Annotated in this window: 51 protein-coding genes and 3 pseudogenes; 37 read left to right on the top strand and 17 right to left on the bottom strand. The window is 43.7% G+C overall.

The genetic code is table 11. From position 1 onward, the window contains the following. The 5 genes and pseudogenes from ABL924_RS05615 to ABL924_RS05595 all read left to right on the top strand — a co-directional run. Positions 1-184 (top strand): annotated as a pseudogene (locus ABL924_RS05615) (amino acid ABC transporter substrate-binding protein); the annotation flags it as partial. Positions 185-385: 201 nt separating this feature from the next. Further along, positions 386-973, top strand: coding sequence for an SCO family protein (locus tag ABL924_RS05610; RefSeq protein WP_349026089.1), 588 nt, complete (start codon positions 386-388; stop codon positions 971-973). Between the two features lie 208 nt (positions 974-1,181). Then, positions 1,182-1,760, top strand: coding sequence for a peptide-methionine (R)-S-oxide reductase MsrB (gene msrB / locus ABL924_RS05605; protein ID WP_349026088.1), 579 nt, complete (start codon positions 1,182-1,184; stop codon positions 1,758-1,760). A gap of 114 nt (positions 1,761-1,874) precedes the next feature. After that, positions 1,875-3,026, top strand: coding sequence for a HEAT repeat domain-containing protein (locus tag ABL924_RS05600; protein ID WP_349026087.1), 1,152 nt, complete (start codon positions 1,875-1,877; stop codon positions 3,024-3,026). A gap of 218 nt (positions 3,027-3,244) precedes the next feature. Beyond that, positions 3,245-3,805 (top strand): hypothetical protein, encoded by a 561-nt coding sequence (locus tag ABL924_RS05595; protein WP_349026086.1) that lies wholly within the window; start codon positions 3,245-3,247, stop codon positions 3,803-3,805. Here ABL924_RS05595 and ABL924_RS05590 read toward each other — a convergent pair. From ABL924_RS05590 to uvrA, 3 genes are all read right to left on the bottom strand, one after another. Next, positions 3,800-4,759 (bottom strand): GNAT family N-acetyltransferase, encoded by a 960-nt coding sequence (locus ABL924_RS05590; RefSeq protein ID WP_349026085.1) that lies wholly within the window; start codon positions 4,757-4,759, stop codon positions 3,800-3,802. The two genes, ABL924_RS05595 and ABL924_RS05590, sit on opposite strands and share 6 nt — an antisense overlap. Before the next feature lie 33 nt (positions 4,760-4,792). Continuing rightward, the gene (locus ABL924_RS05585) at positions 4,793-5,107 is read right to left on the bottom strand and encodes a pyrimidine/purine nucleoside phosphorylase (RefSeq protein ID WP_349026084.1); all 315 of its coding nucleotides are present in this window, start codon (positions 5,105-5,107) and stop codon (positions 4,793-4,795) included. Positions 5,108-5,215: 108 nt separating this feature from the next. Further along, entirely contained in the window at positions 5,216-8,029 is a 2,814-nt protein-coding gene (gene uvrA / locus ABL924_RS05580; RefSeq protein WP_349026083.1) for an excinuclease ABC subunit UvrA, read from the bottom strand. Between the two features lie 254 nt (positions 8,030-8,283). On the opposite strand from uvrA, the gene ABL924_RS05575 reads away from it, so the two are divergent. The 18 genes from ABL924_RS05575 (at position 8,284) to ABL924_RS05490 (ending at position 25,704) form a co-directional block, all read left to right on the top strand. Beyond that, positions 8,284-8,466: a hypothetical protein gene (locus ABL924_RS05575; protein ID WP_349026082.1), complete on the top strand. Its 183-nt coding sequence runs from the start codon at positions 8,284-8,286 to the stop codon at positions 8,464-8,466. A 101-nt stretch (positions 8,467-8,567) separates the two neighbouring features. Beyond that, positions 8,568-9,314 (top strand): 23S rRNA (guanosine(2251)-2'-O)-methyltransferase RlmB, encoded by a 747-nt coding sequence (gene rlmB, locus ABL924_RS05570; RefSeq protein ID WP_349026081.1) that lies wholly within the window; start codon positions 8,568-8,570, stop codon positions 9,312-9,314. Between the two features lie 337 nt (positions 9,315-9,651). Further along, positions 9,652-10,275, top strand: a complete 624-nt coding sequence (gene ccmA, locus ABL924_RS05565) for a cytochrome c biogenesis heme-transporting ATPase CcmA (RefSeq protein ID WP_349026080.1) — start codon at positions 9,652-9,654, stop codon at positions 10,273-10,275. Continuing rightward, a complete protein-coding gene (ccmB, locus tag ABL924_RS05560; protein ID WP_349026079.1) occupies positions 10,275-10,952 on the top strand; it encodes a heme exporter protein CcmB in 678 nt (225 codons plus the stop codon). The genes ccmA and ccmB overlap by 1 nt, the downstream gene beginning before the upstream one ends. A gap of 48 nt (positions 10,953-11,000) precedes the next feature. Further along, positions 11,001-11,894 carry a ferritin-like domain-containing protein gene (locus ABL924_RS05555; protein WP_349026078.1) on the top strand — a complete coding sequence of 298 codons (894 nt, stop codon included), beginning with the start codon at positions 11,001-11,003 and terminating at the stop codon, positions 11,892-11,894. A 77-nt stretch (positions 11,895-11,971) separates the two neighbouring features. Continuing rightward, positions 11,972-12,742, top strand: coding sequence for a heme ABC transporter permease (locus tag ABL924_RS05550; RefSeq protein ID WP_349026077.1), 771 nt, complete (start codon positions 11,972-11,974; stop codon positions 12,740-12,742). Then, positions 12,739-12,903, top strand: a complete 165-nt coding sequence (gene ccmD / locus ABL924_RS05545) for a heme exporter protein CcmD (protein ID WP_349026076.1) — start codon at positions 12,739-12,741, stop codon at positions 12,901-12,903. The genes ABL924_RS05550 and ccmD overlap by 4 nt, the downstream gene beginning before the upstream one ends. Beyond that, positions 12,900-13,349, top strand: coding sequence for a cytochrome c maturation protein CcmE (gene ccmE, locus ABL924_RS05540; protein WP_349026075.1), 450 nt, complete (start codon positions 12,900-12,902; stop codon positions 13,347-13,349). Before ccmD ends, ccmE begins: the two co-directional genes overlap by 4 nt. Next, on the top strand, positions 13,346-15,295 hold the full coding sequence (locus tag ABL924_RS05535; protein WP_349026074.1) for a heme lyase CcmF/NrfE family subunit: 1,950 nt from the start codon (positions 13,346-13,348) through the stop codon (positions 15,293-15,295). Before ccmE ends, ABL924_RS05535 begins: the two co-directional genes overlap by 4 nt. Beyond that, positions 15,292-16,092: an NYN domain-containing protein gene (locus ABL924_RS05530; protein ID WP_349026073.1), complete on the top strand. Its 801-nt coding sequence runs from the start codon at positions 15,292-15,294 to the stop codon at positions 16,090-16,092. Before ABL924_RS05535 ends, ABL924_RS05530 begins: the two co-directional genes overlap by 4 nt. After that, positions 16,085-16,612, top strand: a complete 528-nt coding sequence (locus tag ABL924_RS05525) for a DsbE family thiol:disulfide interchange protein (protein ID WP_349026072.1) — start codon at positions 16,085-16,087, stop codon at positions 16,610-16,612. The genes ABL924_RS05530 and ABL924_RS05525 overlap by 8 nt, the downstream gene beginning before the upstream one ends. Beyond that, positions 16,609-17,091 (top strand): cytochrome c-type biogenesis protein, encoded by a 483-nt coding sequence (locus ABL924_RS05520; RefSeq protein ID WP_349026071.1) that lies wholly within the window; start codon positions 16,609-16,611, stop codon positions 17,089-17,091. Before ABL924_RS05525 ends, ABL924_RS05520 begins: the two co-directional genes overlap by 4 nt. Continuing rightward, positions 17,088-18,320: a c-type cytochrome biogenesis protein CcmI gene (ccmI, locus tag ABL924_RS05515; RefSeq protein WP_349026070.1), complete on the top strand. Its 1,233-nt coding sequence runs from the start codon at positions 17,088-17,090 to the stop codon at positions 18,318-18,320. The genes ABL924_RS05520 and ccmI overlap by 4 nt, the downstream gene beginning before the upstream one ends. 45 nt (positions 18,321-18,365) lie before the next feature. Beyond that, positions 18,366-18,569, top strand: coding sequence for a SlyX family protein (locus ABL924_RS05510; protein WP_349026069.1), 204 nt, complete (start codon positions 18,366-18,368; stop codon positions 18,567-18,569). 119 nt (positions 18,570-18,688) lie between these two features. After that, positions 18,689-20,938: an adenylate/guanylate cyclase domain-containing protein gene (locus ABL924_RS05505; RefSeq protein WP_349026068.1), complete on the top strand. Its 2,250-nt coding sequence runs from the start codon at positions 18,689-18,691 to the stop codon at positions 20,936-20,938. A gap of 198 nt (positions 20,939-21,136) precedes the next feature. After that, the gene (locus ABL924_RS05500; protein ID WP_349026067.1) at positions 21,137-24,628 is read left to right on the top strand and encodes a tetratricopeptide repeat protein; all 3,492 of its coding nucleotides are present in this window, start codon (positions 21,137-21,139) and stop codon (positions 24,626-24,628) included. A gap of 26 nt (positions 24,629-24,654) precedes the next feature. Beyond that, on the top strand, positions 24,655-24,876 hold the full coding sequence (locus ABL924_RS05495; RefSeq protein WP_349026066.1) for a hypothetical protein: 222 nt from the start codon (positions 24,655-24,657) through the stop codon (positions 24,874-24,876). Between the two features lie 423 nt (positions 24,877-25,299). Further along, entirely contained in the window at positions 25,300-25,704 is a 405-nt protein-coding gene (locus ABL924_RS05490; RefSeq protein WP_349026065.1) for a hypothetical protein, read from the top strand. On the opposite strand, the gene ABL924_RS05485 is transcribed toward ABL924_RS05490, so the two are convergent. From ABL924_RS05485 to ABL924_RS05475, 3 genes are all read right to left on the bottom strand, one after another. After that, positions 25,641-26,453 carry a CPBP family intramembrane glutamic endopeptidase gene (locus ABL924_RS05485; RefSeq protein ID WP_349026064.1) on the bottom strand — a complete coding sequence of 271 codons (813 nt, stop codon included), beginning with the start codon at positions 26,451-26,453 and terminating at the stop codon, positions 25,641-25,643. The genes ABL924_RS05490 and ABL924_RS05485 overlap by 64 nt on opposite strands. Continuing rightward, positions 26,434-27,165, bottom strand: a complete 732-nt coding sequence (mtgA, locus tag ABL924_RS05480) for a monofunctional biosynthetic peptidoglycan transglycosylase (protein ID WP_349026063.1) — start codon at positions 27,163-27,165, stop codon at positions 26,434-26,436. The genes ABL924_RS05485 and mtgA overlap by 20 nt, the downstream gene beginning before the upstream one ends. 561 nt (positions 27,166-27,726) lie before the next feature. Further along, entirely contained in the window at positions 27,727-28,185 is a 459-nt protein-coding gene (locus tag ABL924_RS05475) for a hypothetical protein (RefSeq protein WP_349026062.1), read from the bottom strand. A gap of 348 nt (positions 28,186-28,533) precedes the next feature. Here ABL924_RS05475 and ABL924_RS05470 point away from each other — a divergent pair, with 348 nt between their 5' ends. The 5 genes from ABL924_RS05470 to ABL924_RS05450 all read left to right on the top strand — a co-directional run bounded on the left by ABL924_RS05470 (position 28,534) and on the right by ABL924_RS05450 (position 32,685). Continuing rightward, a complete protein-coding gene (locus ABL924_RS05470; RefSeq protein WP_349026061.1) occupies positions 28,534-28,830 on the top strand; it encodes a GIY-YIG nuclease family protein in 297 nt (98 codons plus the stop codon). Between the two features lie 148 nt (positions 28,831-28,978). Beyond that, on the top strand, positions 28,979-29,212 hold the full coding sequence (xseB, locus tag ABL924_RS05465; RefSeq protein ID WP_349026060.1) for an exodeoxyribonuclease VII small subunit: 234 nt from the start codon (positions 28,979-28,981) through the stop codon (positions 29,210-29,212). Next, a complete protein-coding gene (locus ABL924_RS05460; RefSeq protein WP_349026059.1) occupies positions 29,205-30,101 on the top strand; it encodes a farnesyl diphosphate synthase in 897 nt (298 codons plus the stop codon). The genes xseB and ABL924_RS05460 overlap by 8 nt, the downstream gene beginning before the upstream one ends. Positions 30,102-30,271: 170 nt before the next feature. Beyond that, positions 30,272-32,140, top strand: a complete 1,869-nt coding sequence (gene dxs, locus ABL924_RS05455) for a 1-deoxy-D-xylulose-5-phosphate synthase (RefSeq protein WP_349026091.1) — start codon at positions 30,272-30,274, stop codon at positions 32,138-32,140. Between the two features lie 29 nt (positions 32,141-32,169). Next, a complete protein-coding gene (locus ABL924_RS05450) occupies positions 32,170-32,685 on the top strand; it encodes an adenine phosphoribosyltransferase (RefSeq protein WP_349026058.1) in 516 nt (171 codons plus the stop codon). A 3-nt stretch (positions 32,686-32,688) separates the two neighbouring features. On the opposite strand, the gene ABL924_RS05445 is transcribed toward ABL924_RS05450, so the two are convergent. The 3 genes from ABL924_RS05445 to hpnH form a co-directional block, all read right to left on the bottom strand. Further along, positions 32,689-33,696, bottom strand: coding sequence for a VacJ family lipoprotein (locus ABL924_RS05445; RefSeq protein WP_349026057.1), 1,008 nt, complete (start codon positions 33,694-33,696; stop codon positions 32,689-32,691). A 27-nt stretch (positions 33,697-33,723) separates the two neighbouring features. Beyond that, positions 33,724-34,296, bottom strand: a complete 573-nt coding sequence (locus ABL924_RS05440; protein WP_349026090.1) for an ABC transporter substrate-binding protein — start codon at positions 34,294-34,296, stop codon at positions 33,724-33,726. Between the two features lie 96 nt (positions 34,297-34,392). Beyond that, positions 34,393-35,493, bottom strand: coding sequence for an adenosyl-hopene transferase HpnH (hpnH, locus tag ABL924_RS05435; RefSeq protein ID WP_349026056.1), 1,101 nt, complete (start codon positions 35,491-35,493; stop codon positions 34,393-34,395). A gap of 454 nt (positions 35,494-35,947) precedes the next feature. Between hpnH and ABL924_RS05430 the strand changes: the two genes are divergently transcribed. The 8 genes from ABL924_RS05430 (at position 35,948) to gloB (ending at position 46,825) form a co-directional block, all read left to right on the top strand. Next, a complete protein-coding gene (locus ABL924_RS05430; RefSeq protein WP_349026055.1) occupies positions 35,948-37,045 on the top strand; it encodes a phytoene/squalene synthase family protein in 1,098 nt (365 codons plus the stop codon). A gap of 10 nt (positions 37,046-37,055) precedes the next feature. Then, positions 37,056-39,008, top strand: a complete 1,953-nt coding sequence (gene shc / locus ABL924_RS05425; RefSeq protein ID WP_349026054.1) for a squalene--hopene cyclase — start codon at positions 37,056-37,058, stop codon at positions 39,006-39,008. Beyond that, the gene (locus ABL924_RS05420; RefSeq protein WP_349026053.1) at positions 39,005-39,754 is read left to right on the top strand and encodes a phosphorylase; all 750 of its coding nucleotides are present in this window, start codon (positions 39,005-39,007) and stop codon (positions 39,752-39,754) included. The genes shc and ABL924_RS05420 overlap by 4 nt, the downstream gene beginning before the upstream one ends. A gap of 2 nt (positions 39,755-39,756) precedes the next feature. Then, the gene (locus ABL924_RS05415; RefSeq protein WP_349026052.1) at positions 39,757-42,375 is read left to right on the top strand and encodes an MMPL family transporter; all 2,619 of its coding nucleotides are present in this window, start codon (positions 39,757-39,759) and stop codon (positions 42,373-42,375) included. A 35-nt stretch (positions 42,376-42,410) separates the two neighbouring features. Beyond that, positions 42,411-43,799, top strand: a complete 1,389-nt coding sequence (locus tag ABL924_RS05410; RefSeq protein ID WP_349026051.1) for an aspartate aminotransferase family protein — start codon at positions 42,411-42,413, stop codon at positions 43,797-43,799. Between the two features lie 8 nt (positions 43,800-43,807). Then, positions 43,808-44,167 (top strand): copper resistance CopC family protein, encoded by a 360-nt coding sequence (locus tag ABL924_RS05405; protein ID WP_349026050.1) that lies wholly within the window; start codon positions 43,808-43,810, stop codon positions 44,165-44,167. Between the two features lie 14 nt (positions 44,168-44,181). Next, the gene (locus ABL924_RS05400) at positions 44,182-45,843 is read left to right on the top strand and encodes a CopD family protein (RefSeq protein ID WP_349026049.1); all 1,662 of its coding nucleotides are present in this window, start codon (positions 44,182-44,184) and stop codon (positions 45,841-45,843) included. 214 nt (positions 45,844-46,057) lie between these two features. Next, the gene (gene gloB, locus ABL924_RS05395) at positions 46,058-46,825 is read left to right on the top strand and encodes a hydroxyacylglutathione hydrolase (protein ID WP_349026048.1); all 768 of its coding nucleotides are present in this window, start codon (positions 46,058-46,060) and stop codon (positions 46,823-46,825) included. 55 nt (positions 46,826-46,880) lie between these two features. On the opposite strand, the gene ABL924_RS05390 is transcribed toward gloB, so the two are convergent. The 7 genes and pseudogenes from ABL924_RS05390 to ABL924_RS05360 form a co-directional block, all read right to left on the bottom strand. Then, positions 46,881-47,324, bottom strand: a complete 444-nt coding sequence (locus ABL924_RS05390) for a HaeIII family restriction endonuclease (protein WP_349026047.1) — start codon at positions 47,322-47,324, stop codon at positions 46,881-46,883. A gap of 29 nt (positions 47,325-47,353) precedes the next feature. Further along, entirely contained in the window at positions 47,354-47,860 is a 507-nt protein-coding gene (locus tag ABL924_RS05385) for a hypothetical protein (RefSeq protein WP_349026046.1), read from the bottom strand. Beyond that, positions 47,857-48,045, bottom strand: a complete 189-nt coding sequence (locus ABL924_RS05380; protein ID WP_349026045.1) for a hypothetical protein — start codon at positions 48,043-48,045, stop codon at positions 47,857-47,859. Before ABL924_RS05380 ends, ABL924_RS05385 begins: the two co-directional genes overlap by 4 nt. A gap of 53 nt (positions 48,046-48,098) precedes the next feature. After that, a pseudogene (locus ABL924_RS05375) lies at positions 48,099-48,913 on the bottom strand (DNA cytosine methyltransferase). Between the two features lie 43 nt (positions 48,914-48,956). Further along, positions 48,957-49,058, bottom strand: a pseudogene (locus ABL924_RS05370) (ABC transporter permease); the annotation flags it as partial. A 210-nt stretch (positions 49,059-49,268) separates the two neighbouring features. After that, complete coding sequence (locus ABL924_RS05365; protein ID WP_349026044.1) at positions 49,269-49,535, bottom strand: hypothetical protein; 267 nt, start codon at positions 49,533-49,535, stop codon at positions 49,269-49,271. Positions 49,536-50,460: 925 nt separating this feature from the next. Continuing rightward, positions 50,461-51,072 carry a metallophosphoesterase gene (locus tag ABL924_RS05360; RefSeq protein WP_349026043.1) on the bottom strand — a complete coding sequence of 204 codons (612 nt, stop codon included), beginning with the start codon at positions 51,070-51,072 and terminating at the stop codon, positions 50,461-50,463. Between the two features lie 109 nt (positions 51,073-51,181). Between ABL924_RS05360 and ABL924_RS05355 the strand changes: the two genes are divergently transcribed. Beyond that, on the top strand, positions 51,182-51,430 hold the full coding sequence (locus ABL924_RS05355) for a hypothetical protein (protein ID WP_349026042.1): 249 nt from the start codon (positions 51,182-51,184) through the stop codon (positions 51,428-51,430). Between the two features lie 136 nt (positions 51,431-51,566). Here the strand turns inward: ABL924_RS05355 and ABL924_RS05350 are convergent, their stop codons facing one another. Further along, a complete protein-coding gene (locus ABL924_RS05350) occupies positions 51,567-51,761 on the bottom strand; it encodes a DDE-type integrase/transposase/recombinase (protein ID WP_349026041.1) in 195 nt (64 codons plus the stop codon). Between the last annotated feature and the right edge of the window lie 488 nt (positions 51,762-52,249).

Raw genomic sequence — 52,249 nt, 5'->3', positions numbered from 1 at the left:
CAATTTTTCGCCGGCGTATATCATCGAGCGAGTGGAAGGTATGTTAGCCACGCTCTCCACGAACAGTATTTACCCGCATCTTAGCTTGGGGGCTGGACAGCGGTTTGCGTCTAAGGGCGGTTATATTGTTAAAGTATCTCCCGATGGACATTTGTTGTCAGAGAACGGTTGGATAGTTCCATAAAGCCCAGCTACGTTCCTGTAAATAGCTCTAAGCCAAAAGGCACCATATCCTGAGGAAGGATGGTATCAATTGGGATAGTTTAACTTCCCTTCGGCTCCGCTCAGGGAACTATGCGGACACAACGCAGGCTCCCTGAGCGGAGCCGAAGGCATGTTAAACATTAAAAGGCCGGATCAATAGAAGAAAATGGATTGATTAATTATGCACATTACTGATATTAAATGCCCACATCCTTTGGTAATAGCCATTGCTTTGCTATTGTTTGTGACCAGTACCATCATCAAAGCCGAAGCCACACCTCAATCGAGTTATTCGCGTTCTATTCATGGCTATAAAGTCCCGAGTGTCGATGTAGTCACCCAAGATGGACGAAAAACTCAACTTTCCGTTGTCCTGGATCAGGGTAGTCCAGTCATCGTGAATTTTATTTTTACGACCTGCAGTACCATCTGCCCAATCATGACGGCGATATTGTCCAAAGTCTATGAATCTATTGGCGCTTCATCGGCCAATCTGCGATTCGTTTCGATCTCCATCGACCCTGAACACGATACGCCTGCTACGTTGGCCGAATATGCCAAAAAATTTAAGGCCGGATCAAATTGGCAGTTTTTGACTGGCGACCTTGCCGAATTGCAATTGATTCAAAGAGCTTTTGATGCTTATCGTGGCGACAAAATGAACCACACATCATTAACCCTCATGCGTGCTGCCAATTCCAGTTCCTGGGTGCGAATTGAAGGAACCGCCAACGCCCATGATTTGATAAATGAATTCAATTCGCTTTAGGCGGTCTCCCATTAGGGTTAACAAATTGTGGATGTTATTTTAATATCTTAAGCTGGTATCTAAGTACTTGCTTAGTTGTCTGTAATTTCTCACGTTCTTTCTCGTTTTTAGTCCAAATTGAAGAGGCGGAAAATTATAGTGGCTATCGTAATTCGATTCCGATAATTATCGATAGAACTTATTATTTGAATATAAGGAAGATAACGCGATGAAAACACTATTTACCTTGTTGTTATTGATAACATTTTTGTCTTTAACAAAAGGCAATGCCCAACAAAAACCAGGAGCAGATATGCAACCAGTTGACCTACAGAATAAAAGCGAAAAGCACTACAGCAAACCAGCGGATGACGTGCTACGGCAAAGGCTAAGCGATTTACAATACAAGGTCACCCAACAAGAAGGTACAGAGCCGCCTTTCAACAATACCTACTGGGATGAAAAACGGGCAGGCATCTATGTGGATGTCGTCAGTGGTGAGCCGTTGTTTTCGTCGTTGGATAAATTTGATTCTGGTACCGGTTGGCCGAGTTTTACCAAGCCGCTGGCTCATGAAAACATTGCCGAAAAGAAAGATAACCGATTATTTTTCTCGCGTACCGAAGTTCGCTCCAAACATGGCGATTCCCACCTCGGCCATGTTTTCGATGATGGCCCAAAACCGACCGGTTTACGTTATTGCATGAATTCAGCATCATTGCGGTTTGTCCCGGCAGAAGATTTGGCAAAAGAAGGCTATGGGGAGTTTTTGCCGCTTTTCCAAAATAGCAAACCCCAACATAAGTAGCAGGAAGTAAGACTATTTGTGATTGATTTAGGGTGTTAGGATAGGTTTTTCGTGCGGTGGAGACGTACTAAGATCGTCACGCCTAATTTCCCTCATAGGAATTAAAAGCAAAAAATGCGTACATTACATTCTACTAATATCTTCTTGTGCATAGCGCTTATTGTTGCTTTTCTTTTAGGATTTTATATTCGAGATAACTGGTTTGGTCAGCATGTTGCACAGCCTATAAAAAATGTTGAAGCTAAGCCTTTGCCAAATGATGGTATCAATACCAAAAGGCAAGAAACCCAACAAATCGCCGCTATCAACCCAGATATTGCCAAGTTAATCCAGGAAAATGCCTATTTAACGGCCAACTGTAATTCTGCAACCACGCTTGTTGAAGGTTTAGTACAGCCCAATTTAAGTGCTCCAAGTAAGCCGGCATCGGAATTACTTACAACTTTAGAATTTTTGTCGGCTCAGAAAAAAACAGTTGACGATTTACAAGCGAGTGCTGAGTTTCAACAGTTAATGGCATTAATGCAGGCTGATCCGGCAGCAACCAAACTTGTGATGGAGCGTTTCTTGGAGGTTGCTGGTACGCCATTAGGTGACATGCTTAGCTCTGCCCTATTGGCAAGTGGGGGAGCTTTCGATGCCCAAGCTGTCGCTGTACAGCTATTGCGTGATGGCACTCCGCAACAACGTGTTGGTGCGCTGTCAATGTTAGGCCAAGTCGGTGGTACGCAAGATGCACAAACACGAGCTATGGTGCTGGACATATTACAGAATGATTCAGGTGCAAATACGAAGTTAGCTGTCGCAGCCCTGTCTACCCTTAATCGAGTAGGTGACGTTATCTCGCTTACAGAACAACAAGATGTCGTTGAAACAATAACGCCGCTTCTGCATGCTCAAGACCCTCAGTTGAGGGAAACAAGCCTATTGATGCTTTCCCAGTGGGCAGGCCATGATGAGGCGGCACTTCAGACTTTTACCGAAGCAGCCAATGATACAAATCAGGCAGTAAAAGTAGCGGCGATTTCAGCTTTAGGAGGATTTAGCTTTGAAGATGTGCGCGACACACTGTTATCTAAAATACAAAATCCCAATGAAAATTTCGACGTGAAAAATGCGGCGCAGGCTGTGTTAGGCACTTTTCCATTGGATGATCAAGCTTTGAAGGTCTACAAGGAATTCGACCCAAATTCAAGCCCCGATGAAAATCCAGATGGCACTTGGCATCAAACCATAGTACGTGATGCAGATACGACTAAATTATAGTATTTACGTTGAAAACAGTGATGCATTGGACAGTAATATGGAGATGATCCATCATGGCAGTTATGGATCATAAGCGGTCACGGATCATAATAGGTTTGGTGTCTTAGCAGAAACCGCTTGAATAGTCGCGGTAAAGGCGCACAATGATCCTATTGTGAAATTGACACAACCGGATAACAAGTTATAACGAGAGATTAGCCTGTAACAGGAGAAGTTTCATGAAGCGAGAACAACATTATCTGATGGGCAAATCTGATTGTACCGCTGCCGCCGTTGTTAAAGGTATTGACCGGGATGTGGAGTGGGGAGAAGATATTCTCATGTTGGGTCTGGGTACCGTCATGTTGTCTTCCACTTTTGCGCCTGTTGCTCCGCCAACTGTGATTTTGCCGCTCGTCGCCCTTACGTTTGCCATCACCTCAAGTTTGGCTCGCATGAATTATCATAATATGGAACGCAAGCTTCTGGCATCGCTGGAACAATTGAATAGCGTCGAACAGACCAAATTGAATCCTATTTGCAAAGTTTTTGTTGAACAACCCATGTGTGCGCTGTCTGAGTCTTATAATCCGTTAAAAAACCTTAAACGCTTTAGTAAAAGCGCGGTAGGTGGCGTGTTAATCAATCCATTTTGGCTGCCTATTTTTTATACCATGGGTATACAGATTGTTGAAGAAAATAACCTCGTTGTGCTGAACAGGGCGGTTATTCGGGTTGAACAAAGGCTTTCGCCAATGTTACGGGTTAATCAAGAGGAACGGGATAAAACACTGCTATAAGCCTAACGCCCGAAACTCAGCGCAAGGTCGGCATCGCTGCCAAACACGCTCGAACTCCTCAGACAGTTGGCGATTGCGGGAAGGCATGGTTGGACTCCAAACCCCACGATACTGGCTGCTTTGCTGGCGAAATAAATAGCCATCACGGTCATTGGTCAAATAAGCCGAAGGATATTGCAAGTCATCTGATTCAATCGGGGTGCGCAATAAAAATGCCGATGGCAGTCGTTGTGCAAGATCAATCAAAGGATGAGGATGGCTGCGTACTGCCAAGGTATCCTGAATAATAATCAATACGTTACCGCCACTGCTGTTAATCGCAAATTTTTTTAGCGCTTCGCCTATATCTAGTCGTCCATATAAAACGTACTCCAGGTCGGGGCTATAAATGCAGATTTGCCGACGTGCTTTGGTTATAAGTTCAAGTGTTGCTGAGACTGTACCCTCCAAGGTCTTGAATTCGGCGATTTCAACTAATGCATCACGCGGTTTTGGGGCAGGGCGGCTGGATTTAGTTATCGGTTCTATCTGCAAGCGCATGCGCTGGTGCGGGATATTGGCTTCGGTAAAAATATCGCCTTCTCTGATAAAGCCGAATTTTTCGTAAAATCCTAACACATCAGTTTGTGCATTAAGGAACACACTTGTCCGTCCTAATTTACGTGCCTTATTGATTAAGTTCAGTAATAATGCTTCGCCGATGCCTTGCCCCCGGCATGTTTGTAATACAGCCATTCGCCCAATTTTACCGTCAGATGTCAGCCTGCCCGTGCCAATCGCTCGATTCTGGTTGTCACGAGCGACAAAGTGGTGGCAGTCTGGATCAACACTGTCGAATTCTACTTCCTGCGGAATGTATTGCTCGTTAACAAACACGGCTACGCGCACGGCGCGGAGATCGTCAAAATCGGCTTGGTAGTTGGCAGGTTCGACGCGGAATTCGGCGATATTCATAGCTTATTCGTTAACGCTAAAGGAATAAAAAAGTCACTTTATTAAGGAACAACAATAATCCGTCGGCGAATTTATTTTTACTGTAAATTTGGCATTGGCTGGCACGTCAAAGGATTCGCCACCTTTGATTTTTTGCCATTGCTCTGAACCAGGCAGCAAGACTTCCAAGTCGCCGTCGATAATTTCCATTATTTCCTTGTCGACGGTGTTAAAGGTGTATTCGCCAGGCATCATAAACCCCAGCGTTTTCATGGAATCGTCCGCAAACTTGACCGTGCGACTGTTGACGTTGCCACCAAAATAAACATTGGCTTTTTTGATGATGGATACATTATTGAATTCTGACATGATGCGCTTTATACAGTTAATTAGTGAATTAAAAATGGCAGACATCATACCAGATTCTATTTTTAGAGATTCCCTTATGTAATCTTCAGCTATACGAATAATTGAATTTTAAAAAAACCGCTGTAAATAAACCCCAGTAAAGGACGCTGGATTTTGCGAAACTTGCTTCGGTGTGCCTTCTGCAACTAACGTACCGCCACCGTCACCGCCTTCGGGTCCCATATCGATAACCCAGTCGGCGGTTTTGATAACGTCCAGATTGTGTTCGATGACGACCACGGTATTGCCGTGATCTCTTAATTTATGCAAGACCGTTAGCAATTGTTTGATGTCATGAAAATGCAAACCCGTTGTGGGTTCATCGAGAATATATAAGGTGGTTCCGGTATCGCGTTTGGACAGTTCCTTGGCGAGCTTGACCCGTTGCGCTTCGCCGCCGGACAGCGTGGTGGCATTTTGTCCCAAGGTGATATAACTCAAGCCGACTTCAATCAGGGTTTGCAGTTTACGGGATAGGGAAGGTACTGCGCTGAAAAATTCAGCGGCATCTTCGACCGTCATATCCAGGATTTGGGTGATGGTTTTGCCCTTATATCGAATTTCCAGCGTTTCGCGGTTGTAACGCTTGCCCTTACATCTGTCGCATTGCACGTAAATGTCGGGCAGGAAGTGCATCTCCACTTTAATAACACCATCGCCTTTACAGGCTTCGCAGCGGCCACCTTTTACGTTAAAGCTAAATCGTCCCGGCGTATACCCGCGTGAACGTGATTCGTGCGTGGCGGCATACAGTTCGCGTATCGGGGTGAACAAGCCGGTATAAGTCGCCGGATTCGAGCGCGGTGTGCGTCCTATCGGGCTTTGGTCAATATCGACCACCTTGTCGAAATGCTCCAGTCCGTCTATCGCATCGCAAGGTGCGGGGATAACGCCAGCACGGTTAATTAATCGGGCGGCGTGGCAGTACAGCGTATCGTTAACCAAGGTCGATTTACCTGAGCCGGATACCCCCGTAACACACGTCAGTAAGCCAACAGGAACTGAGATTGTTACATTTTTTAGGTTGTTACCGTGGGCATTGCGGAGCGTAATTTGTTTTTTCGTATCGATAGGTGTGGTGGTTTCTGGTACGACAATGCTGATTTTCCCCGATAAATATTGTGCGGTTAAGGATTCGTCATTATTAAGTATGTCATTAAACGTCCCTTGGGCGACTACACAGCCCCCATGCACACCTGCACCTGGGCCTATATCGACAATATGATCGGCGGCACGAATGGCATCTTCATCATGCTCAACAACAATCACCGTGTTGCCCAAATCGCGTAGCCGAAACAAAGTGTTCAACAAGCGCTCATTATCACGTTGATGCAGGCCAATGGAAGGCTCGTCCAGCACATACATCACGCCCACTAAGCCTGCGCCGATCTGGCTGGCAAGCCGAATACGTTGGGCTTCACCGCCAGAAAGCGTGTCTGCGCTGCGATCTAGCGTTAGGTAATCCAAGCCCACATTCACCAAAAATTCCAGCCTTTCTCTGATTTCCTTGATAATTTTTGCGGATATTTCTCCGCGCTTACCAGGCAAATCTAGCTTGTTGAAAAAAGCCAACGATTGCCGGATAGGGAAGTGAGTTACGTTATGTATCGGCTTGTCGTCGATGAACACATTCCTGGCAGAGTTGTTCAACCTCGCGCCATTGCAAGCCGTACAGGGCTTTTGGGATAAATATTTTGCCAGTTCTTCGCGCACCAAAGTCGAATCGGTTTCGTGATAACGTCGTTCCATATTGGCGATAATGCCTTCAAAACTGTAGCGTTTCTTAGTTGCTGCGCCGCCAGTATTTAGGAAGGTGAATTCAATAATTTCTTTGTCGCTACCAAAAAGAATGACGGCTTGGATGTCCTTAGTCAGCTTGGAAAACGGTACTTCAGGATCAAAACCGTAATGTTTCGCCAACGAACTAATGATCTGATAATAGTAAGCGTTGCGCCTATCCCAGCCGCGTATTGCACCGCCAGCGAGACTGATGTCAGGGTTATGAATAATCAGCTCAGGATCAAAATGTTGCCTTACCCCCAGCCCATCACAACTGCTACATGCCCCTTTGGGGTTATTGAAGGAAAAAATTCTTGGTTCCAGCTCAGTCAGGCTATAACCGCAGAGCTTACAAGCGTAGCGTTCGGAAAATATGTGTTCGCTGTTATCGTCTAAGCAAACCGCAATGGCGATGCCATCAGCGATCCGCAACGCAGTTTCAAAGGATTCTGCTAAGCGTAAGGCAATGTCTGAGCGAATTTTGAAGCGATCAACAATCACTTCAATCGTATGTTTCTTTTTTAAATCCAACGTCGGCGCATCATCCAGGTCGTAAACTACACTATCAATCCGCGCCCGAATGAAGCCTTGCGATTTCAAATCATCCAGTAATTGCAGATGCTCGCCTTTACGTTCATTAACTATCGGCGCAAGTAGCATCCAACGTTGATCCTGTGGCTGCGCCAATACCGAATCGACCATCTGGCTGATAGTTTGTGCTTCTAGCGAAGTTTGGTGTTCAGGGCAGCGTGGTGTACCGGCACGGGCATACAACAAGCGTAGATAATCGTATATTTCGGTGATCGTACCGACGGTTGAGCGCGGATTGTGCGAGGTTGATTTTTGCTCGATGGAAATTGCCGGAGATAAGCCTTCGATGTGATCAACATCGGGCTTTTCCAACCGCGACAAAAATTGCCGTGCATACGCAGAAAGCGATTCGACATAGCGCCGTTGTCCCTCAGCATAAATCGTATCGAAAGCCAGCGATGACTTGCCCGAACCGGAAAGTCCGGTGATAACTATGAGCTTATCCCTAGGTAAATCAAGGTCGATATTCTTCAGGTTGTGCGTTCTGGCACCACGGATGCTGATCGTATCCATTCGTTAAGAGGGGTTATTTAAACAGCTAGGTAATATACGATTAAAAGTACGTTAAGACAAACGCGGATGTTTTGGCTCACTTAAATTTAAGTCATCGTCATTTCCCTTGTTTCTGCTGGGTTCTTGATCGGTAGTTGAGGCATCCATTTATGCAACAATCCGTTGGCGTTTGATTAAATCGACTCTTGTTCGAGTGCTATTGAACCGAGAGAGCGGATATCAACAAGGAGACAGATAAAATTCGAACGGTGAATATGGCTACGCCGTTTTGGGAACATGCCACCCGTGATCAAAGCGATTTTGATCGGCATCTGGATTATATCCATTATAATCCTGTCGAACGTGGTTTGGTTGAACGAGTTTCCGATTGGCCATATTCGAGTTTTTATCGATTTGTACGTGGAGCATTATCCCAAAAATTGGGTTGCACCGCTTGATTTAGATTATTTTGATTTGGATTGATGGTTTTTTAATCTAAAGGCGAGTCTTGACCTGCCCTACGCTGTTTTTTATAAAAATTAATATATTATAGAGCTTAATGAAATCAAGCAAACTCTTCGGCTTACATTCAGTACAGGCGGCAATCGATTATTCGCCGAGTAAAATCATGCGGGTTTGGGTTGATGCACGGCGTGTTGATAAGCGTTTGGGGGTTATCATCGACAACCTCATGGCACTGGGCATTGAACCAGAAAAAACGGACAGGAAAAAACTTGACCGTTTGGCTGACGGGAACAATCATCAAGGCATAGCGATGGAAATCGAAATGCCGGAGGAGCAATGTGAAAGCGATTTAAAGACGATGGTGGAAAACTTGACCACCACAGCATTGTTGCTTGTGTTGGATAATGTACAAGATCCCCATAATTTCGGTGCTTGTTTGCGAACTGCTGATGCGACAGGTGTACAAGGCGTTATTATCACTAAAGATAATGCCACTGGTATTACACCAACGGTATGTAAGGTAGCCAGTGGTGCGGCTGAAACCGTGCCGGTTTATCAAGTGACTAACTTAGCAAGAACACTGCGTTGGCTTAAGGGCGAAGGTATTTGGATTATGGGTGCTGCTGGTGAAGCAAGCCAAACCGTTTATCAAACCGATTTGACTGTGCCTATGGCATTGGTTATTGGCGCGGAAGGGAAGGGGCTGCGGCGGTTGACCAAGGAACAATGTGATATATTGATTAAGTTGCCGATGTTAGGCCAAGTAGAAAGCCTTAATTTGTCCGTTGCTACTGGCGCGTTTCTTTACGAAACTGTGCGGCAGCGTTTAACAACCCAATGACGCTAAGTTAAGAGATTTAGTCCCTTCTTCCTTGAGGGACGACCGCCAGGGATGGTGGAAGTGCGGTAGCAGCTATGGAATCTGCGCCGCTAAGGTTAGGATGAGGGGAATACATACTTGATTTAATTCTCCTCACCCCGACCCTCTCCAGCAGGAGAGGGAGTTTTATTTTAACTTAAGGGAACCTCTAATAATCCCCTCTCCCTCTGGGATAGGGCTAGGGTGAGGGATATAATTGCTTGATTTTATTACCCTCATTCAGGCCTTCTCCCAGAGGGAGAAGGAGTTTTTTGAATTTTTAGAGATTCCCTTAACAGCATTCTTCATAACTTAGAGTATGCAATCTAACTTAACACACCAGCTTCAAGGCGAAAACCTAAGCTGCATCCGCGACGACAGGGAGTTATTTGCAAACCTCTGTTTTGCTGTGCATACGGGACAAGTTTTACTGTTAGAAGGCAAAAACGGCAGTGGAAAAACGTCTCTGTTACGTATCATATGTGGCTTTCGTGAGCCTGACACCGGGGCAGTTTCGTGGTGTGGAGAAGAAATTCCGCAAAGCCAATATTATTCGGATATGGCTTATGTTGGGCATTTGGATGGCATTAAAAAAGAATTGACCGTGAATGAAAATTTGAGATTGTCTCTTGCGCTTGGGCAGCCTGGAAAATTGACTATCCAACAGGCTTTGGGAAAAGTGCAATTGGTCGGTTATGACGATACCTTGATTCAAGCCCTTTCAGCCGGACAAAAGCGGAGGTTATCGTTAGCACGGCTGTTAATTACCCATAATATCTTGTGGATACTGGACGAGCCGTTTACTTCGCTAGACAAGCAAGGCATCGTGCTGGTTGAGGAATTAATGGCTGAACACTGTGCTAACGGCGGTATGATGGTGATGACATCACACCACGACGTTAATCTGCAAGGTGTTGATGTGCAAAGTATAAGGTTATCCTGATGGCAATGTTTGATGCGTTTACCGCGATTGTTCGCCGTGATTTGGTATTAGCCATGCGACGACGTTCGGAGATTGCCAATCCGGTGCTGTTTTTTATCCTTGTCATCACCTTATTCCCGCTAGGGATAGGCGCGCAGCCCAAGTTATTGCAAGCGATTGCGCCTGGTATCATCTGGGTTTCAGCCTTGTTGGCTACCATGTTATCTTTGGATAGCTTGTTTCGTTCCGATTTTGATGATGGTTCGCTAGAGCAGATTTTGTTGAGCCCATACCCAACATCAATTCTTGTTTTAGGCAAAATAACGGCGCATTGGTTAACAACAGGTCTACCATTATTGATTGTTGCGCCCTTATTGGCGGTTTTTTTAGGCATGCCTAATGAATCCTTAAGCATTCTACTGATAACATTACTGCTAGGAACACCGATATTAAGTTTGATAGGTGCCGTCGGGGTGGCTTTAACGGTTGGTTTACGCCGAGGTGGAATGATTTTGTCTTTGTTGGTGTTACCTTTATACGTTCCGGTGTTGATTTTCGCCAGCAATGCTGTCGAAATGGCGAGCACTGGTTTACCTGTAACGGCTCAAATCAACATCCTGATTTCAATGTTGTTGATGGCATTGGTGTTAGCGCCGTGGCCGACTGCTGCTGCACTAAAAATGAGTATAAATTCCTAATATCCCGTAAAATAGTTGCAATATCAAAGCAAACTGGAGTGTGGCATTATGGGTTCGGGCAAATATCTTTCCGTTTTTACCGTAGCGACTGAGCAGCAAAGAAAAGACAATTTTGAGGATTACTGGAAGTTTACCCAGCAACATGGTGGCGAATTATTCGAGGCCGATAAAGATTTAGCCAAAAAGCGGACGCGTCTTAAATATTTTGAAGACAACCCAGTACACTTACGTACTCCCTTGGCAAATCCCGATGTTTTTTATCGCAACTATGTTGAGATGAAAGACGATCCGAAGACATTGGATCGAATGACGCTTATGTTGACTGGGATCTACAAGTTTGCCCGTCACGAATGGGTGGGCATAAAGGGCGCATGGGATGTGATTCCAGATATGGCCAATTCTCACTCTGTTGAAGATAAAATCAGTCGTGTACATCTGGCAGAAGAGTTTTGTCATGCCCGTTTGTTTAACGAAATGTTGCGTACTTGCGGCTTAGACAAAGTGGAATGGGTGCCTTTATCACCTGCTAAAGAATGGGTTTATGAGCAGTTTCCCAAATTGCCTGGTGTGCTATTGGATGGCCCTGCTTTCGTAACCGAATTAATGGGAGTTTCATTCTATTTGCATCTGGATCGGTTATTTGATGATGTCTTGGCGGACGAGCCTGAAGTCAAACAACGTCTACGCGAATTGTTGAATGAAATCACCATAGACGAAGTCGCTCATGTCGGTCAACGCAGAAACTTCCTTGGGCCGATTGCTACTAAGCTCTCAAAAATGATGGTAGTGCCGTTATTCACAATGTTCTATCGGGATATTCCCGAAATAGGACAATTATTTAATGTTGACCAAATGATTAAAGACGGTTTGGCGTTCGATTTTACCGCTGTACCTGATGATCTGGTTGACAAGAGTTGGATACCTTCGTATTGCAAGGCTTAACGAATCAAAAAACAAGCCGCAAGGTTGCGGCTTGTTAACCAACTGATTTTGAATCACCGCCTTTGAGTTAACTCCTTATGTTTTTAGTGCCAGATTCGGTCGTGCGGTTTTTTCATCGCATGGCTTCTCCCCCCCATTTTTACGCGTTTTCTGAACGTTTAATGCCGTGGCTAGTCGTCATCTTTCTGTTGCTAACGGTAACCGGACTTTATGGTGGCTTGTATCTTGCTCCGCCGGATTACCAGCAAGGCGATAGCTACCGCATTATCTACATTCATGTGCCTGCCGCTTGGATGTCGTTATTTATCTATGTGGTGATGGCGCTTGCTGGTGCAATAGGCTTGATATGGCGCATTAAGCTGGCGGAAATTGTCATGATTAGTAGCGCATCTGTTGGGGCCAGTTTCACCTTCATTGCGCTGGTGACGGGTTCGTTATGGGGCAAACCCATGTGGGGTACTTGGTGGGTTTGGGATGCTAGGTTAACTTCGGAATTGATTTTGCTATTTTTATATTTAGGCATTATTGGCTTGTACGGGGCAATTGATGACAAACGTACTGCTTCTAAAGCTGTCGCTATTCTGGCTTTAGTCGGCGTGGTCAATATACCAATTATTCATTATTCGGTTGAATGGTGGAATACCCTGCACCAAGGCCCCACAGTCGCTAAAGTGGGTAAGCCGTCGATACATCTGAGCATGCTCACACCATTATTGTTAATGGCCTTGGCATTCAAAGTTTATTATGCGATTGCCTTGATTTTGCAAGCCAGAGTTGAGTTATTACAGCGGGAACGTAATTCCCAATGGGTTAAAGTGAAAGCTACAGAGGAGGAGGGCAGGCTATGAGTCTACAAGAGTTCTTGGCGATGGGCGGTTACGGTTTTTATGTGTGGATTTCGTATGGCATCTGCTTGGTTGTGCTGCTTGCCAATGTGGTGATACCCATTATCCAACGTAAGAATTTTTTAAGACAACAAGCACTGAAACAAAAACGGCAAGACTTATGAAACCTGCAAGAAGACAGCGACTGATTTTGATTGGCCTGATGGTGCTTGGTGCAGGCGTAGCCACAGCATTCGCGCTGAAATCCTTCAATGAAAATTTGATGTACTTTTTCCCACCTACCGATGTGGTAGAAGGTAAAGCGCCTAAAGACGCTTTGTTCCGCTTAGGCGGCATGGTCATTAAAGGTTCGGTAGAAAGACCGAACAAAGGAATGATGGTGCGCTTTAAGCTGACTGATTTTAAGAAAGAAGTGACAGTTGAATATACTGGTATATTGCCGGATTTGTTTAGGGAAGGGCAAGGTATCATCGCGCACGGTAAATTAAACCCACAGGGTGTTTTCATTGCCGAAGAAGTGTTGGCTAAGCATGATGAAAATTATATGCCGCCCGAAATTAAGGCGACTTTGAAAAACCAGGCAACTCCACCATCAGGACAAACTAAATGATTCCTGAAATCGGACATTTTTCCTTGATTCTTGCCTTGTGCATGGCCTTTGTCTTGGCCATTGTACCCATCGTAGGTGCTACTCGGTCGATATCTGGCTGGGTTGCGATTGCCAGACCAACGGCTTTTGCCCAATTGCTATTTGTGGCGATAGCCTACGGTTGTTTAACTTACAGTTTTTTAACGCATGATTTCTCGGTGAAATATGCGGCGATGAATTCAAATACTGCCTTGCCCGTTTTGTATTTGGTTTCAGGCGTTTGGGGCGCACATGAAGGCTCGTTATTGCTCTGGGCATTAGTGTTATGTTGTTGGACGGCTTTGGTGGCACGATTCAGCCGAGCCATTCCAGATGCGACAGTTGCACGGGTGTTAGGTGTAATGGGCATGATTTCAATCGGTTTTCTCCTGTTCCTGTTATTGACATCAAATCCGTTTGAACGCTTGTTTCCAGCTCCCCTTGAAGGACGCGATTTGAATCCTTTGTTGCAAGATGTCGGACTTGCGATACATCCACCTATGCTCTATATGGGCTATGTCGGTTTTTCTGTGGCTTTTGCTTTTGCGATTGCGGCTTTAATGCAAGGTCGGTTGGATGCCGCTTGGGCGCGTTGGTCTAGGCCATGGACAACGGTTGCCTGGATGTTTCTAACGCTGGGTATCGCATTAGGCAGTTGGTGGGCATATTACGAATTAGGTTGGGGCGGCTGGTGGTTTTGGGATCCTGTTGAAAACGCCTCGTTCATGCCTTGGCTGGTCGGTACGGCGTTGATCCATTCCCTAGCGGCGACTGAAAAACGTGGCGTATTTAAAACTTGGACGGTTTTACTGGCGATTTTTGCATTTTCATTAAGCCTATTGGGGACGTTCCTGGTGCGTTCCGGCGTGTTGACATCCGTTCATGCCTTCGCCAGCGATCCAGCCAGAGGCTTGTTTATCCTGATTTTTCTGGCGATTGTTATCGGTGGATCTTTGTTGCTATATGCCGTACGTGCCCCCGCAGTTAAATCCAGCGCGACTTTTGAGCCAGTTTCAAGGGAATCGGTGATTCTCATCAATAACGTATTGCTGGTCGTGACAGCTGCCAGTATTTTGTTGGGTACGCTTTATCCCTTAGTGATTGATGCATTAGGCTTAGGCAAAATTTCAGTCGGTCCACCGTATTTTAATGCCGTATTCATTCCATTAATGGCACCTTTGGCGATTGCCGTGGGTGGCGGCATGTTATTACGTTGGAAACGCGATAGCCTAAGCGATCTTACCTCAAGAGTGCGCTGGTTTATTTTGGGCTGTGTGGTTGGCGGACTGGCATTGCCTTTGCTTATGCCATTTTATTCCTGGGCTGCGGCGTTGGGATTGACGTTGGCTTTATGGACGGTGGCAATGACTGTGCTTTCTTTCATTGATCGACTGGGTGATAAAGGCTTTTCATGGGAACGTCTGGCTAAAATACCTGCTGGATTTTATGGGATGACGATTGCTCATCTAGGCATTGCTGTATTTGTGGTCGGCATTACCTTGACTTCTGTTTATAGTATTGAGAAAGATAGTCGTATGGCTCCTGGCGAAACACTTGAGCTATCCGGTTATAAATTCAAATTCCAAGGCATCAAACAAGCCCAAGGGCCTAATTACATTGCCCAACAAGGCCTGGTAACCGTAAGTCATGAAGGTAAGCCGGATGTCACGCTTGAACCACAAAAAAGGGTTTATCAAGTCCAAAAAATGCCGATGACTGAGGCCGCTATTGATGCCGGATTATTTAGGGATCTGTTCGTTGCAATCGGCGAACCGTTAGGTGACGAAGGCGCATGGAGTCTTAGGATTTATTACAAAGCCTTTATTCGATGGATATGGTTAGGTGCGGTATTCATGGCGATAGGTGGATTGTGTGCCACTTGCGATAAGCGCTATCGAAGTCCTAAAAAAGAAGCAATCAAACCATGAATATTAATGAAATTAAAAGGTTTGCTTTATTAATTGATGCTGACAATGCACAAGCTAAGGCCATAGAAGCCATTCTAACAGAGGCGGCAAGGTATGGAGATGCAACTTCACGGCGTTGTTATGGAGACTGGACGAATACACAGTTAAGTGGTTGGAAAAATGTTCTCAATAAACATGCCATTCAGCCAATACAACAGTTTGGTTATACTTCAGGGAAAAATGCGACTGATTCTGCGTTAATTATTGATGCAATGGATTTGCTTTATACTGGCAAATTTAATGGTTTTTTTCTGGTTTCAAGCGACAGTGACTTTACTAAACTAGCAACTCGTTTAAGAGAGGAGGGTCTTGAAGTAATAGGGATAGGAAGACGTAAAACACCAGAAGCATTTAGAGCGGCGTGTAACAAGTTTATTTTTACTGAAACAATTATGGTTGATGAAACAACATCGAATTTGGCTACAGAAATCAAATCGCCAATTAAAGACAATGATGTGGTTTTAACTGAAAAAAATAATTTGATTCCTAAAGCCGCCGAGTCATTAGCTGATCCTGAGTTAAAAAAATTAATTATTGAGGCAATTAAATCAGCATCTGAGGAAGATGGCTGGGCAAATCTAGGTGGCGTTGGTAGTTGCATTAATCTGATAAATAGTTCGTTTGATCCTCGAAATTTTGGTTTTTCTAAGTTGGGCAAGTTAATTAGATCGCTTAATTATATAGAGTTAGAAGATAGAAAAAATAGCGATACCGGTGGTTCTAATACGTATGTCAAACTAAAAGACCCTAATGCTTAAGTACATAATCCCATTGATATTGTTCGTCGTCTTGGCTGTTTTTTTGGCGTTGGGCTTAAAAGGGAAGCCCGGCGAAATTCCTTCGCCTTTGCTAAATAAACCTGCTCCGGAATTTTCCGCTCCTAAACTCAATGCGCCAAATGAGAAGCTATCACCAGCCGATTTGAAAGGTAAGGTCTGGTTATTTAATGTCTGGGCTTCCTGGTGTGTTTCTTGCCGTGCGGAACATCCGATCATCAATCAGTTGGCGCAGCAACGGGCAGCAATTATTGTTGGTTTGAATTATAAAGATGATCCCGATGCCGCAAAACTTTGGCTGGAAACGCTAGGTAATCCGTATAACGATAGCGTGATGGATGCCGATGGCCGAATCGGCATAGATTGGGGTGTGTATGGCGTACCTGAAACTTTTGTGATGGATAAGCAAGGCATGGTTCGCTACAAACATACTGGGCCGGTGACGGAAGAAGACGTGCAGAATACCTTTCTTCCGTTGATTACCAAGTTGCAGGCGGAATGATGATAAAACCCTGGTTGTACGCATTATTGCTTATGATTTCCATGCAAGGATTTGCTATTGATGACCATCAATTGGCTGACCCTGAACAGCAAAAGACTTACGAGCTGATCAATTCAGAATTACGTTGTCTTGTCTGCCAAAATCAAACCATTGCCGATTCCAATGCCGAACTTGCCGCTGATTTACGTCGGCAAGTCTTTGAAATGCTGCAACAAGGTAAATCTAAAGACGAGATTATCCAGTTTATGACTGACCGTTACGGCGATTTTGTCCTGTACAACCCCCCGTTAAAAACCAAAACTGCGCTGCTTTGGTTAGGGCCGATTGCTTTCTTGATAACAGGCCTGATCATGATTTTTTGGTTCATACGCCGTAAAAAGCAAGCGGCAATCGTAATGTTTGACAAAGGTAAACAGGAAAAAATGCGTCACCTATTAGAAGACACTGAAAGCAGTGTTGAAGATGGAGATAAGTCTTGAATAGCTTATTTTGGCTTGCTGCCGTTGTAATGACCTTGATGGCGTTTCTGATTGTACTGCCGCCTTTATGGCGTAAGCGCGACAATACAGCGGTAGATGACCTGGATCAGCGTAATGTAAGGATTGCACGGGAACGACTAACTGAGTTGAAAGCCAATAAAGCTTCCGGTGGGATTAGCCAAGCGCAATATGATGAGCAAGTTACTGAGCTTGAGCAGGCATTAAGTGACGATCTTGAAATATCGAATTCATCTAACAAATCGGACAGCCAAGGTCGTTGGTTGGTTTATGTGCTGGTCATAGCGATACCTTGTTTATCGGCTGCACTTTATTGGAAGTTGGGCAACTATCAAGCCATAAGCCACAGCAATGAACTAAATCAAGCGAGTTCAGACGCGCCTAGTCCTGAAGCTATCAATAAAATGGTCACGGGTTTAGCCAAAAAATTAAAAGCAGAACCGAATAATCTTGAGGGATGGTTGATGTTAGGCCGATCCTACAAAGAGTTACAACGGTATCCAGAGGCAATTGACGCATTAGCCCACGCTTATCAATTGTCAGGTGAAAAAGCCGAGGTTATGTTGCCTTATGCTGAGGCACTTATGCTAACGAATGATGGTAATTGGGCAGGGAAACCACAAGAGTTGTTAAATAAAGCGTTGGCAATAGAGCCTAAAAGCCTGAATGGGTTATGGTTGTCCGCCCTTGCAAGCGCTCAGCAAGGTGACAAAAAAGGCGCGATAGAATTTCTGCGAAAATTGGAAGCGGTACTGCCAGCAGAATCTGCCGATAAACAACAAATCCATGAGTTAATTGCAAATACAGAAGTTGAATTAACCAATACCTCGCCAGTGACAGCTGCGCAATCTACTGCATCAGCTAGGGTTTCTGTTGATATAAAGGTCAGCTTGGCTGCCGATTTACAAACTGATGCCAAACCAGAGGATACCGTCTTTATCTATGCCCAAGCATTATCTGGGCCAAAGATGCCGTTGGCAATCATCCGTAAACAGGTAAAAGAATTACCCTTATCTGTCAGCCTCACGGACGCAGAATCGATGATACCGAATATGAAATTGTCCAATTTCAAACAAATCAGGTTACTGGCGCGGATTTCTAAGTCCGGCAATGCTATGCCGCAAACCGGCGACTTAATTGGGGTGATTGAACAGGCAAATCTAGCAGACCGCAAGGAAATCAAGATAGTTATCAATGGTAGAGTTAAATAACCGCATTATTAAGTAAGTCTATTTTGATAAAGCAATTTCGAAGACATGAACGAACAACGCCTGATTGAATTGGAAATAAAAGCGGCTTATCAGGAAGATTTGTTGCAAGAATTGAATAAAATAATTGCCAAACAACAACATCAGATACTACTGTTGGAAAAAACCTGTCAACTCCTACATGAACGTATGAATAGCTTCCGGCTTGAACATAGTGACGAAGCTATCGACCAGCCCCCACCGCATTATTAAAGTAACCATAATCTTAAGATTGCACGCTATCTCTATGATAGGTATATAATTGTCATATGAGCGCTGGGTTTAAGGATAGTACCTATTGAGTTAATCAGGAACACTTAGTGCTAACCGGTATGAATGCCTTACTAAAAACAATAAAAAGCTGTATCGCAGTATTACTAATTGGGGGGCTAGGGGCTTGGTTTTGCCAAACAAAAGCGGGTTCTTATCTGGAAGAGGAATTTGGCCTAACGGAACTCTTTCAAATTAGAGGCACTTTGCCGGCACCCGCCGATGTCATTATCGTATCTATTGACCAAGCGTCAGCCGAAATTCTGCATTTACCGGATGATCCAGAAAAATGGCCGCGCTCATATTATGCCCATCTTATTGATAAAATAAATTTCCAAAAGCCTGCGATTATTGCTTTCAACATCCATTTTGGCGAAAATCGTGAGCTGAAAGACGATCAAATGTTGGCTAAGGCCATGGCGGAGAAAAGAAACGTCATTCTCAGCAACTATCTCAAGCAATACAAAGTCCCCGCCTTTCCGCCGCTAGATGAAATTCAATACGAACGGGTTATTGAGCCAATTCCCCTTTTAAATAATGCGGCGTTAGGCGCGGCACCGTTTCCTATTCCAAAAACGTCTTCTACCGTAAAGGAATTTTGGACTTACAAGCACAGTGCTGGGGATATCCCCACATTCCCGATCAGTATTTTTCAATACTACGTTATCAAAACAGCCTACCCCGAAATTCTGGAACCACTTAGTAAGCTTGATCCGGTGCTGCATGCTAAACTTCCCAAGACCTTTCCTAAGCTCACCAGAAAATTCAGGACGATACAAATATTTCAAGATATTCAAGCAGCATTGACAAAAGATCCCGAATCGCTCGACCAATTGGCAGAAGTTATCGCTGATGCTGATTACTCACCCAAGGTGAAGCAGTTATTGCAATCCTGGTTAGCCTTGTTAAAAAGCGACGAAAGGCTTTATTTGAACCACTATGGTGATGTTGGGGCTATCACCACTGTGCCATTCTACCAAGTGTCTATGACATCTATTCTGGATCCAAACCTGTTCAAAGATAAAATCGTCTTGGTAGGCTATTCGGAAAATTTGGAGCCTGAGAAAAACCAAGGCTTCTACACAGCCTTTTCAAAGGCCAGTGGCAAGGTTATCAGCCCCATTGAAATTGCAGCAACAGCGATAGCCAATGTTATTGACCAATCCTGGTTAAAACCGCTGTCTATGCGTAGTCGATTGATTTTAATTATGGCTTGGGGGACATTACTGTGCGCTATTTTTTTCTTTTTCCCTTACAAAACCTCAACCATATCAACTTTGTTGCTAATGGCTGCATATGTTCAACTCAGTGGCGTTTTGTTTGCATCAAAAAATATCTGGATGCCTCTGGCTATTCCGTTACTTCAGGCGGTTGTGGTTTTATTAACACAATCCGTAGCCTATTTCATAAAGGTTAGAAAAGTATCTGAGTGTTATTTGCCTAAAGAAGTTTTTGACTACAACACGCAACATCCCCAAGGTATGAACCATTATGGCGTTTTGATGCAAGGTGTTTGTATGGCAACCGATGCGGGACAATACACCACCCTATCGGAAACTATCAATCCTTTGCAACTCAACAATTTGATGAATGATTATTATGCGGCCATCTTCCCCAGTGTTAAAAACCACCAGGGTTTGATTTCCGACGTTATTGGCGATGCCATGTTGGCTGTTTGGGCAACTGCAAAAATCGATATAAAGCTTCGGCTCAATGCTTGTCATGCTGCCCTGGAAATTAAATCAGCCATTGATCGCTTTAATGCTACCAGTGAGTATTACCTATATACCCGAATGGGTTTACACTACGGCGAAATGCGTTTGGGTAATGTTGGTGCTATGGAACATTATGAATACCGTGCGGTTGGCGACACAGTTAACACCGCTACACGGATTGAAGGGTTAAACAAACTGTTAGGAACACGAATCCTTATTTCAGCGGCAGCCATAGAAGGGCTTGCAGGATTTTTCAGCAGAGAGCTGGGGACATTTTTGTTAAAAGGTAAAACGATTACGGTGACTGTATTTGAACTGATTGGGTATGTTGAAGAAATTAATCGAACACAGAAGCATTGGCAACTTTTATTAGTGTCGTTTTCCAATGCGCTAGCTTTATTTAAAAATTATCAATGGCAGCAGGCTTTGGATGCGTTTGTTGCTATCAATAACCAATATCCAGACGACGGCCCAACGCGTTTCTACATCAGTTATTTGCAAAATAACTTACCCCAGCTATCAGATAATGAAAGCAAAGAACATGCCACTATTATTGATATAGGTAAAATTACACCTACTATTGCTTTGAATTATTAAAAGTGCTTCAATTCCGCTCATAGAAAGTGATATTAGACTTTGTTTTTGCTGAGACCTATCGTTTTCGGCTGAAACAAAGATAAAAAATAAACCAGGAATGTAAGGGAAAATCGGTGTCAATGATCGGTTTTTTAATGGAGAAACGCTACGGAAGAGCCAACTCCCGTTTAATAACCTGACTGCGATTATAAAAATAATATGCGTAATAAACCGATCACTCATTTTGTTTTGATCAGTGCCTTGATAACTTCGCAGGCTATCGAAGCTGTGCCAACTTGTAAAAAGCCGATAGCAAAGATAGCCTCAGCGCAGGGCAAAGTGGATGTGAGGACTTATGATGCTACAAATTGGCAAAGAATCCATGCGAAAGATCTGCTTTGCCCAGGGGACACCCTGCGTACTTTAAAGTGGAGCCGTGCAACCTTAGCCTTAACTAGCGGAACTGTTCTCACTGTAGATCAAAATACCACGATGACTTTTTCAGCACCAGTGCCAGAAGAAAGCGCCTCATCCTGGTTTATAAATTTGCTGGATGGCACCCTTTTTTCCAGAAGCCGTCAGCCCCAGCATTTGAATATCCAAACCCCGTTTATCAATGCCGTGCATGAAGGCACCGAATTTATGGTGACGGTGTCCAGCCAAAAAGCAGAAATCTCTGTGTTTGATGGTCAGGTTTCAGGCGAAAACAGTGCCGGTAAAATCACCATAAACAAAGGCTTTAAAGGTATTGCCGAAGCCAACCGTCCGCCACGGGTGCAGGCACTCAAGATAACGCCCGAAGATGCTGTGCAATGGATGCTGTACTACCCGCCCATTATTGAGGATTCTCAAAGCAGTAAGCCAGCAATAAATAGCCAAGTTAGTGCAGTATTGGCCGCTTATCGGCTAGGCGATAGCAATCTAGCCCTAGCAAAGCTTGAAGACATTTCCGTTAGCCAGCAAGATCCCCAATATTTAACGCTGAAAGCGGCTTTATTACTGACCGTTGGCAGGGTTGATGAAGCCCAACCACTCATCCAGCAAGCACAACACCTTGAACCTAACAACAGCGATGCCTTTGCCCTGCAAGCCATTATCGCCGTCACCAAAAATCAGCAACAAACCTCACTTGAGCTGGCAAACAAAGCCGTTGCTGCAAATTCACAATCGTCAGTTGCCAAAATCGCCCAATCTTATGCTTATCAGTCGCAATTTAATATTGATGAAGCCCTAAAAGCCACGCAAGCAGCCACTCGGTTAAATCCAGATAACGCCTTGGCATGGGCGAGATTATCAGAATTGCAGCTATCACAAGGCGATCACGATGCTGCGCTAAAAGCTGCCCAAAAAGCCCAAACGCTTAACCCCAAAATCGCCAGAACTCAAACCATCTTAGGGTTTGCCGACCTGGCACAAACCGAGATTGAAGATGCAAAACAAGTTTTTGAAAAGGCGTTAGCTCTCGATTCATCCGATCCATTAGCCCGATTAGGGCTAGGCTTGGCAAAAATCAGGCAAGGTGACTTAGAAGAAGGCAAGGCGGAACTGGAAACCGCAGTCAACTTAGATCCCAATAACGCCGTCACCCGCAGTTACCTAGGCAAAGCCTATTACGAACTAAGGAACAAAGATTACGCCGGAAAAGAATTTGAGATCGCCAAAGAGCGCGACCCCAAAGACCCGACCCCTTATTTCTACGATGCTATCTTAAAACAAACCACCAATCGGCCTGTTGAGGCTTTGCACGATATGCAAAAGGCGATTGAGCTGAATGACAATAGAGGGGTGTATCGGTCTAAGTTGTTGTTAGATAGCGATAGCGCAGCACGAAGTGCGAGTTTGGGGCGTATTTATAACGATCTGGGCTTTCAACAAAGGGGTTTGCTTGAAGGATGGAATTCTGTAAACCAAGATCCAAGCAACTATTCTGCCCATCGTTTGTTAGCGGACAACTATGCGGCTTTGCCTAGGCATGAAGTTTCGCGCTTAAGTGAGCTGTTAAAAGCCCAATTGCTGCAACCGGTCAATATTACACCGGTACAGCCGCAGGCCGCAGAATCCAACATATTGATTTTGGATGGGCTTGGCTCATCAATTACCTCATTTAATGAATATAACCCATTATTCACGCGTGATCGCTTTGCTTTGCAAGCATCGGGTTTCTATGGCAGTAACGATACCTTGAGTGATGAAGTCGTTCAGTCAGGCGTATGGGATAGGTTTTCATATAGTTTAGGACAGTTCCACTATCAAACAGATGGTTATCGTCCGAATAATGATTTGGACAAAGATGTATATAATGTTTTTGCTCAACTTAGCTTAAATCAAGACACAAATATTCAAGCCGAGTTAAGGCATTCAGAGCAAAGAAATGGAGATATCTCGCAAGATTTTGTTCCTAGCGGAAATGTTAATTTTTTGGGCCGAGACAAGATAGTTTATGTTGGAAGCTCGCTGACAAGACAACAACAATCAACAAATGAATCTGCTCGTGCAGGGCTTCATCATAAGTTTTCGGCTAATTCTGACATGTTGATGTCTTTAACCTACAACAATAATATTGAAACCGGTTCAGATGATGATTTCCAACTTGCGTATGTAGGGCAGAATTCTGAACAAAGCTATTCTAAAAAAACATCAGGACTAAAATATGAGTTACAGAATCTTTATAAAAGTGACCTATTTGATGCAACAATTGGCTTTGGTTATTTAGCTCAAACAAATAAAGATATATTAAGAAGTCCAAGTAGTTTAAATCCATCCACATTTGATGAAATAAAGTTAAGCAATGATGTCGAGCATGGGAATTTTTATGCATATTCGGATTTTAAAAATATACCGAATTTAATTGCAACGCTTGGAGTTACACAGGATTTTTACGATATTAAGGGATCTTTTAATTTTAATACTAACCCGATTAACCCTAAATTTGGTTTGACTTGGTTTCCGGCAAAAAACACAACTGTTAGATTTGCCGCATTTACCGCACTGAAACGAACACGCTTGGAAAACCAAAGTCTTGAACCTACTCAAGTAGCAGGATTTAATCAATTTTTTGATGATTTAGATGGTACTTATTCACAAAGAATAGGCTTGGGAATTGATCATAAAATATCCAAATCAGCATTTATTGGTGTTGAAGGGTCAACAAGAAGCCTACAAGTACCACAGAGATTGGTGGATTTGGATACTGGTGGACTAAAATATTCTCAAACTCATTGGTATGAAAATTCAGTGCGCGGTTATTTTAATTGGACACCGAATGATTACTTTGCCTTGAGCGCAAACTATCTTTTTGAAGAATTTGATAGAGGCAGGTACGAGGCTTTCGATCAAATTTCAAGCTATGGTTACAATGGTAGTTGGTCATACTTAAAAACACATAAAACTGAATTCGCAGGTAACTTTTTTCATCCTTCTGGATTTATTGGTAAACTGAAATTAACTTACATCGATCAGTCAGGTGAATTTAAGGATTCAATAACAAGGTTTCCATTAGTGCAAGTCTATCCAGGCATATCTCAGAATTCTAATTTCTGGACTTTGGATACTGAAATTGGTTATCGATTATTTAATCGACATGGACTTTTAGTGCTAGGTATCAAAAATATTTTAGATGAAAAATTTAATTTCCAGGGTACTGATTTTAATCAGCCTGGACTGCAACAAGGTGGCCGATTTTTATATAGTCGGTTAACTTTATCGTTTTAGTTCATTAATAATATGAGGTATTAAACATGAATGTAATAGAAAATAAAAACTTAGTAGATCAAACAATTGGTTTTGTAAAAACTTATCCTTGGTTAATTGTAATGATGTTAACTGCTGTATTTGCAATTTGTTACATCAGTACCAGCACTACAAATTTACAGTCTGGTGCTGTTTGCCCACCACCGAATGATCCTTGCAACAATCCACTAAAATATAAAACATGGTTAGGTTGTAGACGCTGCCCATAGTTTTTGTTAACTTTGAATTAGCAAGATACCTCGATGAAGCCGCGTGGGTTGGGTTGCGCTGTTCGCAACCCAAAATTGGGTGTCCGAATGTGTTGGGTTAACGATAAAGCCGTTAACCCAACCTACTCATATCCCGTGGTATCTGGAATATTATCAACCCGTAACATGGCATGGATAAATTGTAAGGTGGATTCGCGTTAGCAATCCACCAAATCGGAACTTCGGTCCTACTTTTGGCATTTGCGGTTTGCTCGTGTGTAAAACCGCCCTACGTTTCTGAAAACATCTGTATGGTGGATAAATTTTCCCACGCGGGACGGGGTTTGAAACCCCGTTCCTAACGTTTTCGCAAAACTTAAATGACGTGGCTGCGTTTAATCAACCTGAAACCTACAGACGGGGCAACATGCCCAGTCTGGCTGAGTGACGTTTATTTTACGGGTTGATCGGGTTGTGCTAACACCTTCTGCATCCCGTATGTTGGATATTTGTAGGTTGGCGGTAAGGTACGAACCCCAACACTACGCAATGTGTAGTTGGGGTTCGCAAGCACACCCACAACCTACATTTTCAAATCTAACTGCCACGCGGGATGAGGCAACATGCGCCCCCCGTTCGGCTGAGGGATCAATGGAAGCCGTACGCGATCAGATGGTTTATAACGAACATCTGATTCATGCTTCAGATGTGATAAGCGTTAGGTTGGCATTTTCAGTGCTAGGGATAGCAGTTGGGCTTAATATCCGCAGTGCTTACATTACCCTTTACCCCACACTTAAGTTATCAGGATCGGTATTGCCGTTTTTATCCGTTTGTTGCGGTGCATAAAGTTTTCTAGTAAGGATAATCAGAAACGCAAGCATGATTAAAAATAATATAGGCAATTGAATTCCATTGCTCAATCTAAATGGAATAATATAAATTGATAATACGACATCATATAAGGCATGAATACAGGCAGTAAAAATGACACTGCCTGTATAAATAAATATACTTCCAAAAATTATGCCGGCAAATGTTATCAGCACTAATCCCCTGATTTGGCCGTAATAAATATACTGAATGTGCGACAGTGTAAATAGTAGGGTTGTGGCTAGTAACGCTATTTTGTAATCGTATTTGATTTGCAACGTGTTCTGCACAATTCCACGATAAAACAGCTCTTCCCTAAATCCAGCGGTAATGCCCGATATTGCAAAAACCAGTTGCCACAGTGGCGTTTCATTTTCAGCATTTGTGTAAACTGCGGCAAAGAGTAAAAGTAAGAGTGTGGGAGCGATAAATTGAGGCGTTAATAGTTTCCTTGTCTCAAAAGAATGATGAGTATTAACGAAATACCTTCGACAAAAATACAGATAGAATGCGATTGGAATAATTCTTAGGCCAGTCCTGATAATCTCGCCCTCGTAAGACCATTGCCCATACAATTGCGCGAGAAGAAAAGATAGGCTTAGATAACTAATTTCAAGTATTGCAGCGAATAAGATTATTTTTTCATTATTAGTTCTCACGTTGCTGGAATTCCATAAAAAAACTATTGAAGAAGGCGTTTGACCATTATAAGGTTTTTGGATCACCAAGATTAGCCATTTGCCTGAGTATCCACCGCTGTCTTCTTAGAAGGTAGGTGGACGGTTTTGCCGCTTTTAACAATATAGGATTGGGCAGTGTTGCTGCTAAAAGGGCAGCCTGAGATCGGGTGATGTTTTTTGCCGAAACACCAAAATAACGTTGGCTTGCCGCTTCTATACCGAATAAATGCTCGCCAAATTCGGCGATGTTGAGATAGACTTCAAGAATCCGCTCTTTGCTCCACAGCACCTCGATAAGTAAGGTAAACCAAGCTTCTATGCCTTTACGTATAAAACTTTTGGATGGCGTTAAGAATAAATTCTTGGCCACTTGTTGGGAAATGGTACTCGCACCTCTTAATTTACCACCATCTACATACACATCTATTGATGATTGTATGGAATCCAAATCAAAGCCGGAATGCTCAGGAAAGCGCTGGTCTTCGGATGCCATAACGGCGGAAGCGGCGAATGGAGAGATATTTTTAGTGTTTACCCACCGATAATGAACCACTTTAAAGGAACCGTTATCGACAAGATCCTCGTAATGGCGATAAAGCATGAAGGCTGATGTGGGTGGTGGCACCCAGCGCAGAAGTGTACATAGTCCGATAGAAAAAATCAGGAAGAAAATGAGTAAAATACCTAATATTTTTCGCAATTTGGCAAAAAATAAAGGCCTTTGTCTTTTAGTGAGTGGTTGGGCTTTTATTGACAAGCTAGTGCAACTAAGTTGTGTGAATATTTATTTTTTGGTAGAAGGCGCTATGGTCAAGTGCAACAAGTTCACTTTATGCCTCAATTTATAATCAATTGATCTTCATTTGTTTTGCAACGGAGTGAATTGACAGATTTCACGCTAGCCTACCTACTTTCCAGCTGAGCGAACTGTAAAGTATGAGAGCAATGGGTCGATAACGGGTTATCAATCAAAAATAACCGAATTTTGCTGGCCAATAATTCGAGGCGAAAAACCCGACAGCGTTGTCCATTTTGTGTTCTTAAGCCGAAATAATATAGGTAACTTCCAGCAGAGACGGCTCTGAAAATGATTAATGCAACCCACAAGCCCAAAAAAATATTACCCTATTAGAGAATTTTGTTTTGCATTTCCTAATGTCAGTAGTGTTGATATTGTCTAGCTTAAAATTGAAAAATTAATATTCCATGATGGCTTCAGAATCATAGTTGCTAGCAAAGCTAGCGGTCATCGCCAGAATTATCAGTGACATATCCGAGATTTGGTAAAGCGACACCGCTTCCAACTTTAATAACAAGCTTAGTTAAGCTCAGTTTTTTCGACATTGCCCTTCTTGTCAATCATTACATTCCATGCTCTGCCAGCTGTTTCAAGTAATACATCAAACTCTTCGCCGGCGCCATTCGGATTAACCACTAACACCGCCTGTTTTATGTGATAATCATTAAAAGCGGCTTTCAACTTTTCTTTGCTGTCGTTGAACATCATGTCGTCAGCAGCAATAAGAAGTCCAGAAACAAAGAAGTGACCATCAGGCCTGAAGTAATCGACGATTTTTTCTTCCCCCTCTTTATAAGAAATTTTTAACAAATCTTGAGAAAAATGAATTTTTTTCTCAACTGTAAAATCCAACGCGTTGGCGTGTTTTTTATAAATTTGATCCATGATCTCAGGTGAGATGCCTTCTTTACCGACAGCCTCAGCATTTGCAGTAACACTTAGAAAAATCAAACACAGACCTAACAATAATTTGTGCATTTTTATATACCTATAGTTTAGTTTCTTATATTTCGATAATGCAGAACTCGCACATTATCACCTTCCTCTCGGATGTTATTATCTATTTAAAGAGCTTACATGACCAGAAATGATGCCAATCATTCAAAAAAAGGGGTCACTAACGTTACAGCATAGCAAAAAAATATTAGGCTTTTAATGAGTATAAAAGCAACAATTAGAATCACTGTGGCTTTCAGCGTAGCATTGACTGGTTAGTTTTTGTTTGCCTCTACTATAATCCTCGATATCAGATAAAAAGCAATAATTTTCCAGGCGAATGATTGATTGGAATAGTTGTTAAAGGGTATTGGGAAACAACAAAATGTTATGAGACAAGCTTTAACATCAAATGCTACTAATTGGACGGTATACATCATTCTGTGCAGCGATAACTCGTTATATACCGGCATAACTAACAATCTTCCAAGGCGATTCAGCCAGCACGGTAGCGCGAAAGGGGCTAAGTATTTCCGGGGTAGGCAGCCAATAAAAGTAGTGTATGCAGAAGATGGGTATAACCGAAGCACGGGAAGCAAACGCGAATTTGCCATTAAACAACTCAAGCACGCCGAAAAAATGCTATTGATTCAGTCGGTCACAAACAACATCGAAGGCGATTTCTGAATAAATAGGCATTCATAAAATCAATAACTCAGTTTGAAATTAAGTCATTATTTAATAATAAAGACGCTTTTTTTAAGCACTTAAAAGCTACCTCATATATAATGTTGTAGAAAATTAACAAACTGTCGCTTTATTGCATAACAACAACATGCCGAAAAAGAAAACTTCGCCCTCATTTGAGGACACGCTTGCAGAGCTGGAGCAACTGGTTAGCCGGCTTGAGCGTGGAGACATATCTTTGGAAGAGTCATTGCAGTCTTTTGAGCGCGGAGTAAATCTTACCCGTTCGTGCCAAAAAGCCCTGCAAGAGGCTGAACAAAAAGTACAGATTTTGATCGACAAAAATGGCAGCCAAGCACTGGAGTCCTTCGCTGATGAGTAATGCGTTAAAAGAATATCTTTCATTCTGCCAACATCGGGTAGAGAAAGCGTTGGAAATGAGGTTGCCCAGCGAAAATATACTGCCACAAAAATTACATAGTGCGATGCGTTATTGCGTGTTGGATGGCGGCAAGCGGATGCGGCCCATGCTGACGTATTGCACAGCTAAAACCCTAGGAATCAACCCCGAAGCGGTTGATGGGGTTGCTTGCGCGGTTGAATTTATTCATGTCTATTCATTAATCCACGATGATCTTCCGGCGATGGATGATGATGCGCTTAGGCGGGGAAAACCAACATGCCATGTCGCTTATGATGAGGCGACTGCGATTTTGACAGGTGATGCTTTGCAGGCGATGGCTTTTGAGACCTTGGCTCATGATGCAAGTATTTCAGCCTCTGCGGAAAACCGTCTGAAAATGATTACTATCTTAGCCAAGGCAAGCGGCTCTCAAGGCATGGTAGGCGGTCAGGCTATTGATCTGGAATCTGTTGGTACACAGTTGAATTTGCCGGAACTGGAAAATATGCACATCCATAAAACAGGGTCCCTGATTCGGGCAAGCGTGACGATGGCAACCTTAGCAAAGGCAGATATTGATCCTGCTGTGGCAACAAAATTGGATCATTATGCCAAATGTATAGGGTTATCTTTCCAGGTCAAAGACGACATTCTTGACGAAGAAAGCGATACAGAGACCTTAGGAAAAACCCAGGGCAAAGATAAAGAAAACGACAAGCCGACTTATCCAGCTTTGCTGGGAATGGCAGGCGCAAAGCAAAAAGCGCAAGAATTACATGAAAAAGCTATCGACAGTTTAAGCGTGTTTGGCACGGAAGCCGATTTATTGCGTGACCTGTCGCTTTATATCATTCAACGTGATCATTGATGTGTGTTTATGTCGATGTTATTTATTGAGTTACTCACTTTTTCGAGAGAAATATTATGAAACAATCACCTAAACGTAGAGAAATGGATACTGTTTTGGCCGACGAAGTGATTGCCGAAATAAATATCCCGACGCTAAAGACGCTGCCATTACAAGGAGTCAGCAAAGTCATGAATGATTCTGGAAGTTTTCCCTTACTAGATGCTATCACTTACCCTTCAGATGTCAAAAAGCTAAAGAAAACCAAATTAAAAGTCCTAGCCAAAGAGTTGCGCGAATTTCTGACGCAAACCGTCAGCGTCTCCGGCGGGCATTTTTCGGCGGGCTTGGGCACGGTTGAATTGACCGTTGCCCTGCACTACGTCTTCAACACCCCAGAAGACCAACTGGTCTGGGATGTCGGCCACCAGGCCTACCCCCACAAGATACTGACCGGCCGCAAGGACAGGATGACCACCATCCGCACCCGCGATGGCGTTTGCGCTTTCCCTAACCGCGCCGAGAGCGAATACGACGCTTTCGGCGTAGGGCATTCCAGCACCTCCATCAGCGCTGCCTTAGGCATGGCCATCGCCTCCCAACTCAAAGGCGAAAACAAACACATGGTCGCCATCATTGGCGACGGCAGCATCACCGGCGGCATGGCCTTCGAAGCCATGAACCACGCCGGCGCAATAGATGCCAACCTGCTCGTCATCCTCAACGACAACGACATGTCCATCTCGCCCAACGTCGGCGCGATGAACAACTACCTCACCAAAATCCTGTCCAGCAGGCTGTACTCCTCCGTCCGCCAAGAAAGCAAAAAGGTATTGAGCAAAATGCCCAGCGTCTGGGAGCTCGCACGCCGTACCGAAGAACACATGAAAGGCATGATCGTCCCCGGCACATTATTCGAAGAACTCGGCTTCAACTACATCGGCCCCATCGACGGCCACGATGTCGACATGCTCGTCGAAACCCTGGAAAACCTTAAGCACATTCAAGGTCCCAGGTTTTTACATATCGTCACCAAAAAAGGCAAAGGCTACGCCCCCGCCGAAAACGACCCCCTGGCCTACCACGGCGTACCCGCTTTTGACCCGACCCAAGACAGCCTGCCCAAAGGCAAGCCCTCACTCCATCCGACCTACACCGAAGTTTTTGGCAACTGGTTGTGCGACATGGCCAAACAAGACGAACGCCTGCTCGGCATCACCCCCGCCATGCGCGAAGGCTCAGGATTAGTCAAGTTTTCTGAACAATACCCCAAACGGTATTTTGATGTCGCCATAGCCGAACAACACGCCGTCACCTTAGCCGCAGGCCAAGCCTGCCAAGGCGCAAAGCCCGTCGTCGCCATCTACTCCACCTTCCTGCAACGCGGCTACGACCAACTTATCCACGACGTTGCCATCCAAGACCTCGATGTGCTGTTCGCCTTAGATAGGGCCGGCCTCGTCGGCCCCGACGGCCCCACCCACGCCGGCAGCTTCGATTACAGCTACCTTAGCTGCATCCCCAACATGCTCATCATGGCGCCTGCCGACGAAAACGAATGCCGCCAGATGCTCACCACCGGCTTCCTGCACGAAGGCCCCGCATCCGTACGTTACCCGCGCGGCAAAGGCCCGGGCGTGGCTGTACAAAAAGAGCTTACCGCCCTGCCCATCGGCAAAGGCGAAATAAAACGGCAAGGCGAAAAGATCGCCATCCTCGCCTGGGGCAGCATGGTCGCCCCAGCCGAACAAGCCGGACAGGAACTCAACGCCACCGTCGTCAACATGCGCTTTGTCAAGCCCTTGGACGAAGCGCTCATCTTAGAACTAGCCAAAACCCACGACATCATCGTCACCATAGAAGAGAACGTCATCTCCGGCGGTGCCGGCAGCGCAATAAACGCCCTGCTGCACAAGCACAAAATACTCAGGCACACCCTCAACATCGGCTTGCCTGATGCTTTTATCGAGCAAGGCACAAGGGAAGAGCTGCTTAGCCTTTGTAGGTTGGATAAAGACGGTATTCTGAAACAAATCCGAGAATTTACGCTTGATTCTTGAGTGATTTCTTAAATTATTAGATACATCTGATGGACAGACTGAGAAGCAAGATCCGCGATATCCCCGACTTCCCAAAACCAGGGATTATCTTTAAAGACATCACTCCGCTGGTAAAAGATCCAGCCGCACTAAGGTTGTCAGTACATCAATTGTTACAACCCTTTTTGGGAAGAGAAATTACGGCTGTTGCGGGTATGGAGGCGCGGGGTTTTATTTTTGGCTCATTAGTTGCTTGGGAGCTTGGATTGCCTTTTGTGCCATTGCGGAAACCAGGAAAGCTACCTTATGATGTCCAAAGTGTGGCTTATGATCTGGAGTACGGCTCTGCAACCCTGGAAGTACACATAGATGCATTTGATGCAAGTGATCGGGTGTTATTGATTGACGATTTGCTTGCGACAGGTGGCACGGCAAAAGCGAGTTGTGAGCTGGTCGAAAAGACCGGAGCAAAGGTTGAGGCTTGTGCTTTTGTTGTGGAATTAGATTTTCTGAAGGGCAGAGATAAGCTTAGTGCTTACGAAACCCATAGTTTGATACACTTTTAGTGGTTATTTTTTTAGAGGGTTGGCAATTTTATTTTTTACTGCTCCCAAATTATTGATTGTATGTCCAGTTGATTTTTTTTCCACATTAGACACATCTGGCGGGAGAATTTGCAACTTATTTGTATTCGATGGTGTGCTGGTCGGAGTATTCTTTGGCGTGACAATATTAGTGTCAGAGGATAAAGGTTCTTTTATTCTGCTAACAGTGTTGGTATTGGTGTCCGCCTTTTTATCGGTACTTTGATCGTCACTCAGTAAGTCAGCATCAATATTATCTAAATCAGATGATGCGTCAGTTTTGCCATCAGTGGCTAGATGGTTGCGCCATTGTAAAAACGACTCCCGCGTGAAAACATAAGGGTCAAGTGCGGCCTCATCAATAAATTTCAATGCGCCTTCCGCATTGGCTCGGGTATTAATTAAGGAGATAACTTGTATTGGTGCGCCTACGTAAGAAGCAGGGTTTGCAGCCGTATCAAACACTGCTCCGGGAATGCCGCGGGTAGTGATAGGTCCCAATAAGGGCAGCACTAAATAAGAGCCTTGCGGCACACCCCAAACGGCAAGGGTTTGCTCGAAATCTTCGTCATTCTGATCAAGCCCAACGGTTTTTGCTACATCAAACAGACCTGCCATACCAAGAGTTGAATTCATTAAAAAACGCCCAGTATCTCGGCCACTTTGCTCAAACTTTGCTTGTAGCACATCATTTATCACAACATTGATAGTTTTCAAATTATTGAAAAAATTCGTTACCCCAGTTTCCATAAAGTCTGGCGTTATAAATTTGTAGGTATCTGCGACAGGTTTTGCGACATAATCATCGACGCCGTCGTTAAAACCATAAACTTTCCTGTTAAAGTTTTCGTAAGGATCAGTTTGATTTGTTGCGGAAGTATCCTTTGTGGTGGTTGCACAGCCGTTAACACCAATAATAATGCCGAGTATTAAGCAAAATGGAATGTGTCTAGTCAGGTGGTTGATCCGCAACTTATTATTAGAACTGTTCATGTACAAAAACCTTAGTGTTCGAGCTTTTTACTGTTTGGAATAATTATCAATTTTTTCATTGATTTTCGCTATTAAAGCATCAAATCCTTCGCGTTGTAAAATGGTCGTGTACTCCGATCTTTTCAAGGCCAAATCACTAACGCCATTGGCAATAATATTGATGATTCGCCAACTATCGCCTTTTTCCTTAAGCATATAATCAAATTTGACCGGCTTATCATCAGGAATCGTCAAGTGGGTGTGTATAACAAGACCACCTCGTGTGGTTTCTTCTTCGTTATCGAAGGTGAAAGATTCGCCAGAATAGTCCTTAAAATTATGGGCATAAGAAGCAATACTCAAGCGGCTGAATACATCAACCAGTTGCGCTTGCTGGGTTTCAGTCAATTTTTCCCATTCTTTACCGACCACAATACGGGCAATTTTAGGTAGGTCATGGCTGTTGGTGACTGCGTCTTTCAGTTTGTCATAGCGACCTGAATAACCCAGTTTTTTGCCATCTTTCATCACAGCTATTAGTTCTTCTTGAAATTTATCAACGATCTTCCCTGCCGTTGATTTGCTTTGTTCTGCTGCGTAAGCGAGATTTGTTCCCGCCATGCATAGGCAAGCTAAAATGACCAGATATAGGATTTTTTTGCCCATCGTCTTAGACCTCGTGATAGTCAGTGGTTTACTGTGTTGGCGAAAACGGTGTTATTCAACGTGGATAGGGATGCCCGACAGGGTTGGTCGCGTTTTGGCTTGGGCATATTGAGGAACAGGTTCTGGCACCATGTCGCCCTCAGTTTTTGGCCCCCTAATCGCAGTCAGCAAACCTTTTAGCGGATGCTTCAACATATCCTCAACTGCAGTGGCCTCATAACCGCAATGCGCCATACAACTTGCACACTTAGGGTTGTTGACAGTGCCATATTTTTCCCAGGCGGTGGTGTCAATAAGTTCTTGAAAACTTGCCGCATAGCCTTCGTCAGACAATAAATAGCAAGGTTTCTGCCAGCCGAACACGTTACGGGTTGGATTGCCCCAAGGTGTGCAGTCATAGCTTTGGTTGCCTGCTAAAAAGTCAAGATATAAGGAAGAGTGATTGAGCTTCCAATTGCGGTTCTTACCAATTTTGAAGATACCACGGAACAGTTCTTTAACATCAGTGCCTTTGATGAAAACATCCTGCTGCGGTGCATGTTCGTAACTAAAACCTGGTGCAATGGTTACGCCTTCCACGCCCAATTCCATACAATAATCCAGGAATTCTGCAACTTCGTGGTCTTTTTCGCCTTGGAACAGAGTGCAATTGACCGTGACTCTAAAGCCTTTGGCTAGCGCTAATTTAATGGCTTCAACTGCTCTGTCAAATACGCCGTCTTGGCATACAGAAGTATCATGCCTTTCTTGCATTCCATCCAGGTGGATTGAAAAAGTCAAATAAGGCGATGGCGTGTAATCGTCAATTCTCTTTTTAAGTAATAGTGCATTAGTACACAGATAGACATACTTTTTACGTGCAACGATGCCAGCGATAATTTGTGGCATTTCCTTATGGATTAAAGGTTCGCCGCCCGGAATGGATACCATGGGAGCGCCACACTCATCGACTGCTTGCATACATTCATCAAAAGACAAACGTTTGTCGAGGATCTCATCAGGGTAGTCGATTTTGCCGCAACCGGCGCAGGCTAAGTTGCATCGAAACAAGGGTTCGAGCATGAGAACCAGAGGGTATTTTTTAACCCCTTTCAATTTTTGCTTCATTAGGTAACTTGCTACAGTTAGCTGTTGACGTAAAGGAACTCCCATGCACTTATCTCCAAAATATTGAAATTTACAAAATCTTGCAATGACCATGTTTTTTGACACAAAATCTTGCAGGAAAATATTATCTGTAGTTCAAAAACAACAGTCTGACTAAGTCGTAAAAACTTAGTTCATTGTTGGTGGTTTCAACTGTAAAAAAAGCGGTTGCTTAGCTTAACCGCTGTTGCCGAGTATGTTGTTTAAATTGATTTATTTTCAGGAAACTTTAAATCAACAAGGCAATATATTCTTAATCACAAATCGTATTCGCAAAGTAGCTCGTAAAGCACGACGATTACGGAATTTCCGATTATTACACTAATAATAGGATGATTATACCATACTATAATAGCAATATTGACAACAAAACAACATTATTTTGCAAATTACCAACAAACAAGCTACTATGAGACATACTTGGTAAATATCTAAGCTCATAGCAGCAAGACAAAACTTCATGCGCGGAACTCAATTATCTCTGGAAAATAAGCTGTTGCTGGATGCCATGACTGATGATGAATTTCAGATGGCGTTGCTAGAAGGCGTGTCCAGGACTTTTGCCTTAACTATCCCGCAGTTGCCGGAAAGTCTTTGTCGCGCAGTCGCTAACGCATATTTGCTGTGCCGGATTGTCGATACGATAGAGGATGAGGTGTCGCTTACACCAGAACAGAAAAAGCATTTTTGCCATGACTTCATTGCTGTAGTTAAAACAGGCACTAAACCCGAAGAGTTCGCTGAGGAGCTTGCGCCTTTATTATCAAGTAATACGCTACCTGCGGAACACGTCCTGATTCATGTGATTCCCAGAGTAATTGATATAACGCACCAGTTCGATAAGCAACAGATAGCCGCGTTGTCTACCTGCGTGGAAGTCATGGCAGAAGGTATGCCGATCTTCCAGGGCGACAATATGCACGATGGCTTGCCCAAGCTAACTGATATGGATCGTTATTGTTACTATGTGGCGGGTTGCGTGGGCGAGATGTTGACAAAACTGTTTTGTCATTACTCGCCCGAAATTGCCCAACATCAAGAAGAAATGCTGACCTTGGCGGTGTCATTCGGTCAAGGCTTACAAATGACCAATATATTGAAGGATATTTGGGATGATGCCGAACGGGGTGTGTGCTGGTTGCCACAAGATATTTTTTCAGAAACCGGATTTGATTTAAAAAACCTGAGTTCAAAGACCAATGACGCTAATTTCAGGATGGGTTTGGAGCATTTAATCAGTGTTGCCCATAACCATCTGCACAACGCTTTAAAATTTACCCAGTTAATTCCCAGTCATGAAACAGGTATAAGAAACTTCTGTCTGTGGGCGTTAGGTATGGCGGTATTGACCTTAAAAAAAATCAAACAGAATTTAGGGTTTACCCGATCAGATCAAGTCAAAATAACACGAAATAGCGTTAAATCGACTATTTTCGCTACCAAACTAATGGGTCGAAGTAATTACCTGCTTGATCTTATGTTTAAGTTAACTAGCCAGGGCTTACACGATCCCAACTGGACTTATTTACCACATTCCCAAGCACCGTTAGATATTTAGAGGATTAATAATGTTTACCGACGCAAACTCAACGACCCAACCACAGAATAGCCAAAGCACGGCCACACCCATTGTATTCAAGGATGATCGGCTCAATTTAGCCATAAAAAGGGCGCAGGAAAAGCTCTTGAGCCTTCAGGACAAAAAAGGCTATTGGGTGTTCGACCTGGAAGCCGATTGCTCCATTCCGTCAGAATACATCATGATGATGCACTATTTGGGTGACATCGACGAGGTGTTGCAAGCAAAAATTGCCAATTTTTTGCGTTCCAAGCAAGCTAAGGATGGCAGTTATCCGCTCTTTACCCACGGCCCTGGCGACATCAGTTGCAGTGTCAAGGTGTATTACGCCTTAAAAATGGCGGGGGATTCTATTGATGCCCCACATATGGCCAATTTAAGGGCGTGGATATTGCGGCAAGGCGGCGCGGCAAAAGCTAACGTTTTCACCCGCATTGCACTGGCTATGTTCAAACAACTGCCTTGGCGCGGCGTGCCGTTTATTCCGCCTGAAATCATGTTGTTTCCCAAATGGTTCCCGTTCCATCTGGACAAGGTTTCTTATTGGTCTCGGACTGTGATGGTGCCGTTGTTTATCCTGTGTACGTTAAAAGCGACAGCCGTAAACCCTGATAAGGTAGCGATCCTGGAGCTTTTTGTTACGCACCCAGATGAAGAACAACACTATTTTCCTAAAAGAACTTTTTTAAATAAAATCTTTCTAGCGTTAGATAAGTTTGGTCGATGGGCTGAACCTTTTATCCCGAAAAAAATTCATGATCGCGCTATCGAAAAAGCCAAAGATTGGACTATCGAACGCTTGAATGGCGAGGATGGCTTGGGTTGTATTTTCCCTGCCATGGTCAATTCTTATGAAATGCTGTTACTGTTGGGCTTTCCAAAAGATCATGACTACGTAGTGACCGCTCGTAAGGCCATTGATAAGTTGCTGGTTATCAGTGAAAACGAAGCTTTTTGCCAACCTTGTGTTTCGCCTGTTTGGGATACCGCACTGGCGGCTTTGGCTTTGCAAGAGTCTGACAAAACTGGAAATGCCAAAAACCTAACCAAGGCCTACGATTGGCTGAAAAGTGTACAGTTATCAGATGAACCTGGCGATTGGCGAGTTTCCAAACCAGATTTGGCAGGTGGCGGTTGGGCATTTCAATATGCCAACCCGCATTATCCCGATGTGGACGATACCGCCGTTGTCGCGTTTGCGATGGCAGATTCGAATCTGCCTGATCTCGATGAATCCATCCATAGGGCAACGCGCTGGATAGAAGGTATGCAATCCAAAAACGGCGGTTACGGCGCGTTTGATGTCGATAATACCTATTATTATTTGAATGAAATTCCCTTTGCCGATCACGGTGCCTTGCTTGATCCGCCAACAGCAGATGTCAGCGCCCGTTGTGCAATGTTGATGGCAAGAGCGGGAAAAGAGCAGGGCTTATATCTTCCAGCTTTGGAACGCGCAATAAACTATTTGCGTTCTGATCAAGAAGCAGATGGTTCCTGGTTTGGTCGTTGGGGAACTAACTATGTCTATGGTACATGGTCTGTTTTACTGGGATTAGAACAAACTAATCTTTCTAAAACTGACCCTATGTACCTTAATGCTGCTAAATACTTAAAGAGTGTGCAGCGCGGAGATGGTGGTTGGGGCGAAGATAATTACAGCTATCACGATACCAGTTATAGCGGTAAGTACCAGTTTAGTACCGCATTCCAAACTGCTTGGGCGGTATTAGGTTTGATGGCGGCTGGCGAAGCTGATAGCTTGGAAGTCAAAGCGGGGATTGATTTCATCTTACGTAATCAGCAAGCTGATGGTGTCTGGAATGATAACTGCTTCACGGCACCTGGATTTCCTAGAGTGTTCTATCTTAAATACCACGGTTACGACAAGTTCTTTCCGCTATGGGCGCTCGCCCGATTCCGCAATGAACTTAAGCAGTGATCACAGGAATTGTTGTCGCCTTATCGGAAGAACTTAACACCTTAACATCAAAAAAACTTGAGAAAGGGTGTGTTCAAGGCCTTGCTGATAAAATTCTGGTAATTTACTCAGGTGCAGGTGTAGAAAATGCCCGTACAGCATCCGAGTTATTGATAACACAAGGTGCAAACCAGCTTATTAGCTGGGGCTGCGCAGCAGCTTTAGATGGTGAGTTTCGATCTGGTGACTTAGTGTTGGCTAATGCTTGTGTCGATGCCGATCATGTCGCGATTGATCTTAACAACGAGGCTTGGCTAGTAAATGTAAAGAACTGCCTCAGCAAGCATTCAGATATGCGTATTCATACGGGAAAGCTGGCAGAAAGCAAAAACATCGTTGCATCCAGCAATGATAAGGCAAAGATCGCAGAGGCAACGGACGCAATAGCTCTAGATATGGAGAGTGTCGCAATAGCGAAGGTGGCTCAAGCACATGGCTTGCCGTTTCTGTCCATTAGGGCAATTGCCGATCCTGTCAATATGGACTTACCCAAAGCCGTTAGTCATGCCCTCAACGAGCAAGGTGATGTCATTTTAGGTAAATTATTGACTTATCTGATGTGGCATCCAGCGGAATTACCGGGCTTGATTAAACTAGGCTTGCATTTTCATGCCGCGAAAAAAACCTTGAGGTTAGTCGCCAAACAGCTTAGTGATGTAATAGCGTCACACCAAAGCGCATCCGAAACTCAACCCAACAATATCTAGGCATGTCCAAGCAACGCGCTAATTTTCTTGACACAATTCTGCATTGGTGCGAACGGCAAATCATCCGTTTTCCATGGACATTGTTGGTGGTGTCTTTTTTGTTGTGTGGCGGTGTTTCTTACCATGTTTACAATCATCTTGGCATTAATACCAATACGGCTGAAATGCTCGATCCCAGTCTGCCTTTCCAGCAAAATCAGCGACGGATTGACAAGGCTTTTCCACAAGATGCGGCAACCTTAATACTGATCGTCGAAGCAAGAACTCCCGAAGAAACCACACTGGCGGCCAACAAGTTGCAACAACAACTGGGCGCAAAAACGGATCGCTTTGATTCGGTATATATTCCAACTGATAACGATTTTTTTAGGCAACAAGCCTTGCTTTATCTGGATCAATCCGACTTGGATGCGTTGGCCAAAAAATTGACTGATGCCCAGCCCTTTATAGGTCATTTGGCGCAAAACTATCATTTGGACGGCCTATTTGAAATTATCGGCCTGGCTTTAAATAAGCGTGATGAAAACCTGCCGATGGAATTAAATCCTTTGCTGGTGGCGATTGATGACAACATTAACCATCAGCTTACTGGCAAACCACAGCGCTTATCCTGGCAAAGCTTGTTAGCAGAAGATAAGCTTAATACCGATGCCAATCGTACCCTCGTTATTGCCAAACCGAAATTGAATTTCAGCGAAATGCTGCCAGCAGATGCCGCGCAATCTTCTGCTAGGGAAGCGGTGAAGGCAATCATGGCTGAAAATTCGTCCGTTAAAATTCGCATCACCGGCGAAACCGCCCTCGAACACGAAGAATTGGAAAGCGTCACTAAAGGCGCCGAATTGGCTGGCATACTCTCATTAGTCTTGGTATTTGTCGTGCAGTGGATAGGCTTGCGGTCACTGAAGCTATTGGGCATTACATACGTCGTGCTGCTTATGGGCTTAATAATGACTGCCGGATTTGCTGCTATTACCGTCGGTCATTTGAATGTCATATCCATTGCTTTTGCTTCGCTTTACATCGGCTTGGGTGTCGATTATGCCGTACATATCTGTCTTTACTATCGTGAACGCAAAGTGCGCGGTTACACGAATGACCAGGCCATACACCACAGCATGAAAGGTGTAGGTTCCTCCTTGTTTTTATGTGCGTTGACTACGGCATTGGGATTTGTGTCATTTATCCCCACCGATTATGCGGGGGTATCAGAATTGGGTATTATTTCAGGTGGAGGTATATTCATCGGTCTGATTATCTCGGTAACGGTATTGCCGGCTTTGCTCTGCGTGTTACCGGTCAATAATCCCAAACCGATACATTCTGCATTCGCGCCTAAATTTATCGTTACTTTCCCGTTTCATTATTCAACTGCCATACGCGTCGTATCAATCCTGTTAGGGATTGGTGCTTGCTTGGTGTTGACTAAACTGTCTTTTGATTCCAATCCGGTTAATTTGCGTGATCCCAACAGCGAATCGGTGTCTTCCTTCAAGGAGCTGCTGAAATCCAAAAATGATTCGCCGTTTGCGTTAATCACATTGGCTGATAACCTGGATGAAGCCAAGGCTGTTGCCGCCAAGATGGGGCAATTATCGACGGTACACGAAACTATTACACTCGCTGATTTCGTAGCAAAAGATCAGGATGAAAAATTGATGACTATCGAAGACCTGAACTTGATTCTGGGAAACCAATTAGAAAACTTTGGTAAAACCTTGCCGGAGAACAGCAATCAACGGCAGGCATTAGTCAAGTTCAACGGGGAGTTAAAAAAAGCCATTGCCGAAAACTCACCCAACGCACCGCAAGCTACCTTACAACAATTGCAACAACACATAGAGGCTTTCCTGAAACAGGCAGACAGCTCTGCCAATCCTACAGCGAGTTATAGCCAAATCGAAAACAATGTATTGGGATTGTTGCCGTATACGCTGCAACGTCTGAAAACTAGCCTGACAGCGACCGATTTTGGTATAAACGACATACCCGATTACATCCGTTCGCATTGGTTAAGTAAAAATGGCCTATACAAAATCCTAATTACACCTAAAAAAGACTTAAACAACCCTGACTTTCAGAGAGAATTTGTCGCTGAGGTACAAAAGGTCGATAACAAGGTTTCCGGCCTGCCGGTTGCCAACCAAGCCAGTGGCGATGCCGTTGTCAAAGCCTTTATACAGGCTTTTGGCAGTGCTTTTGTCGCCATTGTTTTAGCGTTGTTAGTGATGTATAGAAGTATCAAGCAGACTGCATTGGTTATTCTACCTTTGGTGCTTGCTGCCTTGTTGACTGGGGCGACTAACGTGTTGCTAAATAACCCGTTCAATTTCGCCAACATCATTGCCTTGCCATTATTGTTGGGCTTGGGGATAGACAGCAGTATCCTGATTATGCACCGTTTGCATTTCAACTTGAATGAAAATGAAAGCCTATTGCAAAGCAGCACCACTCGCGGGATTATTTTTAGCTCGATAACAACTTTATGCAGTTTTTCGAGTCTTTCGTTCACCGCGCATCAAGGCATGGCGAGCATGGGATTATTGCTGTCTATAGGTTTGTTTTTTACAGTGATTTGCTCATTAATTGTTTTGCCAGCCTTTAGCGGGAAACGGGTTTAGCACAATTTTTACGCATTAACATTTTGAGGTAACGAATGGCTTTCAGCATCGCCGAACTTTTTACAAAATATAACCCAGACAAATTCGATCTGTACGAACATCATCTGAATAATCAAATGGTCAGGGTGTTAAAGACGATTGGTTATGACCGCCATTATAAGAGTGCGGTTGGGCAATATCTCTATGATCAGGATGGCAGCGAGTACCTCGATTTACTGAGTGGTTTTGGAGTGTTTGCCCTTGGACGAAATCATCCAACTGTTGTCAACGCTTTGAAAGAAACCTTATCGCTGGATTTACCCAATCTCGTGCAATTGGATGTTTCAGTATTAAGTGGCTTGCTGGCGCGAGAGTTATTAAAAACTACGCCAGAGAATATCGACAAAATGTTCTTTTGTAATTCGGGAACAGAAGCTGTGGAAGCAGCGATAAAATTTGCCCGCTTTACGACCAAACGGGAAAAAATCGTGTTCTGTGAACACGGCTATCATGGCCTGACGATGGGAGCCTTGTCGCTAAACGGGGAAGAAATTTTCCGTGAAGGATTTGGCCCTTTACTTCCAGGCTGTAGTCCGGTGCCATTTAATGACCTTGTGGCGTTAGAACGTGCGCTAAGCAATAAAGATGTTGCTGCCTTCATTGTTGAACCCATACAGGGCAAAGGCGTTAATTTACCCGATGATAGTTACTTACCTGAAGTCGAACGGCTGTGTAAAAAATACGGTACGTTATTGGTCGCCGACGAAGTACAAACCGGATTAGGCCGTACAGGCAAGTTTTGGGCAATCGATCATTGGGGTATCAAACCGGACATGATCTGCATGGCGAAAGCCTTATCAGGTGGGTTTGTGCCAGTCGGCGCTGTCGCCATGACCCAAAAAATCATGGACACGGTTTATAACCGCATGGATAGGGCTGTGGTGCATGGCTCGACCTTTGCCAAAAACAATCTGGCAATGGCGGCGGGGCTTGCTACGTTACATGTATTGGAAGAAGAAAAGCTGATCGAAAATAGCGCTGTAATCGGTACCGATATCATCACAGCCTTGAATGCAATGTCCAGCAAATATGAATTCTTGAAAGAAGCCAGAGGGAAGGGCATGATGATTGCAATTGAGTTCCAATCCCCCAAAAGCCTTAAGTTGAAGGCAGCCTGGGCGATGCTGGAAGCCGCAAATAAAGGTTTGTTCTGCCAGATGGTTACCATTCCTTTATTTAAAGACCACCGCATACTAACCCAAGTGGCAGGACATGGCATGAATGTGGTCAAGCTGCTGCCGCCGTTAATGCTGAACCAAAAAGACCGCGACCATATCATTAATTCATTTGATAAAGTGATTGCAGAGACCCACCAAATTCCTGGCTCTATCTGGGACTTAGGTAAAAACCTTGCCAGTCATGCTCTGAAAGGAAAAAGTAAGTAGTTGTTATTATGAAAAATGTATTTCCTATCATAAGCTTGCTGTTTTTAAACTCATTTTATGTAGATAATTTGTACGCGCATGCTGTCGTCACTGATCATTCGCTAAAAATAGAACAGCCTAAAATCAACCAGGCCAAAACGGTCGAATTGACCTTTAACTCAAAAATTGAATTGGGTTTGTCCGAAGTCTATTTGGTGAGCAAAGGTGACAAGCAATCTAAATTACCTATAAGTAAAGGTGAAAAGCAGGGCAGTATATTAGTCAATATTCCAGCCTTGTCTGCGGGTGAATTTGCTTTGGTCTACAAAATATTTGCCGCAGATGGCCATTTGACCGAAGACATTATCCATTTTTCTGTAACTCCATAGGTGTAGTTTTTATTATGGCGGGAATTGCTGATTTCCTTGATTCCTTAATTGGTGGTTTTGACCTAATTTGTTTTTGTTTGGTTGTTGGTGGCCTGTTTTGGGGTACGTTTATTTTGCGTCCCTGGCAGCAGAACAACGGATACAACGGCGAGTTACTGGATAAAGTTGTTAACTTGATCTACAAGGGCGGCTTCTGGCTTGCCGCCGCGCAGTTGTTCAAGATTATTCTTAAAATCTGGTTGATGTTTGCGTTGTTGAATAGATGGCCATTTCCTGAATTTGCCGAAACGACGCAATTTATAGGAGGCATAGTCCGGACATTGCTAGCGTTGGTATTGGCCGGATATTGCTATCACTACCTTCGTAATAATCACGATTCAAAAAAGCATTGGTTTATCGCTAACTTAGTCGCCTTGCCCTTGATTATTTCGGGGGCGTGGCTGGTGCATGGGGCAGGGCGTTTTGAGAACCAACTGTTTTTGATGTCGCTTACCGTGCTGCACCAAGTCGCCGCTGCAATTTGGATCGGCAGTGTATTTCAACTCGTCAATCTTTGGTTTTTACGTTATCAGCGAAAGATTCCAGACACCTTATGGCCGCAGTTACTGCATAAATTTTCACCGTATGGTATTGCTTCTGTGTTTGCCATCTTGCTATCTGGTTTACCCATTGCCTTGCAATACATTGACACCTGGAACGGGTTGATTGGCACTGGTTACGGCAACTTGTTGACCGTGAAAGTGATCCTGCTAGGAATTGCGTTAGGATATGCCTCGTTGAACCGTTCAGCGGTTTTGAGTTATGGCTCAACCGGAAATGGTTATGCCTTAACAAAACGCGTCCCTTATTATATCGAAGCTGAAACCTTTGTCCTGATTACCTTATTATTCACTGCCGCCAGCCTTGCATCGCAACCGCCAGCTATTGATATACCCAGTTTGACTGCCCGATGGCAAGAAGTGTTAGGCACATTTAAACCCCAAATCCCTTTAACTGAATCTCCCACCCATACAGATTTGATTGCAGGAGAAGCAGGTAGGGTTGCGATTGTCGGGAAAGTCCCTTCTGTTGCGGCAACGGAATGGTCTAACTACAATCACAATATTTCCGGTATTTTCCTTACAGTAATGAGCTTCTTCGCCATGCTCTCCTACATCAGGCATTTGCCGTCCGTACATGCGGTGAAGGGATATTTGGCATTCACTAAATATTGGCCTATTGGTTTTGTGGGGTTAGGTATCTTCCTTTTTTTTCGCAGTGATGCTGAAACTTGGCCGCTGGGGCCTATCGGATTTTGGGACAGCACGTTCAATAACGGCGAGGTGTTGCAACATCGGATCGCTACCCTGTTGGTATTTATGCTAGGTGTTATTGAATTGAGTGTACGGTTCAGTCAAAATCCTCGTCCTGGTTTGGTTTTTGGGTTTCCTGTGCTATCTGCATTCGGTGGACTGATGTTGCTGACCCATTCGCACATCGGTTTTGAACCGAAAAGTGCCTTCCTTATCCAGGTTGGTCATACCACGATGGGCGTATTTGCATTGATCCTGGCATGTGGACGTTGGCTAGAACTGAAGCTCGATAGCCCTGGCAAAGATATTGCCGGGTTTGTCTCGGTTGCTGCCCTGTTTACCATCGGCCTTATCCTGATGTTCTACCGTGAGCCTCTTTACTGATATGAACAAACCTATTCAATCTTCTTTATTAGACAACATAAATTATCCCTCGGATGTAAGGAAGCTAAAGAAGCCCCAGTTAAAAGCCTTGTCGAAGGAATTGCGGGATGCGTTTATTGAACAGGGCACAAGGGAAGAGCTCCTTAGCATTTGTAGGCTGGATGGGCAGGGGATTTTGGGGCAGATTCGGGCGTTTGTAGACGGTTAACCACTAATGCTTGAAATCATCACCTTACCCGTACTGACCGATAATTACATTTACCTTATCCATGACCCCGTTTCACGCGAAACGGCGGCAATAGACCCTGCGCTATCTCAGCCAGTTTTAGACATATTAGAGAAAAACGGCTGGCAGCTTACTTGCATTTGGAACACCCACCATCACTCAGACCATATAGATGGTAATTTCCAGCTCAAGCAAAAAACGGATTGCAAAATTATTGCGGCGAAAGCCGATTGGGATAGAATTCCCGGCATAGATCAGGGAGTCGATGAAGGTGATGTGATCGCATTGGGGCAACATAACGCCAGTGTGATTGCTACTCCTGGGCATACTAGGGCACATGTCGTTTATCATTTTGCCGAAGATAACATCCTGTTCTGCGGCGATACCTTATTCGTGATGGGCTGTGGTCGTTTGTTTGAAGGCACGGCTGAGCAGCTATGGCATTCCTTGCAAAAACTGAAAGCCTTGCCTAAATCAACGAAGGTGTATTGCACCCATGAATACACTCAAACCAATGGCCGCTTTGCCTTGACGGTTGAGCCGGAAAATCAACAATTGCAGCAGAGGATGATTGAAGTAAATCGCCTTCGTACCAACAACCAGCCCACTGTTCCCACCACCATCGCCGAAGAACTGGCAACTAACCCTTTTTTTAGGGAAGATAGTGTGGATTTGCAAAAGACAATTGGCATTTCTAGTGGCAAGTCAGTGGAGATTTTTGCCAAGATTAGGCGGTTGAAAGATGGTTTTTCGTAAGTTCTGTGGCTTTTATGTTGGTCAGGTTGATAAACTCAGTGCCAAATTCTGACTGCTAACTGATAAACAACTGATTTGAGAAAAGGGAGTGTGGAGCTGAGACTAAATTTATATCAAATTTGAGCGATGGCTCGATTCGAGAACTTGCATTGTGAATACGGAAAGAAATTTGCCAGCCTTCATTTAATGTAACCAGAAGCGTAGTTTCAGAATTTTCTTGGTAGACGATTTCAATTAATCTGTTTGGTAATTTTAACTTCTGAATCTTTGCTTTTGGCTTTATGTTTTCAAAAGGTAAGTTCAACGTCTCGTGTAAATTGTAAGCCTGAATTTCAACCTTATTTTTGCCTTTTATAACCTTATAAAAATCTTGGTTTCCACTTAAATATTTTATTAGCTGTTCGGCAACAGATACAGGATTTTGATTAGCCAAACGCAATAATTCTTTCCTGAAAGCATCTAAAATCGGAACATAAACTGAAGTATGGTAGTTTCCCAAAGTATCCTATTTTTGGGTTGATAAATACATCAGTACCCAATTAATAGAATGTCTTTTAAGGGCAAATGAAGTCGATTTGAAATGTAAAGCGTTTCTAAAAAAGTATGAACAATTTCAAAATCAGGATGCCCTCTGTATGTGTTTCTTACGGCTATTATTAAATATTCAACTTCAAACATCATGCAAGCCTGAAAAATATCTTTTAAAAATTGATTGTTTTCAGTTGCTCTTCCTGCCTCAACTTCAATAACAATTTTACCGTCTCCACTCAAAGCATCGGCATTAAACGCTTTATCAATTTTATTATCAAATCCAAAAAGAACTGGGACGTTTATTTTATCAATCTTTGATTTACTTACTTCTACTTTAAAGCCTATTTTAACAAGAGGACTTTTAAGCTCCTTCAAAACATCGTTGCTTGAAAGATTTTTAAATTCGGAATCTATTTTTTGATTAACCTCGCAAAAACAATCAATTACTTCCTTGATATTTGGGGTTATACCTTGTGATCTAGGAAAGAATTGATGTCGAATCATATAACTTCGGTCAATAATAATGTTCTTAATTCATCTTCAGGTAAATCAATCGCATGTTCCTCAACAAAGTAAAAAATTAGTTCATCAATTTTTATAGCTTCTTCGGAAACATAAGAGCCACTTTCGTTCATCAATAAGGTATTTAGAGGGTTTGTCGAAATTAGCACATCGCCAAATTCGGTCAAATTTATTTCCCTTGATTTAAAGGTAGTATTTTGAAATGTAATCATTTAAATGCTTATGCAGCTTTCGCAAATTCACGTAAGTTTTGCTCAATAAATTTCATTTTTGGGGCTTGTGGATGAATGGGTGCGTGTCTGCCGCCCGCTTGAATGGTAAAAGAAACTTCATCCCAAGAGCGGACTCTATTACGAGACATAAAAATTGAAGAGAATCCGCCAATCATGTATTCGTGATTTGCTACTTTGCAATTGATTCCATTGGTATAATTTCCATCTTTTGCAGGTAAAACGGTATCTTTTAAATCGCCTATTGCTTTTTCAAGTGTAATCTTATTCTCAACGGTTGTTGCTTTTGGGAATTGAAACTTTAAGCCCAAATCTTTTCTATAACCTATAAAAAAGACACGTTTTCTATCCTGTGGGACAGCAAAATCTGACACATTTAACAATTGAAAAGATAAATCATACCCAACATCGGTAAACATTTGTTTTATGTTTGCAAGGGCTTCTTTATGGGCTGGCAAAAGCATCCCAGAAACATTTTCGGCTAAGAAGAATTTTGGTTTTTTATCGGCAAGTATCCTTATAAAGTCATAAAAAAGCTGCCCCCTTTTATCGGCTATTCCTCTGTTAGAACCTGCTTCTGACCAACTTTGGCAAGGCGGGCCACTAATTATCCCGTCACAATCGGGGACTTCGTTTGACGGAATGTAAACAATGCTCCGTTTATCTAAAATCGTTTTATTATGGTTTTTTCGTAGGTTTCCCAAATATCTTTATCATATTCATTTGCCCAAATGACATCAAAACCAGCTTTTGAAAAGCCTAAATCGAGACCACCAGCACCTGCAAAAAATGACACTACTTTCATGGTATTTGAAAAATTAGAGTTATTAAGGACATATATTGCTACTTTACGACAACCTAACCCTCGGATCAACCAAGGTATAAAAAATATCGGTCAACAACAAGCCGATCACATACAAAACTGAATCCAGAAACACCATCGTCTGCACTGTCGTTGATGGTATCTACCGTGCTGCGCATGCACCTGCCATCCTTGTGTATGCAGGCTCAAGGCCTCGGATACTCCACGGCATCGGTGAATAGGGCGGGGGCCAATCTACGGCACAGGCTCTGGTGAAACCAGTCCTAAGGGCGGAACGGCCTCCCATTGAATCGGTGAAGATTACTTTGTTTTCTTCCGAATGTTTTAGTAATTTTCATCATACAAGGGCGTCTTTTTTGTTGTTAACAGAAGCTACATCGCTGCAACCGCCTCCAGGAAGAGTATCGTTGCTATTTTGTTCATGAGAAATGCCGATAACATGGCCGAATTCATGAATGATGGATTCTTTGATGCACGTATCAACAGAGGTAAAATGAATCGAGCATGTCAGGGTTAAATTGGCACTACCTGAAAAATCCAAAACCACCCCGTCTTGCCGATTTTTTATTTGAGTGCCAAGCGCCAGCACATAAGGAGAAGACATTTTTCTACCAGACAGCGTTGTAACCGACTTATTGGGATCAACCCGGATACGAATCCCCGTGTACAGAGGTAAATGATTTATCGATAAGCATTGTGGAGTCGTTGTTTCGTAAAAACGGAGTCGGGTATATTTGGCCCACGTTGTTGTTAACAGACTAGGCAGTGCTTTTCTTCGTGTGTTCACTGTTGGATTGGCTTGAATCTGGGCTAAATTTTCCCAGCAATAAGGGATATCGTAAGTTTGCGTTGCCGGGTTAAGCGGCCAAATATTGGGGTCCCGATAAAACGCCTTCGCTGTTGGGGTTGAACTGATTGCAGGATCAGCGGCTGCGTAAGTTATAGTGGTGGCTAGAAAGAAAGAAAAGATAATTTTCGCTTAAATTTTGGATACATAAGCCTTACTCCAGATAGTTGATTAAGGGTGCATTTTAATTAACTGCAAAATACCGCTTTAGTTTTTACGTTAATTCGTTGCCTTTGTCAACTTATTCAATTTGCTATGTTGAGAGTAAATTAATTTCCGGTTTGGTAGCACATAAACTGTCTGGTTTCGGAGTGCCTAAGGAGGTGCTCAATGAAACGGACAGAATGGCTACAGCTCGTTGGGCTGAGTGGTAGCGAAGCCCCGACATTAAAGACTTCGTTTATGTTGAGCTTCATTGCATTCAGCACAAATTGCTTTTATAACCGAATACAGTTAGTCTTTTAGCGCGTTTAGTATAACAACTGCTATTTCTGGCGGCACTCTAAATTTAACGGGCATAATGCTGGTGCCAATACCAGTGGTAACAAACATATTACGCCCACCCTCTGAGATATGCCCTGTAGCAAATTTTTCACCATACCTAGAAGGGACAATCATTCTGCCTAAAAAAGGTAAATTCACTTGGCCACCGTGAGTGTGTCCTGCAAAGGTAATGGCAATACTATCGGTTAACTCGTAAAAAAATATCGGGGTTATGGGTGAATGCGATGACAGGTGCAGTGTCTGGGACACTTTTCAATGCTCGAAAAATATTGTGTTGCCCCATCCAGTAATCGCCTATACCCGCCAACCAAAAGGCGCAACTACCATCTTGGATGGGTACTGCGGCATTTTCCAACAACGAAATCCCCTCCTGTTGAAAAGCTTTCTTTATCCGAGTTGCGCTGTACCACCAGTCGTGATTTCCTAATACGGCGTACACCCCCAGTTTTGCTGATAGTTTTTTAAGTTCATGGGCGATAGGTTTAGGTTCTACGAACGTTCCACCAATAACTTCATGAATAACAAAATCACCTGCCAATAAGATTAAGTCTGGATGAATTGTGTTGGTGGCTTCGACGACTTTTACTAGGTTATCAATGCCGTTGTGAGGAGAACCGACGTGTAGATCAGAAAGAACGACAATTTTTAAATTGTCACATTTCTCAGGCCAGCTACTAAGTTTAATGTTTGTCTTCGTCGTGATAAAACTTGACGGTTCAAGCCAAAAAGCCCAAATACCCAATACGAAAATTATCAGTACCAGCGACAAAAGTAAGATTTTGAATTTCATGACTGTTTTGTGGGTGTTGTAAACTTCGAATTTTACGACAGCCTAAACCTACGATTAATCAAGGTGTACCAAAAATCGGTCAGCAAAAAGCCGATCTTGCCTCAAATTCATGGATACCCCACTAAGCGACTTTTTTAGTATCATTTTCTTCAAACGCAATGGGGCTGAGATAGCTCAGTTTAGAGTGAAGTCGTTTGCGATTGTAATACACTTCAATGTATTCGAACACCTGATACTTGGCATCTGTCCGAGTCCTAAAGCGTTCGCCATGCACCGCTTCGACTTTGAAGCTGTGGTGTCAGCTTTTCATTGCCGCATTATCGTAGCAATCACCTTTTTTGCTCATGCTACAGATTAGTGGGTGCTTGCTGAAAAGCTTCTGGCAGGCAGTTGAACAAATACTGCTGGCCCAGGTCAGAATGGACGACCACGCCTGTTGGCAACTTTCGATGCCTGATGTGCCGTGACGCAGGCATCGCAGGCCAACGTTGCCGTTATCTGTTCGGCGATTGTCCAGCCAATGACCTGCGCGAATAAAGCTCCAGCACGACAGCCATGTATAGCCAGCCTTCGTCCATCCAGATATAGGTGATATCTGACACCCACTTCTGGTTAGGTGCATCCGCCGTGAAGTTTTGCCCCAATAGGTTAGGCGCGACCGGCAAGGAATGCGTGCTGTTGGTGGTCACCCTGTATTTTCTGGATGTCTTCGCATGCCAGCCGTTGCCCTGCATGATCCAGGTGATGCGATGCCGACATGAGGATGAACTTTCCCACTTGAGCCTGCGGGGTGATCCTAGGCGAGCCAGGCCGACCTTTTTTATCGTTAAATACTGTTAACGGATACTTTTCGAAGCTGATTGACACCTGAGGTAACAAGACCTCTTCATGAGGCCGAATATATGGCGGCAATCTTGATTTCTGTTGGTAACACCATTACGAAACTAGAACTTGCAATAATTGAGGAGTCCATATAGGGATAGAGCACCGCGATACCCATCAAAACGGTGGCACGACCTTTATGGGTATTGATTGGACGGTTGCAAGGAACTCCGTCTTGGTGTTGTGGATAGTTAGGTAGAGACCTTTGCACAAACAGCAGAAACTCCGGCTGACTGGTCAAAAGCCGATTTTTTTGAATTGGCATTCACCTTAATGGGCGGTATTCGGCTGAAAT

Source organism: Methyloglobulus sp. (assembly GCF_040079455.1).
Classification (GTDB): domain Bacteria; phylum Pseudomonadota; class Gammaproteobacteria; order Methylococcales; family Methylomonadaceae; genus Methyloglobulus.
The sequence above is the reverse complement of the archived record's forward strand: the minus strand, read 5'-3'. Positions and strand labels throughout refer to the sequence as shown.

Coding starts and splice junctions, on each gene's coding strand:
- ABL924_RS05610 (WP_349026089.1), top strand. CDS start 386: ATGCACATTACTGATATTAAATGCCCACATCCTTTGGTAATAGCCATT.
- msrB (WP_349026088.1), top strand. CDS start 1,182: ATGAAAACACTATTTACCTTGTTGTTATTGATAACATTTTTGTCTTTA.
- ABL924_RS05600 (WP_349026087.1), top strand. CDS start 1,875: ATGCGTACATTACATTCTACTAATATCTTCTTGTGCATAGCGCTTATT.
- ABL924_RS05595 (WP_349026086.1), top strand. CDS start 3,245: ATGAAGCGAGAACAACATTATCTGATGGGCAAATCTGATTGTACCGCT.
- ABL924_RS05590 (WP_349026085.1), bottom strand. CDS start 4,759: ATGAATATCGCCGAATTCCGCGTCGAACCTGCCAACTACCAAGCCGAT.
- ABL924_RS05585 (WP_349026084.1), bottom strand. CDS start 5,107: ATGTCAGAATTCAATAATGTATCCATCATCAAAAAAGCCAATGTTTAT.
- uvrA (WP_349026083.1), bottom strand. CDS start 8,029: ATGGATACGATCAGCATCCGTGGTGCCAGAACGCACAACCTGAAGAAT.
- ABL924_RS05575 (WP_349026082.1), top strand. CDS start 8,284: ATGGCTACGCCGTTTTGGGAACATGCCACCCGTGATCAAAGCGATTTT.
- rlmB (WP_349026081.1), top strand. CDS start 8,568: ATGAAATCAAGCAAACTCTTCGGCTTACATTCAGTACAGGCGGCAATC.
- ccmA (WP_349026080.1), top strand. CDS start 9,652: ATGCAATCTAACTTAACACACCAGCTTCAAGGCGAAAACCTAAGCTGC.
- ccmB (WP_349026079.1), top strand. CDS start 10,275: ATGGCAATGTTTGATGCGTTTACCGCGATTGTTCGCCGTGATTTGGTA.
- ABL924_RS05555 (WP_349026078.1), top strand. CDS start 11,001: ATGGGTTCGGGCAAATATCTTTCCGTTTTTACCGTAGCGACTGAGCAG.
- ABL924_RS05550 (WP_349026077.1), top strand. CDS start 11,972: ATGTTTTTAGTGCCAGATTCGGTCGTGCGGTTTTTTCATCGCATGGCT.
- ccmD (WP_349026076.1), top strand. CDS start 12,739: ATGAGTCTACAAGAGTTCTTGGCGATGGGCGGTTACGGTTTTTATGTG.
- ccmE (WP_349026075.1), top strand. CDS start 12,900: ATGAAACCTGCAAGAAGACAGCGACTGATTTTGATTGGCCTGATGGTG.
- ABL924_RS05535 (WP_349026074.1), top strand. CDS start 13,346: ATGATTCCTGAAATCGGACATTTTTCCTTGATTCTTGCCTTGTGCATG.
- ABL924_RS05530 (WP_349026073.1), top strand. CDS start 15,292: ATGAATATTAATGAAATTAAAAGGTTTGCTTTATTAATTGATGCTGAC.
- ABL924_RS05525 (WP_349026072.1), top strand. CDS start 16,085: ATGCTTAAGTACATAATCCCATTGATATTGTTCGTCGTCTTGGCTGTT.
- ABL924_RS05520 (WP_349026071.1), top strand. CDS start 16,609: ATGATGATAAAACCCTGGTTGTACGCATTATTGCTTATGATTTCCATG.
- ABL924_RS05510 (WP_349026069.1), top strand. CDS start 18,366: ATGAACGAACAACGCCTGATTGAATTGGAAATAAAAGCGGCTTATCAG.
- ABL924_RS05505 (WP_349026068.1), top strand. CDS start 18,689: ATGAATGCCTTACTAAAAACAATAAAAAGCTGTATCGCAGTATTACTA.
- ABL924_RS05500 (WP_349026067.1), top strand. CDS start 21,137: ATGCGTAATAAACCGATCACTCATTTTGTTTTGATCAGTGCCTTGATA.
- ABL924_RS05495 (WP_349026066.1), top strand. CDS start 24,655: ATGAATGTAATAGAAAATAAAAACTTAGTAGATCAAACAATTGGTTTT.
- ABL924_RS05475 (WP_349026062.1), bottom strand. CDS start 28,185: ATGCACAAATTATTGTTAGGTCTGTGTTTGATTTTTCTAAGTGTTACT.
- ABL924_RS05470 (WP_349026061.1), top strand. CDS start 28,534: ATGAGACAAGCTTTAACATCAAATGCTACTAATTGGACGGTATACATC.
- xseB (WP_349026060.1), top strand. CDS start 28,979: ATGCCGAAAAAGAAAACTTCGCCCTCATTTGAGGACACGCTTGCAGAG.
- ABL924_RS05460 (WP_349026059.1), top strand. CDS start 29,205: ATGAGTAATGCGTTAAAAGAATATCTTTCATTCTGCCAACATCGGGTA.
- dxs (WP_349026091.1), top strand. CDS start 30,272: ATGAATGATTCTGGAAGTTTTCCCTTACTAGATGCTATCACTTACCCT.
- ABL924_RS05450 (WP_349026058.1), top strand. CDS start 32,170: ATGGACAGACTGAGAAGCAAGATCCGCGATATCCCCGACTTCCCAAAA.
- ABL924_RS05445 (WP_349026057.1), bottom strand. CDS start 33,696: ATGAACAGTTCTAATAATAAGTTGCGGATCAACCACCTGACTAGACAC.
- ABL924_RS05440 (WP_349026090.1), bottom strand. CDS start 34,296: ATGGCGGGAACAAATCTCGCTTACGCAGCAGAACAAAGCAAATCAACG.
- hpnH (WP_349026056.1), bottom strand. CDS start 35,493: ATGGGAGTTCCTTTACGTCAACAGCTAACTGTAGCAAGTTACCTAATG.
- ABL924_RS05430 (WP_349026055.1), top strand. CDS start 35,948: ATGCGCGGAACTCAATTATCTCTGGAAAATAAGCTGTTGCTGGATGCC.
- shc (WP_349026054.1), top strand. CDS start 37,056: ATGTTTACCGACGCAAACTCAACGACCCAACCACAGAATAGCCAAAGC.
- ABL924_RS05415 (WP_349026052.1), top strand. CDS start 39,757: ATGTCCAAGCAACGCGCTAATTTTCTTGACACAATTCTGCATTGGTGC.
- ABL924_RS05410 (WP_349026051.1), top strand. CDS start 42,411: ATGGCTTTCAGCATCGCCGAACTTTTTACAAAATATAACCCAGACAAA.
- ABL924_RS05405 (WP_349026050.1), top strand. CDS start 43,808: ATGAAAAATGTATTTCCTATCATAAGCTTGCTGTTTTTAAACTCATTT.
- ABL924_RS05400 (WP_349026049.1), top strand. CDS start 44,182: ATGGCGGGAATTGCTGATTTCCTTGATTCCTTAATTGGTGGTTTTGAC.
- gloB (WP_349026048.1), top strand. CDS start 46,058: ATGCTTGAAATCATCACCTTACCCGTACTGACCGATAATTACATTTAC.
- ABL924_RS05385 (WP_349026046.1), bottom strand. CDS start 47,860: ATGATTCGACATCAATTCTTTCCTAGATCACAAGGTATAACCCCAAAT.
- ABL924_RS05365 (WP_349026044.1), bottom strand. CDS start 49,535: ATGTCTTCTCCTTATGTGCTGGCGCTTGGCACTCAAATAAAAAATCGG.
- ABL924_RS05360 (WP_349026043.1), bottom strand. CDS start 51,072: ATGAAATTCAAAATCTTACTTTTGTCGCTGGTACTGATAATTTTCGTA.
- ABL924_RS05355 (WP_349026042.1), top strand. CDS start 51,182: ATGGATACCCCACTAAGCGACTTTTTTAGTATCATTTTCTTCAAACGC.